Origin of the sequence: Butyrivibrio sp. NC2007 (assembly GCF_000421405.1) — a bacterium.
GTDB lineage: Bacteria > Bacillota > Clostridia > Lachnospirales > Lachnospiraceae > Butyrivibrio.
In genome coordinates, this window is sequence record NZ_ATWY01000019.1 from 1 (window position 1) to 54,455 (window position 54,455).

Annotated in this window: 76 protein-coding genes, 1 tRNA gene, 1 pseudogene and 1 riboswitch (1 of these 79 running past the window's edge); of the genes and pseudogenes, 6 read left to right on the forward strand and 72 right to left on the reverse strand. The window is 40.6% G+C overall.

The genetic code is table 11. From position 1 onward, the window contains the following. Nucleotides 1–711, forward strand: a 711-nt coding sequence (locus tag G632_RS0114295; RefSeq protein ID WP_022770052.1) for a LysR substrate-binding domain-containing protein, incomplete at its 5' end; no start/stop codon positions are given. Here the strand turns inward: G632_RS0114295 and G632_RS0114300 are convergent. The 13 genes from G632_RS0114300 to G632_RS0114360 form a co-directional block, all read right to left on the reverse strand. After that, the gene (locus tag G632_RS0114300) at nt 699–1,676 is read right to left on the reverse strand and encodes a hypothetical protein (RefSeq protein ID WP_022770053.1); all 978 of its coding nucleotides are present in this window, start codon (nt 1,674–1,676) and stop codon (nt 699–701) included. The two genes, G632_RS0114295 and G632_RS0114300, sit on opposite strands and share 13 nt — an antisense overlap. Before the next feature lie 14 nt (nt 1,677–1,690). Further along, a complete protein-coding gene (locus tag G632_RS0114305; protein ID WP_022770055.1) occupies nt 1,691–2,332 on the reverse strand; it encodes a hypothetical protein in 642 nt (213 codons plus the stop codon). Nucleotides 2,333–2,359: 27 nt separating this feature from the next. Beyond that, entirely contained in the window at nt 2,360–2,797 is a 438-nt protein-coding gene (locus G632_RS0114310; RefSeq protein WP_022770056.1) for a hypothetical protein, read from the reverse strand. A gap of 80 nt (nt 2,798–2,877) precedes the next feature. Continuing rightward, nucleotides 2,878–3,828, reverse strand: coding sequence for a DUF6017 domain-containing protein (locus G632_RS0114315; RefSeq protein ID WP_022770057.1), 951 nt, complete (start codon nt 3,826–3,828; stop codon nt 2,878–2,880). 65 nt (nt 3,829–3,893) lie between these two features. Next, on the reverse strand, nt 3,894–4,259 hold the full coding sequence (locus tag G632_RS0114320) for a replication initiator protein A (RefSeq protein WP_022770059.1): 366 nt from the start codon (nt 4,257–4,259) through the stop codon (nt 3,894–3,896). Nucleotides 4,260–4,261: 2 nt separating this feature from the next. Next, nucleotides 4,262–5,173 (reverse strand): ParB/RepB/Spo0J family partition protein, encoded by a 912-nt coding sequence (locus G632_RS0114325; RefSeq protein WP_022770060.1) that lies wholly within the window; start codon nt 5,171–5,173, stop codon nt 4,262–4,264. Beyond that, the gene (locus G632_RS0114330) at nt 5,136–5,948 is read right to left on the reverse strand and encodes a ParA family protein (protein WP_022770061.1); all 813 of its coding nucleotides are present in this window, start codon (nt 5,946–5,948) and stop codon (nt 5,136–5,138) included. The genes G632_RS0114325 and G632_RS0114330 overlap by 38 nt, the downstream gene beginning before the upstream one ends. Before the next feature lie 12 nt (nt 5,949–5,960). After that, nucleotides 5,961–6,422, reverse strand: coding sequence for a DUF6462 family protein (locus G632_RS22690; RefSeq protein WP_330361286.1), 462 nt, complete (start codon nt 6,420–6,422; stop codon nt 5,961–5,963). A gap of 784 nt (nt 6,423–7,206) precedes the next feature. Beyond that, nucleotides 7,207–8,427 (reverse strand): site-specific integrase, encoded by a 1,221-nt coding sequence (locus G632_RS0114345; RefSeq protein ID WP_022770063.1) that lies wholly within the window; start codon nt 8,425–8,427, stop codon nt 7,207–7,209. A 165-nt stretch (nt 8,428–8,592) separates the two neighbouring features. Beyond that, on the reverse strand, nt 8,593–8,775 hold the full coding sequence (locus G632_RS22605; RefSeq protein ID WP_334290988.1) for a DUF6462 family protein: 183 nt from the start codon (nt 8,773–8,775) through the stop codon (nt 8,593–8,595). After that, nucleotides 8,690–9,412 carry a hypothetical protein gene (locus G632_RS22030; protein WP_022770064.1) on the reverse strand — a complete coding sequence of 241 codons (723 nt, stop codon included), beginning with the start codon at nt 9,410–9,412 and terminating at the stop codon, nt 8,690–8,692. Before G632_RS22030 ends, G632_RS22605 begins: the two co-directional genes overlap by 86 nt. Nucleotides 9,413–9,657: 245 nt before the next feature. Next, entirely contained in the window at nt 9,658–9,816 is a 159-nt protein-coding gene (locus G632_RS22035; protein ID WP_022770065.1) for a hypothetical protein, read from the reverse strand. Nucleotides 9,817–10,217: 401 nt separating this feature from the next. Next, nucleotides 10,218–11,711, reverse strand: coding sequence for a radical SAM protein (locus G632_RS0114360; protein ID WP_022770067.1), 1,494 nt, complete (start codon nt 11,709–11,711; stop codon nt 10,218–10,220). A gap of 145 nt (nt 11,712–11,856) precedes the next feature. On the opposite strand from G632_RS0114360, the gene G632_RS0114365 reads away from it, so the two are divergent. Continuing rightward, on the forward strand, nt 11,857–12,405 hold the full coding sequence (locus tag G632_RS0114365) for a TetR/AcrR family transcriptional regulator (protein ID WP_022770068.1): 549 nt from the start codon (nt 11,857–11,859) through the stop codon (nt 12,403–12,405). Between the two features lie 107 nt (nt 12,406–12,512). On the opposite strand, the gene G632_RS22435 is transcribed toward G632_RS0114365, so the two are convergent. The 12 genes and pseudogenes from G632_RS22435 to G632_RS0114420 all read right to left on the reverse strand — a co-directional run bounded on the left by G632_RS22435 (nt 12,513) and on the right by G632_RS0114420 (nt 17,941). Continuing rightward, nucleotides 12,513–12,647: a hypothetical protein gene (locus tag G632_RS22435; protein WP_022770070.1), complete on the reverse strand. Its 135-nt coding sequence runs from the start codon at nt 12,645–12,647 to the stop codon at nt 12,513–12,515. Beyond that, nucleotides 12,625–12,798, reverse strand: coding sequence for a helix-turn-helix domain-containing protein (locus tag G632_RS22695; RefSeq protein ID WP_081647180.1), 174 nt, complete (start codon nt 12,796–12,798; stop codon nt 12,625–12,627). The genes G632_RS22435 and G632_RS22695 overlap by 23 nt, the downstream gene beginning before the upstream one ends. Nucleotides 12,799–12,980: 182 nt before the next feature. After that, a pseudogene (locus G632_RS22610) lies at nt 12,981–13,079 on the reverse strand (metallophosphoesterase); the annotation flags it as partial. Beyond that, nucleotides 13,080–13,772 carry a TVP38/TMEM64 family protein gene (locus tag G632_RS0114380; RefSeq protein ID WP_022770073.1) on the reverse strand — a complete coding sequence of 231 codons (693 nt, stop codon included), beginning with the start codon at nt 13,770–13,772 and terminating at the stop codon, nt 13,080–13,082. Nucleotides 13,773–13,808: 36 nt separating this feature from the next. Further along, nucleotides 13,809–14,543, reverse strand: a complete 735-nt coding sequence (locus G632_RS0114385) for a GNAT family N-acetyltransferase (protein WP_022770074.1) — start codon at nt 14,541–14,543, stop codon at nt 13,809–13,811. Between the two features lie 4 nt (nt 14,544–14,547). Next, entirely contained in the window at nt 14,548–14,739 is a 192-nt protein-coding gene (locus G632_RS0114390; RefSeq protein ID WP_022770076.1) for a hypothetical protein, read from the reverse strand. 33 nt (nt 14,740–14,772) lie between these two features. Then, nucleotides 14,773–15,570 carry a putative ABC transporter permease gene (locus G632_RS0114395; protein ID WP_022770077.1) on the reverse strand — a complete coding sequence of 266 codons (798 nt, stop codon included), beginning with the start codon at nt 15,568–15,570 and terminating at the stop codon, nt 14,773–14,775. A gap of 57 nt (nt 15,571–15,627) precedes the next feature. Next, nucleotides 15,628–16,272, reverse strand: a complete 645-nt coding sequence (locus G632_RS0114400; protein WP_022770079.1) for an MBL fold metallo-hydrolase — start codon at nt 16,270–16,272, stop codon at nt 15,628–15,630. 20 nt (nt 16,273–16,292) lie between these two features. Beyond that, entirely contained in the window at nt 16,293–16,847 is a 555-nt protein-coding gene (locus G632_RS0114405; RefSeq protein ID WP_022770080.1) for a thermonuclease family protein, read from the reverse strand. Beyond that, complete coding sequence (locus G632_RS0114410; RefSeq protein WP_022770081.1) at nt 16,822–17,070, reverse strand: hypothetical protein; 249 nt, start codon at nt 17,068–17,070, stop codon at nt 16,822–16,824. The genes G632_RS0114405 and G632_RS0114410 overlap by 26 nt, the downstream gene beginning before the upstream one ends. Nucleotides 17,071–17,150: 80 nt before the next feature. Further along, on the reverse strand, nt 17,151–17,804 hold the full coding sequence (locus tag G632_RS21800) for a histidine phosphatase family protein (protein ID WP_026512608.1): 654 nt from the start codon (nt 17,802–17,804) through the stop codon (nt 17,151–17,153). Nucleotides 17,805–17,868: 64 nt separating this feature from the next. Beyond that, a tRNA-Ala gene (locus G632_RS0114420) sits at nt 17,869–17,941 on the reverse strand. A 126-nt stretch (nt 17,942–18,067) separates the two neighbouring features. Here G632_RS0114420 and G632_RS0114425 point away from each other — a divergent pair. Next, complete coding sequence (locus G632_RS0114425; protein ID WP_022770083.1) at nt 18,068–19,258, forward strand: cation:proton antiporter; 1,191 nt, start codon at nt 18,068–18,070, stop codon at nt 19,256–19,258. A gap of 388 nt (nt 19,259–19,646) precedes the next feature. Here G632_RS0114425 and G632_RS0114430 read toward each other — a convergent pair whose 3' ends face one another. The 10 genes from G632_RS0114430 to G632_RS0114475 all read right to left on the reverse strand — a co-directional run bounded on the left by G632_RS0114430 (nt 19,647) and on the right by G632_RS0114475 (nt 26,772). After that, nucleotides 19,647–20,369, reverse strand: a complete 723-nt coding sequence (locus G632_RS0114430) for a hypothetical protein (protein WP_022770084.1) — start codon at nt 20,367–20,369, stop codon at nt 19,647–19,649. Beyond that, nucleotides 20,359–21,783 (reverse strand): AAA family ATPase, encoded by a 1,425-nt coding sequence (locus G632_RS0114435; RefSeq protein ID WP_022770086.1) that lies wholly within the window; start codon nt 21,781–21,783, stop codon nt 20,359–20,361. Before G632_RS0114435 ends, G632_RS0114430 begins: the two co-directional genes overlap by 11 nt. A 210-nt stretch (nt 21,784–21,993) precedes the next feature. Continuing rightward, complete coding sequence (locus G632_RS20220; RefSeq protein ID WP_022770087.1) at nt 21,994–22,326, reverse strand: helix-turn-helix domain-containing protein; 333 nt, start codon at nt 22,324–22,326, stop codon at nt 21,994–21,996. A 373-nt stretch (nt 22,327–22,699) separates the two neighbouring features. Next, nucleotides 22,700–22,948 carry a hypothetical protein gene (locus tag G632_RS0114445; RefSeq protein ID WP_022770088.1) on the reverse strand — a complete coding sequence of 83 codons (249 nt, stop codon included), beginning with the start codon at nt 22,946–22,948 and terminating at the stop codon, nt 22,700–22,702. A 167-nt stretch (nt 22,949–23,115) separates the two neighbouring features. Continuing rightward, complete coding sequence (locus G632_RS0114450) at nt 23,116–23,523, reverse strand: hypothetical protein (RefSeq protein ID WP_155828898.1); 408 nt, start codon at nt 23,521–23,523, stop codon at nt 23,116–23,118. Between the two features lie 289 nt (nt 23,524–23,812). Beyond that, nucleotides 23,813–24,175, reverse strand: coding sequence for a helix-turn-helix domain-containing protein (locus tag G632_RS21410; RefSeq protein WP_278246624.1), 363 nt, complete (start codon nt 24,173–24,175; stop codon nt 23,813–23,815). Between the two features lie 209 nt (nt 24,176–24,384). Then, a complete protein-coding gene (locus G632_RS0114460; RefSeq protein WP_022770092.1) occupies nt 24,385–24,765 on the reverse strand; it encodes a hypothetical protein in 381 nt (126 codons plus the stop codon). A 21-nt stretch (nt 24,766–24,786) separates the two neighbouring features. Then, entirely contained in the window at nt 24,787–25,743 is a 957-nt protein-coding gene (locus G632_RS20230) for a hypothetical protein (RefSeq protein ID WP_022770094.1), read from the reverse strand. Beyond that, on the reverse strand, nt 25,740–26,168 hold the full coding sequence (locus G632_RS0114470; protein WP_022770095.1) for a hypothetical protein: 429 nt from the start codon (nt 26,166–26,168) through the stop codon (nt 25,740–25,742). The genes G632_RS20230 and G632_RS0114470 overlap by 4 nt, the downstream gene beginning before the upstream one ends. 142 nt (nt 26,169–26,310) lie before the next feature. Then, a complete protein-coding gene (locus tag G632_RS0114475; protein ID WP_022770096.1) occupies nt 26,311–26,772 on the reverse strand; it encodes a hypothetical protein in 462 nt (153 codons plus the stop codon). A gap of 62 nt (nt 26,773–26,834) precedes the next feature. Between G632_RS0114475 and G632_RS0114480 the strand changes: the two genes are divergently transcribed. After that, entirely contained in the window at nt 26,835–27,920 is a 1,086-nt protein-coding gene (locus G632_RS0114480) for a serine/threonine protein kinase (RefSeq protein WP_022770098.1), read from the forward strand. Between the two features lie 295 nt (nt 27,921–28,215). Here G632_RS0114480 and G632_RS0114485 read toward each other — a convergent pair whose 3' ends face one another. Further along, nucleotides 28,216–30,438 carry an EAL domain-containing protein gene (locus G632_RS0114485; RefSeq protein WP_022770099.1) on the reverse strand — a complete coding sequence of 741 codons (2,223 nt, stop codon included), beginning with the start codon at nt 30,436–30,438 and terminating at the stop codon, nt 28,216–28,218. A gap of 176 nt (nt 30,439–30,614) precedes the next feature. Next, nucleotides 30,615–30,842 (reverse strand): hypothetical protein, encoded by a 228-nt coding sequence (locus G632_RS0114490; protein ID WP_022770101.1) that lies wholly within the window; start codon nt 30,840–30,842, stop codon nt 30,615–30,617. A 496-nt stretch (nt 30,843–31,338) separates the two neighbouring features. Here G632_RS0114490 and G632_RS0114495 point away from each other — a divergent pair, with 496 nt between their 5' ends. Together G632_RS0114495 and G632_RS0114500 are read left to right on the forward strand one after the other, a co-directional pair. Beyond that, the gene (locus tag G632_RS0114495) at nt 31,339–31,752 is read left to right on the forward strand and encodes a hypothetical protein (RefSeq protein ID WP_022770102.1); all 414 of its coding nucleotides are present in this window, start codon (nt 31,339–31,341) and stop codon (nt 31,750–31,752) included. A 39-nt stretch (nt 31,753–31,791) separates the two neighbouring features. Continuing rightward, entirely contained in the window at nt 31,792–32,013 is a 222-nt protein-coding gene (locus G632_RS0114500) for a hypothetical protein (RefSeq protein ID WP_022770103.1), read from the forward strand. A 31-nt stretch (nt 32,014–32,044) separates the two neighbouring features. Here G632_RS0114500 and G632_RS20235 read toward each other — a convergent pair whose 3' ends face one another. The 35 genes from G632_RS20235 to G632_RS0114675 all read right to left on the reverse strand — a co-directional run. Continuing rightward, nucleotides 32,045–32,386 (reverse strand): iron chaperone, encoded by a 342-nt coding sequence (locus G632_RS20235; protein WP_022770105.1) that lies wholly within the window; start codon nt 32,384–32,386, stop codon nt 32,045–32,047. Nucleotides 32,387–32,505: 119 nt separating this feature from the next. Continuing rightward, entirely contained in the window at nt 32,506–32,739 is a 234-nt protein-coding gene (locus G632_RS0114510; protein ID WP_155828063.1) for a hypothetical protein, read from the reverse strand. A 124-nt stretch (nt 32,740–32,863) separates the two neighbouring features. After that, on the reverse strand, nt 32,864–33,430 hold the full coding sequence (locus tag G632_RS0114515) for a rhomboid family intramembrane serine protease (protein ID WP_022770107.1): 567 nt from the start codon (nt 33,428–33,430) through the stop codon (nt 32,864–32,866). Between the two features lie 16 nt (nt 33,431–33,446). Continuing rightward, the gene (locus G632_RS0114520; RefSeq protein WP_022770109.1) at nt 33,447–33,668 is read right to left on the reverse strand and encodes a hypothetical protein; all 222 of its coding nucleotides are present in this window, start codon (nt 33,666–33,668) and stop codon (nt 33,447–33,449) included. 34 nt (nt 33,669–33,702) lie between these two features. After that, on the reverse strand, nt 33,703–34,164 hold the full coding sequence (locus G632_RS0114525; protein WP_022770110.1) for an HD domain-containing protein: 462 nt from the start codon (nt 34,162–34,164) through the stop codon (nt 33,703–33,705). A gap of 129 nt (nt 34,165–34,293) precedes the next feature. Then, nucleotides 34,294–34,752, reverse strand: a complete 459-nt coding sequence (locus tag G632_RS0114530) for an Hsp20/alpha crystallin family protein (RefSeq protein ID WP_022770111.1) — start codon at nt 34,750–34,752, stop codon at nt 34,294–34,296. Nucleotides 34,753–34,985: 233 nt separating this feature from the next. After that, nucleotides 34,986–35,312: a rhodanese-like domain-containing protein gene (locus G632_RS0114535; RefSeq protein ID WP_022770113.1), complete on the reverse strand. Its 327-nt coding sequence runs from the start codon at nt 35,310–35,312 to the stop codon at nt 34,986–34,988. Between the two features lie 260 nt (nt 35,313–35,572). Further along, nucleotides 35,573–37,045: a hypothetical protein gene (locus tag G632_RS0114540; RefSeq protein ID WP_022770114.1), complete on the reverse strand. Its 1,473-nt coding sequence runs from the start codon at nt 37,043–37,045 to the stop codon at nt 35,573–35,575. A gap of 3 nt (nt 37,046–37,048) precedes the next feature. After that, nucleotides 37,049–39,268, reverse strand: a complete 2,220-nt coding sequence (locus G632_RS0114545; protein ID WP_022770115.1) for a hypothetical protein — start codon at nt 39,266–39,268, stop codon at nt 37,049–37,051. Nucleotides 39,269–39,432: 164 nt separating this feature from the next. Further along, nucleotides 39,433–39,819, reverse strand: coding sequence for a Mor transcription activator family protein (locus tag G632_RS0114550; protein ID WP_022770117.1), 387 nt, complete (start codon nt 39,817–39,819; stop codon nt 39,433–39,435). 130 nt (nt 39,820–39,949) lie between these two features. Then, complete coding sequence (locus G632_RS0114555) at nt 39,950–41,053, reverse strand: serpin family protein (RefSeq protein WP_022770118.1); 1,104 nt, start codon at nt 41,051–41,053, stop codon at nt 39,950–39,952. Between the two features lie 71 nt (nt 41,054–41,124). After that, entirely contained in the window at nt 41,125–41,775 is a 651-nt protein-coding gene (locus tag G632_RS0114560; RefSeq protein ID WP_022770119.1) for a 3'-5' exonuclease, read from the reverse strand. A 199-nt stretch (nt 41,776–41,974) separates the two neighbouring features. Continuing rightward, a riboswitch (cyclic di-GMP riboswitch) is annotated at nt 41,975–42,050 on the reverse strand. Nucleotides 42,051–42,136: 86 nt separating this feature from the next. Further along, nucleotides 42,137–42,319: a DUF6440 family protein gene (locus G632_RS0114565; protein WP_026512613.1), complete on the reverse strand. Its 183-nt coding sequence runs from the start codon at nt 42,317–42,319 to the stop codon at nt 42,137–42,139. Between the two features lie 20 nt (nt 42,320–42,339). Further along, entirely contained in the window at nt 42,340–42,504 is a 165-nt protein-coding gene (locus G632_RS0114570) for a hypothetical protein (protein WP_242826729.1), read from the reverse strand. 142 nt (nt 42,505–42,646) lie between these two features. Further along, nucleotides 42,647–42,901 (reverse strand): hypothetical protein, encoded by a 255-nt coding sequence (locus G632_RS20240; RefSeq protein WP_022770124.1) that lies wholly within the window; start codon nt 42,899–42,901, stop codon nt 42,647–42,649. Then, complete coding sequence (locus G632_RS22440; RefSeq protein ID WP_022770125.1) at nt 42,898–43,026, reverse strand: hypothetical protein; 129 nt, start codon at nt 43,024–43,026, stop codon at nt 42,898–42,900. The genes G632_RS20240 and G632_RS22440 overlap by 4 nt, the downstream gene beginning before the upstream one ends. Before the next feature lie 168 nt (nt 43,027–43,194). Continuing rightward, a complete protein-coding gene (locus G632_RS0114585; RefSeq protein ID WP_022770126.1) occupies nt 43,195–43,530 on the reverse strand; it encodes a hypothetical protein in 336 nt (111 codons plus the stop codon). A 161-nt stretch (nt 43,531–43,691) separates the two neighbouring features. Next, on the reverse strand, nt 43,692–44,102 hold the full coding sequence (locus G632_RS0114590) for a peptide deformylase (protein WP_022770128.1): 411 nt from the start codon (nt 44,100–44,102) through the stop codon (nt 43,692–43,694). Further along, nucleotides 44,102–44,332 carry a hypothetical protein gene (locus G632_RS0114595; RefSeq protein ID WP_022770129.1) on the reverse strand — a complete coding sequence of 77 codons (231 nt, stop codon included), beginning with the start codon at nt 44,330–44,332 and terminating at the stop codon, nt 44,102–44,104. Before G632_RS0114595 ends, G632_RS0114590 begins: the two co-directional genes overlap by 1 nt. Before the next feature lie 15 nt (nt 44,333–44,347). Continuing rightward, a complete protein-coding gene (locus tag G632_RS0114600) occupies nt 44,348–44,701 on the reverse strand; it encodes an arsenate reductase family protein (RefSeq protein ID WP_022770130.1) in 354 nt (117 codons plus the stop codon). 17 nt (nt 44,702–44,718) lie between these two features. Beyond that, entirely contained in the window at nt 44,719–44,901 is a 183-nt protein-coding gene (locus G632_RS0114605; RefSeq protein WP_022770132.1) for a hypothetical protein, read from the reverse strand. After that, complete coding sequence (locus G632_RS0114610; protein ID WP_022770133.1) at nt 44,902–45,279, reverse strand: zinc ribbon domain-containing protein; 378 nt, start codon at nt 45,277–45,279, stop codon at nt 44,902–44,904. Between the two features lie 131 nt (nt 45,280–45,410). Continuing rightward, the gene (locus G632_RS0114615; protein ID WP_022770134.1) at nt 45,411–46,196 is read right to left on the reverse strand and encodes an ADP-ribosylglycohydrolase family protein; all 786 of its coding nucleotides are present in this window, start codon (nt 46,194–46,196) and stop codon (nt 45,411–45,413) included. A gap of 13 nt (nt 46,197–46,209) precedes the next feature. Beyond that, nucleotides 46,210–46,893 (reverse strand): vWA domain-containing protein, encoded by a 684-nt coding sequence (locus G632_RS0114620; protein WP_022770136.1) that lies wholly within the window; start codon nt 46,891–46,893, stop codon nt 46,210–46,212. A 132-nt stretch (nt 46,894–47,025) separates the two neighbouring features. Further along, the gene (locus G632_RS0114625) at nt 47,026–48,156 is read right to left on the reverse strand and encodes a macro domain-containing protein (protein WP_022770137.1); all 1,131 of its coding nucleotides are present in this window, start codon (nt 48,154–48,156) and stop codon (nt 47,026–47,028) included. A gap of 12 nt (nt 48,157–48,168) precedes the next feature. Further along, entirely contained in the window at nt 48,169–49,137 is a 969-nt protein-coding gene (locus G632_RS0114630) for a DNA/RNA non-specific endonuclease (RefSeq protein WP_022770138.1), read from the reverse strand. A gap of 166 nt (nt 49,138–49,303) precedes the next feature. Then, entirely contained in the window at nt 49,304–49,549 is a 246-nt protein-coding gene (locus G632_RS20245) for a hypothetical protein (protein ID WP_155828899.1), read from the reverse strand. A 32-nt stretch (nt 49,550–49,581) separates the two neighbouring features. Further along, nucleotides 49,582–49,968: a hypothetical protein gene (locus G632_RS20250; protein WP_022770141.1), complete on the reverse strand. Its 387-nt coding sequence runs from the start codon at nt 49,966–49,968 to the stop codon at nt 49,582–49,584. 203 nt (nt 49,969–50,171) lie between these two features. Continuing rightward, complete coding sequence (locus tag G632_RS0114645) at nt 50,172–50,561, reverse strand: DNA-directed RNA polymerase subunit alpha C-terminal domain-containing protein (protein WP_022770142.1); 390 nt, start codon at nt 50,559–50,561, stop codon at nt 50,172–50,174. Next, nucleotides 50,521–51,000, reverse strand: coding sequence for an Lrp/AsnC family transcriptional regulator (locus tag G632_RS0114650; RefSeq protein WP_022770144.1), 480 nt, complete (start codon nt 50,998–51,000; stop codon nt 50,521–50,523). The genes G632_RS0114645 and G632_RS0114650 overlap by 41 nt, the downstream gene beginning before the upstream one ends. 124 nt (nt 51,001–51,124) lie before the next feature. Then, nucleotides 51,125–51,544, reverse strand: a complete 420-nt coding sequence (locus tag G632_RS20255) for an HIRAN domain-containing protein (protein WP_022770145.1) — start codon at nt 51,542–51,544, stop codon at nt 51,125–51,127. A 10-nt stretch (nt 51,545–51,554) separates the two neighbouring features. Next, entirely contained in the window at nt 51,555–52,673 is a 1,119-nt protein-coding gene (locus G632_RS0114660) for a hypothetical protein (protein WP_022770146.1), read from the reverse strand. Beyond that, nucleotides 52,674–52,868: a hypothetical protein gene (locus G632_RS0114665; protein ID WP_022770148.1), complete on the reverse strand. Its 195-nt coding sequence runs from the start codon at nt 52,866–52,868 to the stop codon at nt 52,674–52,676. It abuts the gene before it with no gap. Between the two features lie 18 nt (nt 52,869–52,886). Further along, on the reverse strand, nt 52,887–53,507 hold the full coding sequence (locus G632_RS0114670) for a hypothetical protein (RefSeq protein ID WP_022770149.1): 621 nt from the start codon (nt 53,505–53,507) through the stop codon (nt 52,887–52,889). Between the two features lie 19 nt (nt 53,508–53,526). Further along, nucleotides 53,527–54,455, reverse strand: the 3' portion of a protein-coding gene (locus tag G632_RS0114675) for an ATP-grasp domain-containing protein (protein WP_155828900.1). It continues 331 nt past the right edge of the window; the window shows 929 of its 1,260 coding nt (coding positions 332–1,260); the start codon falls outside the window, past its right edge — the gene reads right to left on this strand; its stop codon occupies nt 53,527–53,529.

The window sequence follows — 54,455 nt, forward strand, 5'->3', positions numbered from 1 at the left end:
AAACTCCTGTATAAAAAAATGAATCAGATAAAAAATGATGATGAAAGTCTCAAAGAAATACTTTCAAAGAATAACCATGGCTTAAAAGACATCTCTTTTGGTGTCACCATGACCATAGGAGAATACATAATTGCTGATCCGATCAGTGATTACATAAAAAATCACCCGGATACTAATCTTATGATTACATTTGGCAACACATCGGAGCTTCTTAAAAAACTCTCCGACGGTGTTATAGATTTTGCACTTGTAGAAGGATATTTCCCTGAAAATGATTATGAAACGCTGCTTTTTAGCAAAGAAGAGTTCGTTCCTGTCTGTTCGGCAAAGCACTCTTTCAATCAGAAGCCACGCGTGATAAAAGATCTCTTTCCCGAGCGAATTCTTATAAGAGAACCCGGTTCAGGAACGCGCAATATATTGGAAAGAGCTCTTGCCCTGAACAATTACTCCACAAGTGATTTTAGGAATTTTACCCAGGTGGAGAACATGCATGCCATAATAAGCCTTATTGAAAAAGATTGTGGCATCACCTTTTTATATAAAGCAGCGGTTGCATCAGGACTGCAGTCCGGATATCTGAAAACAATCCCCCTTGACGACTTTAGGGTAAAACATGATTTTACCTTCATCTGGCCCAAAGATACTGTTTTCAGTGAAGAGATCCGTGCAATATGTGAGGAAATACAACCTATAACTCATTCTGCATGAAGTTCATGTTCTTTTTCATAAAGCTTGTTATCCTGCCGTCTCATGAAAATCATCCGGGACAGAAAAAGAATCAAGCTACTTCCTACAAAAATCTGAATCGGATATGTGATTAGTACGCTTTCAGATATTATCATGCTCAGCATGGTAATAGCGCCAACCGGTGGCATATACATCTTAGTAAAATGAATAACAATAAGCATACCACTTGTAGCAACAATTGCTGAAATCGTAATAGGAAGCCCTATCCAAATAGCAAAGAAATATCTTGAAATCACACCAATTATGGCACACACAGTTATCACTGCCACCGTTTTGACTGGCATATTTCTTGTTTTGTTCCTTGGCCTGGAAAACTCAGTAAATGCCACAAGTAACGGAGGTGCCACAACAAATCTATAACCCGTTCTGAATGCAACACCGGCTATTACTGTCACACAAAGGATTCTAATGGAAGTATCTACCATATCGTCCCTGGAATTCAGCATCACAGGAACATATTCCTCATCTGCTCGGATTCCCTGAAATAGAAAAAGTTTATGAAACAATATTACAAGTAATGTCAGTACAAATGCAGCTATAGGATACACTATACTTGTAGTATGCATCATCACCGGGAGCACTATTGCTGAGACAAATGGTGCAAACGTGGTTCCTGAAAACATAAAGATTACCTGAGCGATTGTGAATGCCAAAATCACTTCGATATACGTATCAAACGGAACAAATCTTACAATGCACACTCCTATTATCGCACAGCCTGTTATCAGTGAAAGCATACGCTTTCCATTAACCTTCCAGCTTCTATTTTTTGCCACCATATATCCAACTGCTAATGCTGTTATCTCAGGAAATATAATCTCCTTCTCATTTAAAGTTTCTGCAAATAGTGTCATCAGCGCTACTAACAGAACTGTACAAGCGTATGGTATTATTCTCTTGCCTGGATGTGTAGGTCTCCTATCCATATAGCCCCTCCTATTCATGCCAGTTCTAATCTATCTCTTACCACACTTACTATAGCAGTCACAACCATTGCAGCAATCACGACCACCATTCCCACCTTATCGTAGGATGTATAAAAACCTTCGGAGAAGTGCATTTTCACATATTTGCCCCAGATTGTGCTGAGAATGACGAGTAATGTGAATCCCAATGACACAGCATACATGATTGAAACAATTATACTGGCCAAAAGATTTCTATCTCCATCACATTCAATCCCGAACGAATCCAGGTTTGATGCTACGATTATACCCATGATGATCAGATAAATAATAGTGACAAAAAGAGCTTTCTGCCAGGTTGCGCATTCATAGCTGTTATGCACAAGTGCCATTATCAGTCCAACAAACATAGCACAGGAGAACTTTACCATTGGTCCTCCGGTCTGTTCATTTACTGTCAGCACAAGAATAATGAGTTCAACTATGGCTATCAATGCAATTGTGCTTGCTCTTGTCTCGCCGGGTATTATGTCTTTCAGTGCCGGATACTGGAACTGTAACACAAACGAGGCTATAAGCCCTGTGAAAAAAGGCATTGCCCTGAATACTCCAAAGAATACAACGGCAACAATGGCAATTACAAGTGTCAATACAATATCAAGTAATATTCCTACCATCTTAACCCCCTATGATTTAGAAACAGGCTACTTCTTGGAAGCCGCCTTACTTAGTTTATTGCTGTACACTGCTGCACGGCAAAGGAACTTCAATTGCTCCACACCGTTCTTCATGACAACAGCCCTTTCTATGCCTTTGACGACACCTTTCTTGACTGCTTCGTTATACATCTTGCCAAGTCTGGCTCTTACCGAGGCAGGTGACTCATTGATATGATTCTCGATTAGAACCTGGTCAACGTCCTTGAAAGTCGGAAGATCAGAGAGTGTAAACTCCGGATCCATCTTCCGTGACTCTGAGATCATGAGCTTAAGCGCAGTGGTGTAATCGTACCTCACCTTTGTGCTGTATTTCTCTTCCAGCGCTTCCAGGATGAGGCTGTTAACAGTTACCTTCTGTTTATCTGCAGCCTTCTGAATCTGATTGTACAGATCTTCGTTGATTGACAGATTGATCCTTGGCATATCACTTCCTCCTATGAGTGTTACGCATTCATCATTACACTTTGAGTATATGAGTGTTGCGCGGATATGTCAACATGGTTCTATACGACGCCGCTTGCCATGTCATGGCTAAGCTCGGATTGAAAGTAACTGCTCATCGTGGACGGTGCATTAAACAGCGCTGCCAGCAAATAGTTTTTGATGTTACGAACCTTTGTAGTATTCTCTTTCATGCAGCCCATGACATACTCAAGATGCATGTTATTGAGCTTAAGAAACTTAGACTTAACAAGGTTTGTAGGATACTCATTCTTTGAGATCCATATGCTCGGCTTCTGGCAAAGGACTGTTTCCAGCACAAGGTCATATATGCCCTCGATGATCTCTGCGTCCTGAGGGAAACGCTCAAGCATGGTATCAACAGCCAGATTTTCCCTGATGATCTCAGCATAGACATTATACTCATCATTCAGATCTGTCTTCATCGAAGAGATATGATTAGTAATAGTAATTAAATTAGTATTACTTGTATTATTATAATTAGGGTCGGATTTTCCGTGGTCTAGAACCCGAATTTCACGGGGTCTTGACTCCGATATTTCCGTGGTCTTGACCCCGATATTTCCGGGGTCTGAAACATCAGCTTCAGATTCAGAACCCGATTTTTCCGTAGTCTGAACTTCCACCATACCTTCAGAAATGAACTTCTTGAGGTAGATGATTGTAGGCTTCCCCTGGCCCTGCTTTTTGCGCTCAATAAGCCCGAATTCTTCAAGTTTGTTGAAGAGAACTCGGATCTTATCATCCCCAAAGCCCAGCATTTCTGAGGCTTCCTGCTGTGCAAAGTAGATAAAAGCCCTCTGCTGCTCATCAAACCACTTATTTTTGAGGGATAACGACATCCTATCCAGCATAAGGCCGTAAAGAACCTTGGCAGACACGTCAAGCTCCTTAAAATAAGCGTTTGTGAACAACAGCTTTGGTATTCTGTAAAAGGACAGCATCTCGGATTCTTGACCCTTGAAATAGTCAAATACGATTCTTTCGCTCAATCCTTTTTCCTCCCTTCGGTGAGTTAGTGCGACGCTCGGTGGATTTAGGTGGTGCAATTTCTGCACTACCCTATCAACTGAAACATGCGCCTTCTATTGAAATTCTTGACGTAGATCTTGCTTGGCTTGCCTTTGGCCTGAAGCTTATAGATAAGGCCAAACTCTTCAAGCTCGTTCATGCAGTCGATGATAGTGTGCCTGGAAAAAGAAATATCTTCCTCCAGCTTTCTGAGCGGATATATGATATAAACACGGTTTTCTTCGTCATACCAGTTATGCCTTTTTGCTTCACGCATCCGGTCTAAAAGAACTGCGTACAGCATCTTGGCCGAAGCTGACAGGGAAGAAAAGCTCTTCCCCGTCAGAAGTTCTTTCGGAATCTCTACAGAAGCAAACTGCTCAGCCTGGGTATTATAGAAATAGTCCATCATAGTCAGTTGTCCTCGCTTTCGTGGTTTCTCTTCCACTCCTCACAGAAGTCCAGAAGAATCTTCTCAATCTGTGTCTGAGAGTAGTAGGCAGGAAAGTACTGGTTGAGTTTGCGCTCGTTGAAAGTGATCTTCTTTCTTACATGAGGCGTGGACCTGTTCTTAATCAGAATATCTATCATCTGCTCTTGTGTGAGAGAATCATCTTCACGATAAGGTCTGAGCTCAATTAACTGCTCCTGCTTTATCATGCCGTTTTCGGTAATGTATTCGTATAGCCATTGCTGATAAGTATGATTAAAATAGGAAATCTCAACTCCTACAAAAACGGCAAGTTTTCCTTCATCAACCATTTTCAACAACTTGGGAATCAGTTCTGTAAGTCTGATGTATCTAAACACTTGCGTTCTGTTTAGTCCACTTGCCTTACCAACAATGTCCCCTGAGTTTGACTTTGTTTCTTCAAGAAACAAAGTTCCTGTTAACTCTTTCCCTTGGTGCTTAATTGCATCCATTTTCATCTTAAAAGCAAATGCTCTTTCGCTAGGAAGAATCTCCTCCCTCTGCATGTTCGCATTAACCATGGCAATCGTGGCATCATCATTGGTCATTTCCTTGATGATTGCAGGAATCTTCCTAAGCCCAGCTCTTTTAGCTGCATGGAGTCTTCTGTGACCGGAAATCATCTCGTAAGTGCCTTCATCATCTGGTCTTACAAGAACTGGAGTAAGAACTCCGCTTTCCTTGATGCTTTCCACCAGCTCATCCATCTTTTCATCATCAACAACCTTGAAAGGATGATTCTCAAAGGGATATATAGTCATTACATCGAGATCTACAGTCCCCTCGGTGTTTGGAACACCGAGGAGCTCATCTATACTAGATAGCTTTACTTTCTGACCAACTCTTTGTGCCATTGTTCATAACCTCCTTTATGAAACTCGTGTAAGCAAATGCTGCCTTTCCTTTTGGATCATATTGATACAGGCTGCTTCCTGAAGCGCTTATCTCGGCAGCTCTCACAGATAAGGGGATCTCTGTCTCAAAAACATTGATGCTTGATGAATAGACATCATAAATCTGAGCCACAATGTCTTTTGCGTAGTTGGTTCTGTTATCCACCATAGTGATGAGTATCCCCTCAATTTCGAGTTTGGGATTGAGCTGACGCTTTACCCTTCCTATGGTCTTAATAAGCTGTTGCAGACCCTTTACAGGAAGATACGCAGCCTGGCAGGGAATAATAACTGAATCTGCACAGGCAAGTGCATTTATAGTCATCATTCCAAGAGACGGCATACAATCAATAATGATGTAATCGTACAGTTCTCTTGCCTTATCCACGTACTCTCTGAGGATTGTCTCCCTGCTGATAACACCGGTCATGCTGATTTCCAGACTGGAAAGTTCAATATTACCCGGCATCAGGTCAACTCCTTCCGGATGATGGATGAGGCCCTGTGAAACATCCACGGGTTCATCATTGATGATATTTACAAGGGCTGTAGCCAGAGTATAGTCCAGTCTGTCCGGCTCATCACAGCCCAGACTGATTGTCATTGAACCCTGTGGATCCGCGTCGATATTCAGGACTCTGTAGCCTTCTCTTGCAAGCCCGATGCCCAGATTTACCGCGGAAACGGTCTTTCCGACACCCCCTTTTTGGTTTGCTACTGCTATGACCTTAGACATATCTTTTCCTCCTTATTCCTGAAATGACTCGATGAAAGCATCGATTTTTTCCGTGTTACACAGAACCACGCCCTTTACCTTTCGGGTAGCCTTAGCGTCTTTTGCCAGTTGCTCAAATGTATGAAGCCCCATTGAGTAGAGCTCGGCTCCTTCTGCGTACCTCACATACTTTTTCTTGCCTTCCTTAACCAACTCTTCGATGTTATCAACCAGTTTTCTTCTTGCCATATCTTCGTCCTCTCTTTTCAAATCCAATATGCAGTTTTTCTCGATGTATTCATCAAGAACATCCAGATCTACAAGGGCAGTCTTTCGTAGTTTTATATTTGCCTTGGCCTCCTTGCAGATATTCACAAATGACCAGTAAGCCATCGCATAGAGCCTCGCTCCCTGGGCGTAGGTGCAGTAGCGATGTTTCTTACCTTCCAGATACTTTTCCAGATCAACTGGCGGTGGGGATTTTGAACGATTCATCTGTAACCTCCGTTTTTTGGTGTTACAGGATGTGATTTAAGAAAAAAGAATTGAGATTTTTAGAAATAAAAAAACCACATTTCTTCTTTTTGATAGAGAGAAATGTGGATTAGAATTAAGCTTCTTTGGATTCAAAAAGATATGAACCGCTTATTCCTCGAGACATTTGCCCCGGGATAAAGACTTTTCTCAAAATCTTTATCCCGTTCAAGTCGTTTTTGGACCATTTTTCGGACTTTTTTATGTCTACATATTCATCCATGGAAGCCCTGTTTCATGCTGGCAATCTGTACGTACTCATCCACTGACATACTATGATGTCCAATGGAATCGTTGTAAATCCAATGCATTTTTGGATTCAGCGGGTTCTCCACGGAGAAACGTGGTAAATACGCGAAGCTGTGTGTCATTTGCTTGATTTTAGCGTCGGGAAAATCCTTACTGATTCTTCCATACCGTGTCTTAGCATGTCATACACGTTCGTTTTAGAAAGGTCTCGGGACTGACTTTTATCCATAGCGCGTCGTAGAGTGTACCTTATCTGCTGTCCTTTTTGGTGCAGGACGTGCCCTCTTTGGACACCTATGGATAATCTCCATGATGGAGAACCCGATGAATCATAATCGATATCTTTCAATATCTGCTGATGCACATTTCAGTTCGTTTACATCTCTGAACTTTGTACTAAGTTCAGTATAATACTTCCCGATCCATTTGTCATTACCTTTCCGTAAATTTTTAATCCAAATGACGCCTTCCATGTCCAAAGACATACCTGTGTCATTCAGATGATGATCTTGCCTTCAAGATTTGCCATCACTTCCTGCTTCTTTTCTCCGGTACATTCTGCATAGATGTCCATGGTCGTTGAGATGTCATGATGGCCCATGATCGACTGGATGACTTTCAAGTTGGACTCATTCTCGCACAGCCTCGTGCAGAATGTATGTCTGAGATTGTGGGCTGATATCTGCGGTATCATAATAGGTTCTCTCTTCTCCTGCTTTGCTAGTCTTTCCTCCAGCTTGTTGGCATCATCTATGATGCTGTGGAGTGCGCGGTTGACTGCTCCTGCCATCTGTACGGTTCTGCTACCCGTGGAAAAGACAAATCCAGAATAGCCATCCACTTCTTCCTCGCAGAAACCGATGATCTTCTGGAACTCATATTCCATAAGAAAAGCATCAAACACTTCCTGTACCATGGGAATTGTCCTCATTCCGGCGGCAGTCTTGGTTGTAGTCTCAATACGCTTTCTGCAGTCGCCCTCCTCATCAGGTCTGTCGCTAAGTGAATGGTTGACACTGATGATACGCTTCTCGAAATCAAGGTCATCCCAGGTAAGACCGAGGCATTCTCCTATTCTCATCCCGGTTCCCAGAAGGATTGTGAAAATCGGAAGCCATCCGTGATATTTGCTGCTGGAGCGAAGGAAATCCATAAACTGCTTCTGCTCCGGAATAGAAAGGGCAAATCTCTTTTCCTTGATCCAGTACCTGCTGTGCTTTATCTCGTTCATTACCCCTTCTGTAGGATTGGTTCTGATAAGCCCGTCCCTTACTGCCATCTGGAAAGCAGGATGGAGCACCGTGTTCACGTGATCAACTGTGGTTGCCTTTAGTCCCTTGTCAATCATCAGGCCATAGTAGAACCTCTTGATATCTGAGTACTTGATATCGACAATCTTACATTTTCCAATCCCCTCATCAATGTACTTGGCACTGTTCCTGTAAGCTCCTCTTGTAGATACCTTAAGGTCATACTTGGTAGCAAGGTAACTGTCAACCATATGGCTCACTTCGATCGTGCCTGCCTTATGAGGGTCGAGTCCATCCTCATAGTCGCGCAGGAGTTTTTTCTTGCGCTCCCTCATTCCAACCAGTGTCTTTGAATAGATCTGATGTCTTTTACCTGTGCGGTCTGTGTAGGCAAAGCAGTATCTGCCGTCTGCTCTCTGATACTCACCGCTATGCAGAACATATCCTCTATTATCTTTTCTTGGCATTTGATTCCTCCATTTATCTAATAAAAAGAGGAATAGCCGGTTCATAAGTTCATTATAATCCGTCATATTCCTCAGTTTCAATCCATATTTATCCTCTTAAAAATCCCAAAAACCGCATAAATGCTGCTATTTGGACTTGTGTGTATCTGTATGGATCCCTATGGATTACTCATCATACTCACAATTATTTTCTATGTGATCATTTACCTTAATCGTATCGATCAGAACACGTCCCTTCACGTAATACCTTGCTTTTGCATCTTTAGCCAGCTCTTCTATAGAGTGTCTCCCCAGAGAATACAGAAGCATCGCCTCCTTGTAGGTTACGTATTTTTTCTGACCCGACATCACCAGTTCCCTCAGTTCTTTTTCCTCCAATTGCTTCCTCATCTTTGGCATTGCACAACTCCTTCCATCTTCTCATCTGTTTTCTTCTTGTATCTTCTATGAATTCTATTGCCTTTTTCTTTACCTTGCTGCGGTTGCGGTAAACCCTTGACTTGGCAGAGTCGTAATAGTTCTTGCTGTCATCCGCAATCTGCTGGAGATCTCTTTCTCCTGTAAGAAGGTCTTTGACTTCATTTCTCTGCTTTCTTGGAAGGATGACCATCGCATCATTGAGGTCCTTATAATCTGTCCTCATATCCTGAAGAGCCTGGATCTGGATGTCGTGCTTCATATCCTCATCCGCCCCCTTCATGGCATCATCAATGTTCCCATCCTGTATATCCTGTATCAGGGTCAGATTTCCTGTCGCCTCCATGCAGGTCGGATCACTCTTCCCTGAGGTCTGGACCCTGATACCAAGATCTCCTCTTGCCTCTCTCCGGTTAAAAGCCTTCTCTTCCTTAATATCATCAAAGAGCCTTCCTTCAAACATATCCGCCAGCTCAAGAAAGTTATCATAGTGTTCAAATATGATATCGATCCTCTTGCCGTTGTCAGATTCCGCATAAATAAGTAGAAAATCATTTTCAGCCGCCATCTTTCCCTCCTTTGAAACGATGAAAACCAAAAGCAATATGTTGTTAGTCTTAAGACTCTTATATAATATAGTAGAAACAGCTTCAAAATCGTCCGATGTTCAGACATCATGTTCCGAGTTTCAGACATAATAAAAGCAGCCATTCAATGACTGCTTTCATCCTAAAAAACTCCCGACCAGATGTCGAGAGTTTATGGTATATCCAACTATAAGAACCAGTTAGGCAAGTTGATTTTCTAAGAAAGTTATGAGCGCCTTTTATCTTCAGGAACCCATGTATGCCATGCTGGTGCTTTAGGCATCTCCTCCCCTGTGATCAGGGACTTGATCACACGTCTGTGGATGAAAAGACATCCACCAAAGAGTATTGCTACTACTGCCAATATTACATTTCCTGACTTCATCTTAAACCTCCTGCTGTTTATTTGTTCAATTGTTTTTCAATGCTTCACACTAAGGTATCCGGCTTCTCTGAAGGTATAAACCTTTCAGCTATATTTCCATCTTTATCAATTTAAACAATTTAATACAATATGATTGTATCACATTCAATTCTGAATTCAAGATATCTTTTATTAATTCTTTGTTTATATTTACAAAGCATTAAGCTGCTTTGTACGGTAAATTTTCAGGGTAAACGCACACTTTTTAATAAATAAATTATCGAACTAAATGCACACAAAGCCAGAGTTTTTCAGCACTCTGGCTTATTTTTTATGCCCTTAACTTCACTGATTCAGGTGAATAATAGCTTCTGACAAATCCAGAGTATTAAGCCGTATTTTGGAAAAACGCTTATCTTTAATCATGCATGTTTTTTGAAATCTTTGGCAAGGCCTGTTTTCTTCTCTTCAAATCTCATAATATTATCATTTTCTATCCTATTAGCCGGTGCATAATTTTCATACTTCTTTTTTTGATGTGGCTGCGATTTCCAAATCTCATCGGCAGCAGGGGCCCACTTGAGAGCATAGTCATCACACTTTGCACATAAATGCTCTACACTCTCCTCCGATTCTTCATTTGTGCCATGTGCTTTTGATCTTTCCACCATCTCCCTTAGAAGTTTTGGATTTTCGAGCATCGGACACGGTCTTAAGTGATTTTTATTAAAGGGCTGTCCCTTATGATATTCCATGAAAAGCGGACTCTTTAGCATTTCCAAAATAGAATTGTCATGTATATTAGTGTTTGAAAAATGGATGAAAACGCAAGGTTCTGCATCTCCGCTTGAGTTAATATGGAAATAATTCCTTCCACCTGCAATACATCCACCTACAGCTTCTCCGTCATTCTGAAAATCCATCGGAAAGAAGCCTGTATCACATTCGTTTGAGCGAATCCATCTGATACGTTCTATCATCAGCTTTCTCTGCTCTACGGTAGGCATCAGCTCCGGTACCGCATTATTTCCAACCGGCATATAGTGGAAGAAAAAGCCAAATCTCGCGCCTTTTTCTGCAATATACTTTATAAATTCAGGATTTGTCACGGCTTCAATATTATTTCTTGTATAGCAAATAGATGTACCAAAGAGAATCCCGTATTTTTTGAAAAGAGACATTGCATTCATCACTGCATCATAATGACCGATTCCTCTTCTTGCATCATTAGTTTCAGGTGTCCCCTCTATGGAAAGCATGAATGTAATATTTCCCAGCCGTACAACCTCTTTACAAAAATCATCATCCACAAGAGTTGAATTACTATATATTCCGAACTGCACATCATTATGCTTTTCTGCAAGCTTAAGTATATCTGCCTTCCTGACAAGGGGCTCTCCACCTGTCATCATATAGAGATACACGCCCAGCTCTTTTCCCTGAGTTACTATCTTATCCATATCGGCAAAAGACAAATTGTTCTTTGGTCCATAAGTGCCTGACCAGCATCCTTTACAGTGCATATTGCAGGCAGAAGTAGGATCAAAAAGTATAAGCCATGGTATGTTACAGCCGTATTTTTCCCTGTTCTTCCGTATAGTCTTTGTTCCCCTGAAGAAAGCCTCGTACCCCAGATTGAGCATGGTCATTTTGGCTATATGCGGATCAGTTTCATCCACTACTCTGTTTATAAAGTTTACCCAGCGGTTATCCGGATCCTTAAATGCACGTCTAACAGCTTCCAGTTTTTCAGGATCAGCAGCCTTCTTTCCCCAAAAGCGTTCTGCTTCATCAACGAGCTTTAAGTATGTTTTGGTGCGGTCATCAGTCTTATCAAGATGGCCAAGGAATTTGTCTATCAGGATACTAAAAGCTTGTCTTTGCGCTGCATGTGAAATATTTGTAAATGTGTTCATATCGTCTCCCAGTATTTTTATGAATATTGACAAAACATCTGTCTGATAATACATTTATATCATCTATACAAATGTCAAACAATATGTTGTGCGTATTTGATACACAATTTTACAAAATGTCGTGACAATACAAATGGAGGCCAAAATGTCCACAGAGCTTGAAAAAAGAAATATACGAAGAATGTCAAATAAGGAGTCCAATAGAATTACTAAAGAATGCATCTGTGATGCGCTGATCGGATTGATGAAAGAGCATCCGTACAAAGATATAAATATGACCATGATAATAAAAAAATCAGGAGCTTCAAGAGCTTCTGTCTACAGAAATTATCCTTCAAAAGAGGCTATCATTCAAGACATTACAAAAAACATAACTGACGAGCTCAGCGCTTCTTTGACAGGACTGTTGCAGAAAAGTAACACGTATGAGTGGTTTTTAAAGGTGTTTTCAAGGCTGCACTCCGATAAAGACATGTGTGTACTTATCCGTAATTCAAATATCTCTTTTACGGATATGTTCTATAATGCCTTATGTATTGCCTCAGACAGCGAATACGCTTCCCATCATGAATATATTGCCAGAGGTATTGCTGCCGGCTTATGGGAAGTGTCGCTGACATGGATAAAAAACGGTATGAAAGAATCTCCTGAATATATGGCAAGGGTATGCTCAGAAACCTTAAGATTGGAATGAAAATTACTTAACGAAACATCCAAAAGTTTTATTCAAGAGACAAAATCTGAAAAGCTTGCCCCATCCGGAAACAAATCCTGATTCATATCATCACGTCACCCTTCATACTATACTGACACGGCATTTCGTCCAAGGATATTGGGTTCGTCTGTAAAAAAAGCAATGATTGTATCCCCAAAGTACTCTGAAAGCTCAGCATAGTATTTCTCATGAGTAAGTTCAATAAACTTTTGCACCTTCATAACGTTTTCCTTTAAATACACGATGCTTTTCAATTTCTCTGATTACAGTTGAATGGGATTTTCCTATCTTTCTAGATATCAGATTAGGATTAAGATTATTATCAAGACCTTCCTGAATATAAACACGATCATCTAATGTCATATGAGACATTTTTTCACCTGTCTTTCATATAATGTGTTGATCATCATATGAACACAAGAGACCCATATTCGAAATACGTCTTGATATATAGAAAAAAAGAATTCTCAGACTAAACGCAACACCTATAGAATAGTGTGCTTTTAATCTGAGAAATACGCGTTTAACTAAATAATTTACAAAGCTGCTTTTCACATTCTTTTTTCGTGATTTCTCCATGCTTTTCCGAATACATCCATTGGTTTGTCTGCCTGAAAAGACAGATGGAGATCTCCAAGTGCATATAGTGCCATTTATTCACCACTATTAACAGTTTTTTTCTTAATAAGCATAGCAACAGCCAGGTAAACGACTACTGCAATGATCGCGCCCGCAGCAATATAGCTGTATTGGTTCTCTAGCATCTTTTCAGCTCCGAATGTATAGATAAAGATATGCGGAAACCTTGCAACAAAAGTGATCAGGATCCATTGGACCACATTTTCTTTTGAATAAAAGCCAAGCCATGCATACGTATCTTTTGGTAATGGTAAAAGCATGAACAGAACATGTACTAATACCGGATTTTTATTTAGAACAAGATTTTCAACCTGTTCCAATTTACTTTTGGGAAAAAGCAGAAGCAAAAAATCTCTTCCAAATTTCTTTCCCAAGAGGAATGCAGTTGTGTTTGCCATAGTTGCAAATATATCACAAATGATTGCTCCCTTAATGCCTCCAAATGCAGCGCCAGCAGCAAGATAAAACGGAAGTCCTGGTATGCAGTTTGAGAGTGTCTGTAAAAAAACAAAAAATCCAAACACTAATAGTCCAAAGATGCCTCTGCTTTTAACATATTCTTGAAATCCATCTGCATCACCAACAAAAGCAATCATAGGTTTTCCAATTAAAAAGTAAATACCAAGCAGGAAAAAAGCAACAAAACATACAATCAGGATTCTCCGCTTATTATTCTTTTGAGATTTGTTTGTGGACTCTGATTGCATCGCATGTCCTCTCCAAAATGACAGTATATGTGAAAATCATTCGAGCCTATCTGTTACAAGTTCTGCCCAGGCCGGTACAAACCCTGAACCGATAGCAACCTTTTGGGAAGCGATATGTCCCATGGAAGTACCGTAATATGGAAGCCTTCCCTTATCAAGGATCTCATTTTTAAGAAGCGCAACAAGCATCTTTCCTATGCCCTTCTGTCTTCCGTTTGGCTCCACATTTATTCCTATCTGCCACATCATAGGACTGTCCATGCTTGCCCCTGCCATACCAAGGATTTCACCATCCTTTATGGCTGCGACACCTACCATGTCAGGTGCAGTTTTGCAGAAGGTATAAGCTTCGCAGAACCTGTTATCTCCCCTAAACTGCTCGATTTCCTTGCCCCGATACCACTTAATATCATATCCGGAAGTGTCTACATCAGATTTTTCCTCGGATATATAAAACGGATGGGACATGCCTATCTGGTATCCATCCTGATGCAGTCTGTCGTTCAGCTTTCGAAGGTTTTTTGCTTCCATAAACCACTCAGAACCATAACTTTCAAAGTTTTCCTGACACCAGGCAATAATATCTTCTCTGCCGGTAAACAGGAGCTTTCCGTTAACACATACAAGCTTAAGGTAGCATTCTTCTTTTTCCTGGTATCTGCGCCTGCCATCTACAGGGCTATACTTAGTAAAGTGGTTTTTATCATCAATTACATCTTCCCGAGAGCAACAGTAATCACGGGATAGCTGTTCACAAAGTATATCGTTCATAGTCCTACTCCATCTCTCCGGTTTCTTTACTGATCCTTATTGTGCTGTCTCCCATAAGCGGCATGATATCCCCGTCTTCTCTGACAAGACCAAGTCCGAAACACCAATACTCCGGATCCTTAAATGAGTTTACAATAACAAGATTATCTGCCAGCTTTTGTTTTAATATTTCTCTGGCTTGTTTCTGATCTATCACGCTAAAACCTCTTCTTTACTTTAAGCTCATTTTTCATTTTCTACTATGATCGCGATGGTCACGGAGGGCAGTCTTAAGACTGTCAAGAACAAGCTCCCTTCCACGATTATGCTCGCTGCTACTATTAAGCAATGGTGTAAAACTTTTAATATTATCTACAATCCTCTTTTGATTGACATTACTTCTTTCTATAAAAGCTCTGCTCCTCTCAATTCTGTTTTTGATATTTTCTGGAATCTCTGCGACTTTATCGTATCTTTCCTGGGCTTTTTCGTTAAATTCGGCGTGGATTTTTTCAACTTCCTCAAGCAGCTGTGAAAGGCTGACTTCTGTCATAGCAAAATCTGCACCGAACAAGATTGCGAAGCATAGGGCAAGAAGCTCATAGATTAGTGGTGGGATAAGCCCTCTTGCAAATGCTATCAGCGGAAGCAGATACTTTATGATAAGAACACCGGCTATCCCAAATGTGCAGCTTACAGGGACGCATATCCTCCCCTGTATATTGAGCGGCATTTTACTGTAATCCCACCATCTGGCATGGAATCTTTTTTCCAGAACCCATGAGGTACCAAATTCTGCTATGGCGCTTCCTATATAACATAGGATAAACAATATCCATACAGGAAAATCAGGTTCCGAAAGCCTTGGAAAAAGTACAAGAACTAATGATGCGCCCACTACACATGAGCCATATATGGGACAGATGGGTCCGAAAAGAAAGCCTCTGTCGGCCCATTTCTTTTCTTTTACAGTGCAGTATATGGATTCCCACACCCAACCCAGAAAGCTGTACAGAATAAATTCGACAAAGTACTGAGAAACAATCATAACTAACCTACAATATCTGCTTTCCTTTAAATATTTCTTTCAGGCGATGCTGAATTTTCATTCGAAATACTGTATCTTCTCTATCACCTTTACAGGAGAAGATACAAGCTTTGCAAATGCCTTCCCATCAGTCTTTTTCCCTACAATACTGCCGTAATGTGTGGGAATTGCATACTCGGGACGAATGATGTTTACGAGCTCTGCAGCTCTTTTAACATCCATCGTATATGTTCCGCCTACAGGGACAAGTGCGATATCACATCTGACTTGCTTTGCCTCTTTTGTTGCGCCGGTATCTCCGGCAATATAGACCCTTTTCCCGTTGATCCGTAAGATATATCCAAGCCATTCTGCCCTTCTTGGATGAAATGGCTTAACTGTATTGTATGCAGGAATCGTTTCAACTTCTAATCCGGATAATTCCTTATAGATCCCTGGTTTTAGGGGAATAATGCTCTTAACTTCTGCAGAGAGTTCCCTGGCATCATCCTCCATTCTTGCCGGGACTACAAGTACTGTGCTGCTTTTTATGACTTTTCTTATGTCCTCGATTGAAAAGTGGTCTGAATGAGAATATGTTATGAAAACGTAGTCAGCATCATGGGGGTCACTTTTCATCTGAAAAGGATCCACATAGATTGTTCTGGTTTTATCTTTTATTCTTATACTGCTTTGCGTAAATACTTCAATGTTATCTAACATTAATTACTATTTCCGTACTTTTAATTAAAAAATCCTGTTCCCCAGAAGCCTGCTTTCTGCTCTTTGGCAATCAGCTCCTGAGCTGCAAACCTCTCTGCGTATTTGGTATTGGGCTCGATCTCCATGGTTTTAGCATATCCGTTTTTTATGAGGAGCTCATTTACCATTGTACTCCCATCGGGGAGGTATACATAAGCCAGAGTTCTTTGGTAGCTGTCAGTTTGTTCCTTGTCATACTCAAGGTAAACACTATTACCTTCAAGGAGGTTTCTGGTATACTCAGATGCCTTATCTCCCTCAGGAGTATTCTCTTTGTAGCCGTCGGAGGCCACGCTTTCCGGAGTGTCTATGCCGATGAGCCTTACATGGACATCGCCACCATCACTTTTAACAATGATCGTGTCACCATCTATGACACTCACCACATCATAAGGGCCATCAAGGTCCTGCGAAACTGAATTGATGGATTGCTTTAAGAGATACGTGATCAAATATATGAGAGCAAGAACTGCCACTGTGGCAATTACGCTCAGAATGTATTTTTTGTTTCTATTCTTCCTCTTCTTCGTCGCCATTAGAAGATGATTCCTTATCTCTTATGCTATCTATTCCGCTTTTGATTGTTTCCTTGATCTTAGCCTTAACTTTTTTCTTGGCCTTCTTCTTAAGAATCTTTAGGACGATCAGAAGGATGATGAGCCCCAGTACGCCGAGAATAATGAAAATATTATCCTTAAGCATTTTTATGGCTTTTTCACGTTGTTTCTTCCTAATGTATTTTTCTATACGTTCTTTCATGACTGTTTCACTCCAGATTCTTTCTATCGATCTTTCCAATATACATATAAGTAGCTCTTTTTATTTTTTGTATCGGCATCTTACTGATCATAGGCGTTGCTGATTAGGTTTTCATCATAATAGACCTTGTCATCTTCTATGAGCTTGGCCTCCCCACCTACGACCTCAATAATGTTTACGCTGCAGTTAGGAGGCGTATGTCCATGCCAGAAAGGCTCATCAGCAGGATAAACTTTTCGGAGCATGGCTCTCAAGGAGCACCCATGCATGAAAATTATTACGTTCTTATCCTGAAGGCTCTTGTCTGAAACAAGTTCATCCCAAAAGGCGCCTGTTCTCTTGCACACATCAAGGATGGATTCTCCGTTTGCTGGTCCTTCATAATGAAAGGGGTCAGAGTAGATCTTCCAAAAAGAGTCGTCACCTATTTCAAAGTTACTTTTAGTACAGCAAAGGCCATCCCATTCGCCAAAGTTTATTTCTTTGAGCCTATCATCTGTGATGATCTTATCAGTTGAGCCGGCTTTGTTCTCTGAAATTATTAGCTGGCCTGTCTCAAATGCTCTTTTTAGAGGGCTAGAGTATGCTGCATGAAAGCAGATATCAGAAAGCTTCTGCCCTGTAATTTTCGCAAGCTCTCTTCCGCTCTCTATCAGCGGTTCATCTATCCATCCCTGGAGCCGCCCTTCGCTGTTTAGTTTTGTTTCACCATGCCTTACTATGTAGATTTTCAATACTCTTTTCTCCTTGAACTTCAATGGGGCAAAAGCCAGAAAAACTCCCTCTAAATATATCAAATGGAGCGTACGGAACTTGACCCCGTGACCTCTTCGCTGCCAGCGAAGCGCGCTCCCAACTGCGCTAATGCCCCATATCATACCTATTATATTGGCTTTTGTCATAAATTACCATATCTAGCGCATGCAGAAAAAACCTTGACTGACTTTGTCAAAAGGAGCATACTCATTCATTAGAATTTACTGAAAGGAGAAAAATAATGGATACAATTCAAATATTAAGAGATCTAGTAATTATAATAGTCAGTGCAAAACTCTTTGGGCTTCTAGCCAGAAAGCTCCACGCCCCTCAGGTGGCAGGCGAAATTATTGCAGGGCTGATCATCGGTCCCACATTGTTTGATCTTGTGGAAGCCGGTGATTTTCTTTCCGGAATGGCTGAAATTGGTGTAATACTGCTGATGTTCAGTGCAGGACTTGAAACAGATATAGATAAGCTGAAGAAATCCGGTATCAAAGCCACAATAATTGCATGTAACGGTGTTGCAGTTCCTCTGGTTCTGGGCGCTGTGTTGTACATGGCTTTTTACGGCTTTGCCGCTCCCGGTTCTACGGAATTTATCAGAGCTCTTTTTATAGGAACAATTCTTACAGCAACCTCCGTAAGCATTACAGTTCAGGTGTTAAAAGAGCTTGGAAAAATATCTACAGATGTTGGAACAACAATAATGAGCGCCGCTATCATCGACGATGTGATAGGAATCGTTGTTCTTACTGCAGTTCTTGGTCTTAAGGATCCTAACGCCAATCTGATTGTCGTTGTTATCAAGACAATTGCTTTCTTTGCTCTTTCTTTTGTTGTAGGAATAGCAATCTTTAAGCTCATGCAAAAAGTTGAACACAAATGGCCCCATACCAGAAGAATTCCAATCATGGGACTGGCACTGGCATTTGCCATGGCCTATGTTGCAGATAGGTATTTTGGAGTAGCAGATATCACAGGTGCATACGTAGCCGGTATAATCTTAAGCTCTTTGGATAATTCTGAGTACATTGACAGAAAAATGGATATTAACTCATATATGATCTTTGGTCCCGTATTTTTTGCAAGCGTAGGACTTCAGACCAATTTAAAGACTGTTGATATGACAATTCTTGCTTTTTCAGCAGCATTTGTAATTGTTGGACTGCTTGGAAAAGTTGTGGGCTGTGGACTTGTTGCAAAACTCCTTAAATATAATACTTCAGATGCGTTAAAGATTGGCGTAGGAATGATGACCAGAGGCGAAGTAGCCCTTATTGTGGCACAGCGTGGTCTTAAAGCTGAAATAATAGACAGCAGATACTTTACAGCTGTAATCCTTTTAATAGTATTAAGTTCAATCCTTACACCGATAATCCTGAAGGCAATGTATGCTTCGGATGAACCCAAAGAAAGACAGACGCAATAATTCCAGTCTGGAGAAATTGGAGCGCATGAAGTTCTCCCCCGTGACCCCCACACTGCCAGTGTGATGCGCTTCCAACTGCGCTAATGCCCCGTATATATCCGTAATCTAAAGCTACAATAGGTGACGACTCTACTTCCGGCCCCAATGATACTCAGCAAACTCTATCTGCTCATGTAGATATGATACGCCTTCTGGTGGGAGCTCATTGATTTTTTGAATGAGGTCTGGAGAAGCAAATCCCATTAGCTCTAGAACACTTATAAATAACTTGCGAGAAAACCCCTCAAACTAGACCCTCAAACCAAACCCTCAAAAACTCCCCATACTAAAAGGGCCTGCCCCTCAAGTCAGACCCTCAAAACGCTTGGCAAACCCTCAAAAAGTTTGATTATCCCACTTTTATTATTTTCTTTTTTCTTTCTTCTCTGATTTCTTTAAAGCAAATGCCAAGATTTGACCATCTTTCCAGGGAATGAAGATCTTTCTGAATAAATTCCCAGGATTCTTTGTAGTCATCCGACTTGCAAAAATCAGAATCGATTATGAAACAAAGGAAGCCCTCCAAGTCATCCCTATACTTGATTGCAAAAGTATATGCATCGTCTTCTTTTTCATCATCAGAGCTATTTAGCTTATTGTACAGCACATGATCAAGATTACTTGACATATAATATGCTTTATATGGCACAGATACCCATACGCTATTTAGTGCTGATAACCTTAACATGATTTCACTTTTTTTCTCGTTACGTTTTATTATCTGCTCAGGTCTACACGTTTTTATTTCTTGAAGCGTATATATCGGTTCTTCAGCATTAGCATCTTCTATGACGTGATCTTTTGGAATAAAAGCCCCATCCGTATCAATGATATGGATGACACTCAAAAAATTTTCCTGCTTAAAATGATTTGATTTTGCATAAGCTTTGACAATATTTCCGACTTTGGAAGCAATGTTTTCCGGCTTGGCAGTACTTTCAGAAGTTATATCTCCATGAGTTATTTCTACATGTACCGTATTCTTATCGTACAGTCTGTTAAGAATTACACCCAAAGCACTGTCATCGGAAGGGCCCTCGACTATTACAAAAACTATTTTCTTACGAGCCACTTATCTCACCTGCCTCCCGGAAAGCAAGCGCTATTTCAGCGTTATTCGTATGATCATAAACTTCTTCGTTCTGCTCGCCTAATACTATATCTCTGAAGTAAAAATCTCTCAGGTTATTGTTTTCCTTAACTCCACTCATTCTAATATATCTATTCTTTGGATTTGTTGTTGTAAATGCAATAAATCCTTTATCAAGTGTCTCTAATGGCCTGAGATTGTGAGATGTAAAGATTAACTGTCCCTTTCCTTTCTCCGATAATATCCTAAGGATTTCCCCAAGCAAATATTCAAAAACACCGGAATCCAGCTCATCAATGGCTACCGTAATAGAAGTCTGGTTATAGATTACTATAAGCAACTGTAGAATTGATACAATCTTTTTTATTCCTTCTGACTCATATTTCAGAGGAATCTCTTTATTATTCTTATGTGACATCAGCTGTATTCTGTTTGCAACTTGACCGTCCTGCTGAACAATTTTTCCCAGATCTTTTACACTAATAGTTAGTCCCGGAACTATTTTCTCCAAAACAATATTCATGTCCTGCATGACTTTTTTCACAAGCTCAAGCATTTCCTCGGGAATAATAGAAGTTCCGTCAAGGAGGATAACCATATTGCCAACGGCGCCTTTTTGTGCTTTCTCGTACTTAAAGGCAAGTGGCAGGGCATTCATGCTAATGACACCTGAGTTCGCAGTGTTTATAACAAATAATTCAAAATTACCATAGGTAATTAAGCTTTCTATCATCTGATAATGTCTAAGGAACTCAGTATCATGATTATTGTTACTTCTAGCTCTTATGTTATTTATTAACTCAGGGGAAAAGATAAAGGATCTGGAAGATGCCGAAGCAACCCTCTTTGTAACCAACAAGTCAAGTTTGAGCTTTTTATCATTTCCAATAAGGCATTCACGCTTAGGAGCAGGAAGAAATAACTCGTCTGTCCTTGTATCTATAAGTGTAGATTTCCTCATCTTTTCTGATTTGGATTCATAGGAGTAACTGATAACCTCATCATATACTACTGTTTTATACTTTTCTTTTGTACCCGTAGTAATATCTGAGTTCTGTCCAGTAACATCTTCTTCCTTCTTTATACAAAACTCATAAAAAACCTCATATTCACATTCTTTGTTCTTCACACTAAACACAAATCTGAGTTTTGCAAAATCCGCATCAACCTGTATGTAATCTGCAAACATAGGTGGTATTCGTTGGCCACAAAGGTTGTATTTTAGCAGAAGAATAGCGTCAATGAGCGCCGTCTTACCTGAACCATTCTGCCCATATATCCCTAGTATACTAGTTCGATATGCTTTCCTCGTGTTTACTAATTCAACCTGCCCTGATATCACGTTCTTGAAGTTCTCAATGGATATTCCAGTGATTCTTACATCAAGCTTAGACATCTTTCACCTCCACCAATTTTGACAAAAGTCGATACATAGATAGAATACCACTCATTTGGCAAAACGTCAATATGAATGATTCGTTCGATACATTTTGTATCGATATCAACTTTCGTCGTAACATTTTATAGTCGATTACCCAAAGTCAAATTACATGCCATCTCATACACACCTCATATTGACATCCAAATTGCCTTCAGAATTCTATAATCACAGCTTTGCCAGAGCTTTAACCTGCTCGATGGCAACTTTCCTAACTAAACCCTTCCTTATTGAAAAGAATGCTTTCAGTATCTCATCCGTCTCTATTTTCCTTTCCATGCGTTCCTTATCATCCTGTCCGAAGATAATCCAGTCAGCTGACACGTCAAAGAGCTCAGCATACTCTCTTATCATTGTTGGAGACAGTGTCCTTTTCTCCATCTCCAACTCCGATACAGCGCTTCGGCTTCCAAGGTGAAGCTTTCTTGCCAGTTCCTCCTGGCTCATGTTGCTCCTTGTTCTAAGCAGTCTCAGTCTTTCTCCGATGTTCTTTATTTCCATTTCATTCTCCTTTTCCGGAGTCTGAAAACGGAAACACGACCTGCCTAGAGCTATTCAGTTTGCATCAAAAAAGAAGCCTGCAAAACGGTAATGAAACAAAACCATAATAGTTATGGTCACATCTCCGTTTTGCAGACTCCTTGGTGCTATTTTTATTTTCAGCATATACAGCTCTAGGCAAACTCTTGGCACATGAGCGGGGCTCGTTCGACTTACGCCTCCTCCTTTGGTTTCTATTTACATATAGAAGAACCCCACATTATTCTTTGCTGCGATTCAGCCCTTCGTTCACATATACCTCAAACTATTCAGTTTTCAAACTTACAGCAACAGCCCGATATCTTCCCCATGATGTCTGAGCTCAAAGCCAATACTATAACCTACTGATATTTCGCGTTGCTACTTCCCTGCATTCCCTGGCATATTTGTTCCTCATTAGAATAGCTTCCTTAATATCTTCCTCAGATGCCGGATAAGCGGAGTAGCCTCTGTTCTTAACACTTACCCTAAGCCACTCCCCGCAATTTGGACATTGCAGGCATCCCTTGACAACCTCAACATGCATCATGACGTAGCCACAGTTTGTGCATCCCCCATGAACTAACGTTTTTTCTGAATTCATATAATACTCACTCCTTTCATACAACAGTGCATATTATATGTAGAAAAAACTAATACGTCAGCACGAAAAAATTTGAACAGTTTAGGAACAACAATAGAACAGCCACAGAACACTTCCCGTACAACTTCATCAAGCATAGTGCCTCAATTCCAGAATTCATGCCGCTTTCAGTCTTCTTTAATTCCGCACACATTGTCATCATCTTCTTCATTCTCATCATGTTCATCATCATCATTATCCAGTTTCACTATACCTGCGATGATGTCTTCCTGCTCTCGTCGAGAAGCATATATCCAAATGAAAAGCCCAAACAGCTTGATAGCTTCTCTTTTCCTATAATCAATCACATCATCCGAAACGTTTACTTCATCAGCAAGCTGCTCATTAGTCATAGGATCGTCATCTGTGAAATATGCGCTCCAAAGAATCTTTTTATACAGTTCTCCCTTATAGCTGAAATCCGCAACCATATCCAACAGCCCAATCAACTTATCCCAAAGCCACGGCGCCCTTACAGCCTTATACACAAAAGTCGTCTGTGCCTCATTATGCTTTTTCCTATCCTTCTTCATCAACTTGAGGAATTCTCTTCTCAACTCCTGCTTATTTTTCAGAATCTCTTTTTCAGTCATTGGCGGCAGTTGTAACATTAATGGATTAAATGATTTTCTACGATCCTTATATTCTTCTAACATTTTCCTCGTCATATCAAGTACCACTGCCGGATCCAATCCAAAGCTTTTTATGTAAAAATCGATGCGTTGTTCCAATGTTGTCCTCCTCGGCATTTTATTTCCTCCATATCCTCATAAAAAAACAGGGTGACTGGTCATTCCCAATCACCCTGCGGCATTAGCTTTTTGTTTATTCAGGCTTTTTCTGTTTTGAGACATGCAATTTTTGTTCAAGAGATTCTCTTGCATCATTTTCAGATGCCACCACCAAACCTTCAAGATAGCCCTCAGCAGCTTTCCTATTTGCTGCACTCAGCTTACGTAAATAAGCCACAATTCTCGCTTCCTGTGGTGTTAAAGGCATATTCTCGGAAGTGCTCATATCAAAAGAACTAAAATCTCCAAAAGTCATCCCAAAAGCCGCACAGATACTGTTCATCAATTCCATTTTAGGGAATGTATCTCTTTTAAAAATATCTGTTATTGTAGTAGTTGTTACGCCTGCCTCTTTTGCCAGCCTGTAATATGTCCACTTACGATCATCCAACAGCATCTGAATCCTGTTTTGCACTTCTCCTACCGTCACGGATTTATCTCCTTTCCAAACGAAAGCGATCACTCCATTATTGTAGAAGAATGGTCGTGCTCAAAAAATCAGCCAGTGTCTACTAATAGTCGTTCATAGCGTACTATCCTATAAAATGGGAAAAGACCTCAAACGAGGTCTTTTCTGAAACTACTACATGAATTTTTTATTAAATATTATTGCGATTCATCATTAGTTACTTCAGTTTTCTTCTTTCCTGTGACAATTGCTATTACTGCAACTGCGGCGTTAATCAGGCACCATCCTGACCATATTACCAAATCGCTATAATTACCATGTCCGGCAAACCCTATCAGAGCTGCAAGTCCAAAGATAATAATAAGTGCTATATTGCCACCTTTTCCGGCACTCTTTCTTGTAGCGATAGAAACAATTCCGCCAGCAAGCATCAGGATAGCAACTATGATTCCGGCAGATCCCGACGAACCTCCATTCTCCTCAAGCGCATTTACCACACCTGCTGCACATGACCGGAATGCCACAATTATAAAGAATACAATTGTCAAAATGCCTGCCACCAACTTCCAAATTTTCATAAATCCTATTCTCCTTTTACTTTAGAACTTAATTGTTATAACATCTGAATCAAAAACAGTTTCCCAGGATTTCAGGTCAAAGATATGGAAGAACAGCTCAACGTCAGTTATGTCCGTGATGCCATTCTCTTCCAGGCTTGAGCTGAAGAATGTTACCGCACTTATTGCTTTCTTCCCTGCAACTACATCTTCAGACATGGAAGAATCTACCATGAATCCATTTACCGATACATCTCTTACCTGGACAGTAATGTCCTGATCAGAGTTATTCTCTATGTAAAGGATGACTCCTGGACCGAAGAAAGAATTTTTATCAGAAAGGCCTTTGCCTACAATCTTCACTCCATTTGTATCTACCAGGACTTCACCAGAGTCATCGTAATTCTGAACGTACCCTTCTGCGACGGATGTATCAATTTTTATCACATCCGTATCTACTATCTCATCCCAGCTCTCTGAATCGAAGATATGGAATAAGAACTCCATGGTAGCAATCTGTTCAATACCACATTCCTTAAGTCCTGACGTCTGGAATGTCAGTCCATCATTGGCTTTCTTACCAGCAGCCACATCAGCAGACATCATAGTTTCAACCATGTAGCCATTTACGTTTGCATTACGTGCCTGTACTGTAATTCCCTTAGCAGAATTGTTTTCAATTAGAAGAGTGAGCTTTGTACCTGCCCACGAATCCTCAATGCCTGTCGCTGTAATCTTGATATCATTGTCATCATAGAGAACCTGCTCTTCAATTGTTACAGCTGATGCCTCTTCCTTTTTTTCTTCCTGAGCCTGCTCTGCAGCACCTGCTTCTGTACCACCCGCGTCTGTTTCTTTACTTTCTGAATCAGAGGACGTTGTGACACTGGATATCTGCTTATCACCATCAGAGCTTGAAGATGAACCACTTCCAATCGCCATGCCTGCAAAAAGCACAAGACAGAGTAATACAGGTAACCATTTCATTTTGTTTTTCATATATTGCTTGCCTCCTCATATTGTTTTTTTATAATAAGCGCAGCAATTGCTTCAGCTGTTGCCTCGACCAATATATCAATTACATCAAATGTTCCCGGGATTACTGGGGAGAGCTGAATAACCTCCATGACTGCAGAAAACACTACTGCAATCACAAAAGCTGTTTTAACTCTTGCTGCATTACTACCTACTGCTAAATACAAAGCAAAAACTAAAGCGTATGCCCAAAGGATATCTGACATGTAATACCTGACGAGCCTGGCAAGACCTCCATCGATATTACCTATCCCTGTAAGTATGGCCATTCCCCAAATTGACCTGACTGCCTCCACGAAAATCACATCCGTAGATGTGAACCAATAGATCACTGCCCCAACAAGCAGTGGAAAGATAATGTTAAAAATACAAAATGTTTTTTTCTTCATATGATGCCTGCTTTCTTATTGAAAAACACGGCATATAATCCGTATCAATGTTACGTTTTAAACAAAATAACGTAACCTTTAAATCATTATAACAAGGAGTTTTTCTCTCCGTTGCCCCTGTTACGGTGGCAATTTTCAATAATTATTCCTGTACTCCACTTGTCCTTAAAGGCAAGTATCCATGCTCCTTAAGAAGTCCATTCACATCAATGATGCTTCCTGGTCTTTCATTGAAAACAATCATGATCAGTGCATCTCTCTCATCCTTGGCATAGAGCTCGGACATTCCATATTTCTTCAGTGCCCTCTGTGTTTCAGAAAGAGTAAATTCTGCAGCATAGCAAAGCCTTAAAATTACATCTCTCTGCTTAGTATGCTTTTCACCGGAAAGGAGCTTATAACCATATCGCTCCGGTACATCGGCGTTAAGGAATACTGTCTGCTGCGATATTCCTTTTTGAGCCATCAACCCCTTAACATATGTGGAGAACGAATTTGAAGCTGAGAGCATACTGTCCCTGTTATCCTCCACAAAACTGTCATAGTCTGACAGATGTGTTTTTCCTAAAACCTTCTCAAGTTCTTTAGTCTCTTTTTCCTGCATATGAACCTCCAAACAGTGATAAAATATAAGCATCAACAGTTGTTCCGAAAGGGGATGTATTAGTGGATCTTGAACAGCGCCTTTCAATTTCATATTACAAAGTGGTGGCCACCATCAATGAGCCTCATAAGATCTACCTTGTCCAACATCAGGACACAGGTAAATTTTTTGTAAAAAAAGTACTGGATGTATATTCAATAGATGTATATAAATACCTAAAGGAAAACCCGATAGTCGGAATTCCACAGGTAATCGATTATTTCGAAGATAATGGCACTCTTACCGTGATTGAAGCATTTGCTCCCGGAACAACGCTTAAGGAAATCATTGAATCGGGAAAACTATCCACAGAGCAAATAGGTCATTATATGATCAACCTCTGTGATATTCTGGAAAAGTTGCATTCTCACAATCCACCTCTGATACACAGAGATATCAAGCCATCAAACATCATAATCACTCATTACGATAATGTGATGCTTCTGGACTTCAACGCCGCAAAATACAGATCTTCTGATCAAGACCGCAGTTCAGATACAGTACTACTTGGCACTCAGGGGTATGCTGCACCTGAGCAATATGGTTTTGGTGAGTCCTCACCACAAACAGATATATACTCACTTGGTATTATCCTTAAAGAAGCCTCTGAATCTCTTGCAATTAACACCCACAAGTTTGATTCCATAATCAGCAAGTGTACTCAGATGGATCCGTCCAGACGTTTTCATTCTGTAAAAGAGCTAAAGGTTGCTCTCATGAAAGCTCTGGGCAATGACCTATCATCAGAAGCTGAACAAGTATCTCTGACATCAGTCCTTCCGCCAGGATTCAGAACCATGACTCCCGGCAAGATGATAGTGGCAATTCCGGTCTATATAATGGTCTTCTGGCTGTGCTTGTCATTAGAAGTAAAAAACACGTTTGGACCGGCACTATGGCTTGAACGGATATTCCTCCTACTGATCATGCTCGGTGACATTCTAATCGGCTACAACTACCTGGGAATACAGAAGATATTCCCACCCTGCAGGAACAGCAACAAATTCATACGCGCAATCGGCGCTGCAGGTCTAATAGCCATTTACACTATTGCCATGTTTTTTCTACTGATGTTCCTGGAAATAATCATTTTCCATCCCGGTAGTTGAAATATATCACAAAGCGTTTACGTCCGTTGCCACTGTAGCGGTGGCAACTTTTTTACTATAAAGCAAAAAGGAAGATAGCTACTGCCATCTCCCCATCTATATGTCACCCAACAAATAACTTCATATGCAGCTCATCTGCATCTGATGACTATATCCTAGCGCACAAGGTGTCCAATAACTACGCCTAGGTTGTCGAACTTGCGTTTGTCATCTTCCTATGGCCATCACAAAAAAGGTGCCCTAAACTCTATGTTAGGGCACCAATTTTACTTTTGCCTGTTAAGCCATTCGTACATTATTTCAAATCTGATTTCTTTTCAAATCCATCAAGTTTCTCAAACTCATCTACCGGCATGGGCTTGTAGAAGTAATACCCCTGCATTTCCTCACATCCAATGCTTCCTAGGAAATCTGCCTGTTCCAATGTCTCCACACCCTCTGCAATGAGGGAGGTTCCAATAGCTTGGAGCATCTGAACCATGTAGCTAAGTATCGTCCGCCCCATCTTTTGATCTCCAGAGCCTGTGATGAATCGAAGATCAAGCTTAATTCGATCTAAAACTACTTCTTTTAACATATTTAGTGATGAGTATCCGCTACCGAAATCGTCCATCTCAACTTCAAAGCCAGCCTCACGAAGCTTAGTGGTGGTCTTTATGATGACATCTGAGTTCTCAACATATGCGCTTTCCGTTATCTCAATACGAAGTTGACCAGGCGATAGGTTATAGAACTCTTTTAAAGTATTAAAATGCTCTGCCACATCGGGGTTCTTTACAATATCTTGTCTTGAAAGGTTTACAGACACACAAATATCTCTACCCTGTTCATTCCAACGTCTTAAGTCTTTGCATACAGTGTCCCACACATGACAATCAAGATCGTAGATGAGCCCTGCCTCCTCAAGAATAGGAATAAATTCTCCAGGAGAAATATTCCCACTCTTTTTACTGTTCCACCGGCAAAGAGCCTCTGCACCAGTTATCTTTCCTGTCTTATAGTTTACCTGTGGCTGATACCATACCTGTATTTCCCCTGACTCAACAGCTGCAGGAAGACGGCTTACTATTCCTGCGCTTTGCTTACCTCTGTCCCACTGCGTTGGATTATAAAACTCAAATCCTTCTTTCTTGGTTTCTCTTACTTTTCTCTCGGCAATACGGGCATAGTCGAGCATCTTATCTACGTTTATATCCTTATAGTCATCCGGCATAAGAACATATATGCCGGTGCAGAACCTTACAATGAAGTCTTTGCCGCGATCTTTTAAGTAATTACGGACAGGGGCTAGAACATATTTTTCATCCTGAAGAATCTGCTCATTGCCACCCATGCAGCGAAGAATTACAAAGCGGTCTCCATCATACCTTCCAATGGCCTCTTTATCCGTAAGAATTTCAAGACTTCTCTCTGTCCAGAACTTTAGCAGCTCATCTCCCACTTTCCATCCAAAGCTGTCGTTGATAAACTTGAAGTCCTTTATGTTGTTATACGATATCGTATATGCCGTATCTGGGTTATTGATAAGGAGTTCCTCAACCTTTTTCCTGAAACCATTGTGACTAAGTACGCCGGTGAGAGGATCAATATCCTCCATTAGTCGCATCTTTTCCTTCTGTTCTTCGAAATATGATTTCTGTCTTAAGACAATCATAATAACAAGCGCAATAAAAAGAATAGTCCCGACAATAAGGAAATACTTATATTGATACAGGTAATCCCAGAAAGAGTACACATATAGATCTCTAGTAGTGTAATCAAGGGCTATAGCCTGCTTTTTGGTTTCAGGAATAGCTGTAATTCCTTCATTTATAAGTTCAATGCGTTTTCTTCCCTCTGCGGTATCAAGCGTGCCGGCACGAAAATCCATTGAAAACATGGCAGAAGGCTGTACTTTAAGATCCTTATAGGATGGTTTTTGAAGCACATAGCTCCAAGTATATGAGTTATGCAAAAGTGCATCTACTTCGTTTTTTCTAAGCGCCTTAATGCAGTCAGCCATGGAATCGTAAAGGATTATCGTTATTCCAGGGTATAACTGTTTTACAGTTTCTGCGACCCCGCCCTGTGATTTTAACAATCCGATTCTAATGGCACTTATGTCAGAAATAGACTGTTTACCAGTATTGACAATGGTAAATGGGGTTTGTATGAGATTTTCTGATACGATGGTTGCGTCCCCAGATGCGCTTGTAACAGCACTGCCAAAGGGCATAACCAAGTCATACTCAGTATTATCAAGAGCTTCTTTAAGATTAGGTTCACTTATGGCCTTGAATACGACCTCAAAACCAGCTTCCTTAGCGGCTGATTTCATGAGATCTACTCCGATTCCTACGATTTCACCGGAATCGCTGTCAATGTAAAACATAGGACATCTGTCTACAGGCACACCAATTGTAAATTCGGTAGCTTGGGAATCTGTTGATGCAGAAACAGGCATCAAAAAGATACACATAGAGATTACCAGGAAAAGAACAACTATGCTCATAGATTTAAAGATCCACTTTATGTCCAAAATACCCCCACCAAATTTATTACCTTTACTATAAGATAACTCCTACTTAATTCTAACACTATTATGTAAATATTCGCTAAAAAATGAATAACAAATCGATAAATACTTCTATATAACTGAATTTCTCAATAAAAAAGCTCCACCGCAGAAATGCAGTGAAGCCCATTTGTCCATATTCAGTTAAATGCCTGTCTTCCTACAATTCTGTAGCTTTTATTCCACTTTTGCTCAACGCCTCTCCAGCTGTAAGTGAGTTCTCCATTCGGATAAAGGCAGATTGACTTCGATGTTATCTCAGAAGGATTATCTTTGGAGTCATAATATGCTCCTCCACTTGCCCTCTGGGACATCTTTTTGTAAACGAAACCATCAATAGTTATTACTTCCGGGAACTGTGTGATCATGATCACTCTCCATTGGAACAAATAAAGTTTACGGGTTTCTTATACATAATATTGTAGTACCACTATTGTCATAATACAAGATAGTGTATTTAATTATTCATAATGTTCAGACATCACCTCTCCATCCTGTGAACAATATGGCACAGGAAGAGGCGAGTCTATCGAATATTTGGAAAGCTCTTTTTGAGCTATTTCGTGGGAGGTTTGCTGCCAGTAAAAATGCCTGCTGGCAGCATATGTGTTATGAAAATATGTGTGGGGGAAAACATCTCTGTTCCTTATGGATACATATTATATGCTCTGCCTTAAATTATCCTAAAAAAATGATGTGGAAATCGTGTCCATCACATTTAACCTTTAACCTTTTTATCATGCATTCTCTAAAATAGGAAAATAAGCCGGCTTATCACACTACATCTGTCATATATTTTCGCTATACTCTGCTCTACCATAATATTAGTAATAGTTCACCTTAGACACTTATGGAGGAACAGTTATGTACGACATGAGAACAAGAGAGATACAGGAAGCAATAGAAGCTGCTGATGTGGCACTTGACCATCTTGAAAGGGCAAAAAGAAGCCTCTCAAGCGCAAGTGGATGGGGACTTTTTGATACTCTTGGAGGCGGATTTATCAGTGGTCTGATCAAGCACGGCAAAATGAGCGATGCTGAGCATGAAATAAACGAAGCAAAGAAAGCGCTAGCCAAGTTTTCCAAAGAACTTCGTGACGTTGACGGATATTCATCAGTTCATATTAATGGATTTTTGACATTCGGTGATCTTTTCTGCGACGGATTCCTCATGGATGTGATTGTACAGTCCCAGATAGGGAAGGCGAAAAGAGAATGTGAAAATGCCATATCTCAGGTTACAAAAATCCGTAATGACCTAAAAAGAATGCTTTAATTTTTTTACTATAATTATGTATTAAAGGGGATTTCACAAATGGAAAAACTTGAATCACAAATCGCAGAATTTGTCGGAAATTATACGCGAAGACATGGATATCCGCCAACTGTAGAGGAGCTTATAAACACGTTCGGTATCTTCCATATCATGTGTGTGATGTTTTATGTGCTGAGCCTGTACAGAATTGGTATGATTAGAAACTCACTGTTCTTTGGAACTGGCACTCTTCAGCTCATTACAATGAGGCTTAGTAACTGAGGGGGCTTTAACTAAGCCCTCTTAACACTTTTCATTCAACGGCATTTTGTTCGTAGCTCCACTTTGCAATTTCAGTTATAAGTTCGTATGGAATCTCTTTGTTATATGGAAACTGTATAGCACCTTTGCTGGTATTAAAATCAGTAAGCCTTCCGGCGAATGCTTCTATTGCATCAGGACCGGGATAAATTCCTAAGTGTTTCTTTGCCGGAGCAAAATGTATTATGTTTTTACCCTTTCTGAATGTCGGCATATTCCATGAAATACACTCTTCTGCATCAGGAATGGCTTCCCTGATTGTTTTATATACGTCATTAAGAATCTCTTTGATCTTTGGATCCGACTGTAAATTGATAAAATCAGTGATTGTCATGCACTTTCCCTCTCTATTAAGCATTTCTAGGGCAACGCTCTATATTTAACAACCATATCCTCGTTTTTGTCAATAAAAAACTCCCCACTACCCATGAATAGCGAAAGAGTTAATTATATTTAGTATTCCTGCGAATCCAAGTATTCTTCTGAAATATACTTCTCTATTTCCGCGTATCCCTTTTCACCTATTCCCTTTATACTTCCAAGTGTACCCTTGTTGTATATATGTATTAGGGCAAAAACATCGGTTATATTGTTTCTGCGCAGAGCCCAGCATGTCCGGTTGCAGAAGCCACAGGACTCAATTGCTCTTTCTTTGTATATATTCTTTTCCGTAATTCTTTTTCCCACTTTTGTTTCCTCTGCTACATCAGGTCCCAAAAGCATTATATCAACGTATTATAAACCCATAATAAACGTTATATTATATATAAATTAACTTGCAGCTCCCTATGTAAAAACTGGTAAGTTTTAGTTAATAACCATAAGAATATACACTGACCAAAACAAAGCCGCATATAATTCCAACTATCAGTCCGGTAAAGTGTCCGATTGAGTCTATCCTCTTTGATGTAGTCATTGCGATAAGAAGGATTATTGTCGGTATAAGAGATCTTATGCCTCCAAACCCAAACACTCTAAATGCAATCACCATATATATCCCCAATAGACCGCATATCACTCCGGATGCTCCAATGGAATATGTAAAAGGCGAGCCTTTTTTATGGAAACGTGCGGAAAAATAGCCTCCGAACAGCATGATTACGATGTAACATATATAATATAGTTTTGTAGAAAGGACATGCTCAAGGACTGTTCCAATGTTATAAAGCGAGTACATATTACAGGCAAGATGTAACACTTCTTTCTGGGTAAACGCACTGCTCACTATCCTGTAATACTGTCTGTTCTGTATAGTGTCCATATATGAAGATCCGAGCATTTTTACATCAAACGCCCGAAGGTTTACCAAGGCAAATATAATGATATTGATCCCAATGATGACAATAGTTGCGGGAGAATTAAGGAATATGCTGTTCATTTTACTTCTACTTCCTTTATGCCTTTAGCCCAATCAAGAATTCAAAGAAAACCTCTGCACAGTCTTCTCCCGGCCTTAAAACTCCATCTTTTACCACAGGTATGCCAAGAGTATCAGCATTAACTGATTCGGGTTCACTCACTGTGTTAGAAGCTCCGCTATCTGTCGCCTTATTACTTCCACACCCAACAACAGCGGCCGCCATAAGCGTTGCCATAGCAACACAAAGTCTTTTCATACTTAAAACCTTATCCTATTCTTTAAAACTGTAATTAGAGTCCCAATTCCTTGCAAAGAGCATCATACCGTTTCTGCTCTTTTTCTTTTACAGGTTTTGATGAATCCTTAAAGCAATGATCAAGAACATCCGCATCCTTTAACAATTCATCCATAGGGCTGTCTACAGAAGCCTTGTCATCATGGTGATATATGGCTGAGCAGATGATATCCGTTTCCTCAGTAGTCGTAAGCTCCAGCTTTCCAAGTATTGTATTTGCCAGATCAGCTCCAAGATGGGCGTGATCTTCATATGAACCGGTCTTGTATGCATACATATCATGAAGCATTCCAGCCATTGCTGCTAATTCCGGGTCAAGTCCTCTCTTCTTTGCCAGCATCTGAGCAGCCAGAGATACACCATAAAGATGGGCAGTTGCACTTATACGTTTATCGACATCCTCAATCTTATTTATCTTTTTATCTACATATATGCGTAATTCTTTTAATCTGCTCATTTATTAAACTCCTCGTACAATGCTTTTTTTCCTTTAAATTATAACATTCTGAGGTGTTTTTCGAACAATTAGCTGAGTAGAAAAGGCACCCGGTACTGATTGTACCGGGTGCCTTAAAATAAAGCTTTTTCATCCTTCAATAGCTATCAGATTCTTTTCCGGGATCTTCTTTTCCAGGGCTTTCTTAGGAACTGTCACCGTAAGAACTCCGTGCCTGTAGGTTGCCTCGATATCGCCCTTCTCTACATTGTCTCCAATATAGAAGCTCCTTGTCATGGATCCTGCATATCTCTCCTGACGGATAAGTTTGCCCTTCTTGTTCTCGTCCTTATCAAGGCCCTTTGCTGCGCTGATGGTAAGATAGCCGTTATCAAGTTCTACTGTTATCTCTTCCTTCTTGAAGCCTGGCAGGTCAACTGATACTTCGTAGTTATCATCCTTTTCCCTGATATCGGTCTTCATCATCCTGTTTGCTTTTCTTCCATAGAGCTTACGCTCCATGTTCCTCTCCATGTCGTCAAATTCATTCATTGGGAATCCAAATAGATCATCGATAAAATTCTCTTCAAAAATACTGGGTGCTAACATAATACATACCTCCTTTGCATCAAAAACATTATCTATGTTAATGAGCAATGGGACGGAGGGTTTAGATCTTAGGAAAGTTAAGTCCTAACGGTCTTCTCTGTTCCCTTGTTCTACAAGCACTATAACACCGCAATTAGCACTCGTCAACCGAGAGTGCTAATTTGGATAAAATAGTATTGTACTTCTTATTACAAATTTATCATTCCGGCACAAAAAAGAGGCATCCCTGCCTCTTAATCTAGTACTGTTAATCCTTTATATGACGCGATTCCGCCTATACTTCTGGCTCTTTTATAGCCAAAAGTCTTCAGTTTCTTTACAGCGCTTATGCTTCTGCTTCCTCTTAGGCAATATACATAAATCTCCGCATCATGATCCTTTATGATATCTTCCACCTTTTGAATCTCGTCCAGCGGAATGTTGGTGCTTCCCGGAATATGCCCCTCTTTGTACTCAGATTTTGTCCGCACATCCAGAAAGACTGCATTTTGACGAATAGTTCTATAATCCCTAAAAGTACATAAAGAGGACGCCTTTATAAGACATCCTCCCCCACACATTACTCTTTTTCATACTCTCCAACCAAAGCCCCCGCTTTTGGTATATACAAATCCTAGCAGATGAACTGTCCAATAAGACGCACAAACAACAGTTCAAAAATCTGCGTTCTCGCATTACTCCTCGCATTACTCGCATTACTGTCTCTGTCCATAAAAAAAGAGGCTCACTTTAACAATGAACCTCCCCTAGTAATGATCGTATTTAAGCTTCTTCTTTTTATATTTCTTTTTTCCGCAAAATATCATCAATACAGGATAAACTATTCCAAAATAAATACGTCTTTCCTACGCATAGCATCAGAAAACTCCTCAAACGAAGCATGTTGTAATGCTACTCCTGCCTGGTTAGCAAATTTCACAATTGCATTTAACGCCTCATCATAGTTTTCACCTGTCTCCAAATTATAATTAAATGAATGCAAGAATTCTTCCATCATTCTCTTCTGAGACAGTTCAACTTGCGAAATCTGTGCCTTAAGCTTGGCTTCATATTCATCCATCTGCTTTTTGCTTTCAATTAGAATAGCTGCTAGCCGATCACTTTCTTCGGCTTCCAAATTTGCATTTTTTATTATTTCTCTAGTAGCGGTGAACACATAGCTTGCTGTTGTATACACTGCAAAAGGCACCAAAGGATGAACCGCCTTTCCCATCACCTCTGTAACTGCCCTTGAAAAAAAGATTGTTATTGTAGACTTCGCAGTTGTATCAACAATCTGCTCCTTCAGCTCGGATTCATTGATTTCACCCCTTGCATAGGATAGCAAAGCAACGCCACCATCTATCAAGCCACCCGCCATAACAGTTGACGCCGTCGCATCACTTAGAAGCTTGCTCCCAGCTTTTATACCCTCATATCTTATTGCAGTACTCACAGCTCCTGTAGCGGCTCCTCGCACTGCGCCTTTTACTGCATCCGAATTAATAGACTGTATTGCTTCTCCTAGAGACTTTTCATCTTTGAAGACGGCAACCATATTACTTATTCCAGATACAATCCCAGTCGTTACAAAAGAAGCCTTTGCCATATTAGTAGCATTAGCTTTCATTTCTGCTTTTACTACTTTTCTTTCAAATTGCCTGGAATATTTATCTGGTGAATCATACGCTGTCCTAATTTCTTCTAAAGTTGTTCCTCCAGATGACACCTCATCATGATGCAACTCATCAGTAAGATTTTCATATGTATCCTTATATTGCTTCTGATATATATTTCCATCTATTTCCGATCTGCCCTTAGCTATTTCCCTGGCCTTATTCAATAATGTCGTTTCTTTGCCGGTAGCTTCATCAAAATAATGATCTTCTTTTCGAATCAGTCGTTGCATCCCCATGTATTTATCCCTGCGCTGCATTGTGACTGAATCTGCTGCTGCATGTTTCGAGTCGCTAAATTTTGCCTGTACTTCCCTAACAACAGTCTCATTATCGCGAATAAGAATATCTGCTGCTGCATGTGGGTCTTCAATATCAGTGACATACGCAGTTAGTCTTGAGCCCTTAGACGCGGCATCCACATTGAATTTTGCCGCCTCAATATATTCAAACAAATTTCCTTTTCCAGCTTCAAATGTTCCATTTTGGATAATTGGGCTAGCCACTTTAGCCCTAAAATAATTCATACCATCAACAGCTGCATTCGTAGCATTTTGGGCATTTTGAGCCATCATACTTCCTGATATAATGCCAGCTTCTTTTGCAGCATCTTTGGCAGTCTTTTTAAAAACAGCCATGTCTCACACCACCAATCTAATTATCTCAGCAGCACCCACAACAAGAATAGCCACTGCAATCCTAATACATCTCCACATAAATAATTTATTCTGTGATAGATTCTTAAAATAAAAGAATATAGGAAATGCTATAAGTACTCCAGCTATACCTACTAAACCGATCAGATTTCCTGCTATCAGTTGAGCAATCATTACCGCAATGCATATTGCAGCTGTTGCGAATCCAACAACCATTGCCCTATCTGCATTTTCCTTCCACATTACATTTATAGTCTCTATGTCATCATCACCAGCTTTCTTAAATGAATCCCTCATTAAAGACCTATACGCACTGTTTGCAGTATCAATAACAATATCTGCATCATCTACATCGCCGCCATTGCTCTGTGTAAGAATACAAGAAGCTAAAATAGTATACTGAATTTTTGCCATCACAAAAGACATTTCAAACACACGTTTTTCAGCCTCTGAAAGCAAATCATACTTTACAGTCTCATTGGCTGTCTGATGTTCTGCTCTAATTTCCTCAATTTTCTTAAGAAATTTTGCCTGTATCTTATTGTATTTTTTTAATGTCTTCTCAATTATTCCTATTTTCTTGATTGTAGCATCAAAATCAGATACTGCACGACCAATCTTATTTGAAAGATCTTTAACCTCCTGATTTACAGCAGATGCCTGAGCAAGATTCTCTCTTCCCGATATCCCATCTACTGTTTGTTTTACAGTCGAGATATAATAATCTGAAACTTCTCCAAATGGTGTATTATCAGAAATGGTCGGATCAAGTTCACCCGTGAACCACAGTGACATATTATGCCTATGAACACTATTCACTGCATTATTATCGTTATCCAATTGGGACAACTCTCCTAAAAAATCTTCTCCTCCAAACAGAGCAACTTCTACAAAACCCGTATTCCCTAATGCATCTATCCCACTCGTTCTCAATCGCTTGATATATGATAATACAGAGTCACTACTCTCAAAGATAAACTCAATCGGAATGTCTGTTACGCTGTATGGATATGTGTTGCTCACACTAATATCTTCAAAATTGGATAATGAATCCATGAACGGAGAAAATGTCTTTTCCCAAAGATCAATTCTATTTTTCCCTATATCTATCAGCTTATTGCTTGTTGTCTGTTTCTTCTTATAATATGACTGAGATGCCTTGGAAAAAGTTTTTTGGGCATCTACTAAAAGATCATTAATCTTTTTCTTCTCATTTTCTAATTCCGTAGCCTGCCCTGTAAGCTGAACATATTCTTGTTGAGCCTTCTGCAACAATTGCCTAGAAGATGGTTCTATCTCCCCTTGTTCATTCAAAAGCGGAGCAGACAAAATGTGGTAATATAATTGAGCAAGTAGCCATGAGAGGTGCAACGTTTTCTGTTCCATCTCTGAAAGATCATTGAAATCAACTTTACCATCGCTTCCTCTTTGGTATTTGCTCGCTATATTATCCATCTCTTTAAGATATGGAGTAAATAACCCGGAAAGCTTCGAAATAAAGTCCCTGTAATTGTTTGAAACATTCTCTATTCCTTGCATACCTGTAATAACAACATTCATTTGAGACACGGCAGATTCTGCTTCTGCATGTACTCTTCTAGCTTCAGCAAGCTTAGCCTTTCCTTTTGCTCCTGCGATTAATCCACCAGCAACAGCAATAGCTCCTACAACAACTCCCCCAAGGACAACTGTTCCACCAGCCATCCCCATACCTCCTGAAGCTATGGATCCACCACCGAGCCAAGCTAAAGTAGCATTCTTCTTCACTACACCTTTCAACGTAGCTATTGCTGTCCCTGTAGAAGCATTTGCAAACATGGCTACTCCACCATACGTCGCAATACCGACCAGTGCTCCTGTGCCAACCGATAATGCCCCGGCTTTTATTATTTCACCAGCATTATATGATGCATTACGCATATTAACCATAAGCTCATTAGGTGTTTCATTCTTTCCCAAAAAGTTGTAGTTTTCATCGATCTTACACACCATTTGAACATTATTGAAGGAGCCAAAAGAATCCAAAAATTTATTCATATCCTTAGACCAAGCATGAACTTTCTCTTTTCCAAGCTTCTCGAGACTCTTTGTAGTATTCTTCTTTTGCGTATCTAATCTGCCTTTCGCACTATCATACTGCGACTGCGCATCATCTAATAGCTCCTGTATTTCTTCTGAATGTGTAATTCCTTCAAAAATGCCCATTGCATAATACCCCTTTTACTAATAATTCTTTCTAATGCATCACACGTACTACTCTAATTTTATCATGCAACCTTAAAACATATTGTAAAAACTAAATAGACATTAACTAAAACAGAATCATAATAGCATCTATATATATCTGCCAATCAATCGTTTTACTGATCTCATTGCGATATTTCATTTTTTATTTCCATAATTATCTGCCTAATTCTCCGCTCAGTAAGTCCCAGCATCCTCGCCAGTTCTGCAGGTCTCATTTCATCCATGTTTTCTCTGATAAAATCTTTCCTGAATTCCACTGAGTACAGTTTCTGAGGAAAAGTGATATTCAATCCAGCAAAACGCTTCCATATTTTCTGAGTTGCTGCATCACCTAAAAGTTCTGCAATTTCTCTGTATATTCCGCTATAGTTTTCCGGATTGCTCTTCACTTCCTTTTCCTCCTCAGATACAACTATATTCAATTGTACTGAGTCCTTTTTGAAAATATCACTTGCTGTTTGTCCTGTAATTTTCATATGAAATTTACACTGCCATTTTTCCTCAATCATTTGCAGTGTAATCCTCCTTTCATTACAGGCCATGTTTTTTTCGCGAATTAAAAATGTCGGTAACCGCTATGAAGTCATCATCTACCGACATTCTGTCCCAGGCAAAGAAAGGATCAGATTTTAAGTCTTATTAAATTTGATTTGTAATTCCAGTAAATACTGGCAAGCCCGTTTCATTATGCATAATCGCATATATGAACGGTCTATCCAGCCTAACAACCTTCGGATTGCTCATCGGAGCACATCCAGCAACAAGAAACATAGCAGTGGCTGCAGCTGCCTTTGTTCCTTTCCGGTCCACTTCTATCCTAGCTTTATGAACAATCGAATCTGCCCTCAGCACTTCACTGGAAAGCGGGGAAAAATCTGCCTCTGAAGAAAAGATTTTGTTGATTCCCATATCTTTAAGCAGTTCTGTTAGATCTGTTCTGAATTCGCCATTAAATTCCGGCATATTCACAAAGACCTGATCATATGATGCAGAATCATAAAGTCCTTTGAAATCTATTTTTTCAACCGACCTTCTAAAGATACGTTCATTATGGTCATTCTTAGGCAACAAAGCCATGTAAGAATACTCCCTATTCTTGTATGGTTTAAGGAATCCTGTAAAAAACTCATTTTCGATATATAAGTGCTCCTTGCTGAACATCATGTCAACCCTACTCTTAGAACCATCTGAGTTTTTGAAATCAGCTTCCTTTATATCATCCTCATCATATTCGTCTTCCCATTCCGCCTCAAAGGATACTGCATTGATCAAGCTCATAAGCGTACCAGCCATGCTTTCATCTGCAATCTGTTCTATCAGGCCTTTTGTTTTCTCCTTTACCCAGGAATTCACAGCATATACGACATCATCAGTACAAAACAGCTCGCCACCAAATTTAGATGCAATCCTTTCCTTATACTCCGGATTGATCGAGTTCTCTATCGTCTTCTTTACAATGGCTGCATTTGAAGAAACCAGGCCACCTGTTTCAGATAGCTCATTCTGTATCAACGAGATGATTCCCATTGCAGCGTCATATGGAAGGATTCCTTTTAAAACTCCTGCTATTTCTTTTCTTGTATTTCCATCCGTGGAATCTGCCGCAATAGCCAAAAGCACTATTATGGAGAGAGGCGATATAACAACATTGTCTCCCTTGTTAGTAAGCACATATTCACTAAAAAACTTAGCGGCAAGCTTGTTGTAATGTGGACTATAAGTGTTAATCCTGTTCTTAGACATATCCTTTACCTCCGATAGTAATGTCTTTCAATTCAATGTGAAATTTCAAGGTGTTAATCACAAACATTTTTTCACGCCAGCACTATCCCCGCAAACAAATCTCCCATGCAAAAGCTCAGATGCTCAGTCTCCTCATTCCTTGCAGTCTGGTAGAACTCATTCAGTTCATAATCAGGATTCTGCTCAAGCTTAGCGAATAGAAGTGCCGTATTATAAGCATCAGCCAGGCCATCATGTGCTCTGCCTTCCGGAATTATATCAGATGCAATAAGAGCTTCCTCCAGCTTGTACGCATTCTTCCTGCCCATCTTCTGGCCAAAGGTCTTCTGACAATCCATCCAGTTAGCAAAGATGATCTCAAGGCGCTCATCTTCAATTCCCTTGGCAACTACTTCGTGAACAATCTGCTTAGGATCTGAATCGCTCCAGGATACGCATCTGACATCGTCATATGGAAGCCAATCAAGAAAAACCTCCAGAGCTTCTGCAAATGAAGGAGCTGAGATTACATCAGCCTGGGATATTCCTGTCATATTCTCGATGAACCAGTCGATGTGACCATACTCAGGTCTTACATAAGTATTGAATTCATCTATAATCTCATAATCCTCATCAAGAAGGACTGCTCCAATCTGGATTGTCTCCTGGCACCACTTATAACCGAACTTCTTATATCCCTTAGGCACTTTGCAAAACTCAAGATCTATAACTGCGTACTTCATAATGGCCTCCTGACTTTAAAATAGCTTTTTTGATTCCGTTTGCTGTTTGCTGTTTCCTGATAATACCTGATAATACTATCCTAACAATTTAGAAGGGTTATAATCCGGACTGCTTCGAACGCCCATATTTACTGGGATTGAATCACTTCCATTACTTTGGGGGGGTGAAAAAATGGAGCTGATTGCCAGCTCCTATAATGATTGCAACTGGCTAACTCTTTCGAGTCCCTATAGCTTTGTGCCGCCGGATTGCTCCGGGTTTACCTTTAAATTGATTTTTGCCCTAACGATATTTATTGATAAAAGTGTTTTAAAGGCGGTCCATGGTAATGGTCACCCCACAGACCGCCTTTGCCGAGTACTATCTATTTTCAACTGGACTGATTACCGGCTTACCATCCCTGTCCAGCATGGGTGTAAGTCCTCCAGCATATCCACTTGCATGGAATATGTAGTTAACGCCTGTGTCCTGGTCAACCCAGATCTCAGTAACATTAACTGCTCCCTGTGAATAAACCTTTTTAAATCTTTTGTCCGCTGTCATTTCCTTGTCCTCTTTCATTTTCAGGCCCTTTCCAAAAGGCTAAGGAGCCCAACCACCAACAGTACCGGCAATGCAATAGCAACAAGTCCTTTAAATACAAGGCCCACAAGAATAAGTGGAAGGAACACCAGTGTAAACATAACTTTGATGATGCTCCAGCTTGCTCTGAATGCAAAGCCAATCATTTTTCCAAAAATCCAAAAGAAAAATATAATAAAAAGCAGCGACAACATGATTCCTCACCTTCCTTTCTCAAATCAAAAACCATTGTCATCTGTTGCTTGTTGATGAATTCATTATATTTCTGTCAGAGCAAAGATTACATGATTATATCAGCAAAAAGGGGCATGTTATTTCGCTATTTGCGAAAACACTTTTAGATTCAAACAAAAAAGAATCAGCTCCAAATCCATCCCTGAATTCTTTGCTGATCCTCTCTTTTTCTTTCTTGCGGTTGTAGGCCTTTCCGTTTGGAACGCTCCTTGTTACTGGATTAAGATCTCCCCAGGTGCGTCTCTGTTTGGAATGGTACTCTTTTTGCTGTTTCTTACTTCGTTTGTCCAGTGAAACATATTTGCTCATTGTCTTTCCTCCGTTTCTTCCTTCTGAACCTTCTTGTTATATTTTGATGCAGGAATACCGAACAGTAAACATACCGGTATTATCGTAGCAACCAAAACAAGAATCAATAAAACCTGTGCAGTCATTATTATAAGCCCTCCAACAATTTTTATGTTGAAATCATTATATCTTAAGCCGGAAGGCTCATATATATCTATATCAGTGATTATCAGGCATTTAATTTACTATCTAGGCAAATCAAAAACTTATTCTTATCACCAATAGTTTCTGCGTCTATCTGTTCTTTTTCCTTGTTATGGTTCTTCCAGGTATCTAACCTCTTTGCCATGAGCTATAGCGTACTCTATCTCACTCTTGGTACTCGATCCCACGTAACCTCCGACGTTGATTACATAAATAGAATCCGCCATGTCTATTTTAGCCTTATGCATTGCATCCAACATCTCTTTTGTCTTTGTAAGAGTGCCCTCGTCCATATTCTCCCAGACTTCCTGATCGCCGGAATGGCCAAAGAGCCCCACGCTGATGACAATGTTTCCCTCAAGCGTAAGCTTTTTCTGAGCCTCCATGAACTGCTCTTTAAACCTGGTACTTCCACACAATGTTATTACCGGATACTTCCCCTGCATATCTTCTCCTCGTGCAAATTTAATCGGTATTTAATATATATTTCAGTGCAATTATAGTATGATAGAAACACCTCTTGTATAGGTTTTGGGATGCCTATACATATCATAAGACAGGCCGATGCAAACCGTTTTCCGGTTCCCTCGCATCGGTCTGAACTCGTTTATATGAGTATTCCCTCAAAGTGTTCGATTTCATGCTGGATTATCTGCGCTGTGAAGTCCTTATACTTACCATGCTGTGGCTTGAAGTCCTGATCAAGATAATCCACCTCAATCTCCTTATATCTGGTGCAGGGTCTTACTCCATCGAGAGAAAGACAGCTCTCTTCTGTCTGATATTCTCCACACTTCTTGGTAATAATAGGATTCACCATAGCAAAATGGAATGGTCCCATAGCCACCACGATAATTCTTTTCTTCACACCAATCATGTTGGCGGCCATGCCAACGCAATGCTCCTGGTTGGCTCTTAATGTATCAAGCAGATCTACAATAACCTGCTTGTCAGACTCTGTTGCAGACTCTGACTTTTGCTGCAGGAACATTGGATCCCTAACAATCTTTTTAACCATTAGGCTTCGTTCTCCTCATCCATATACAGTTTAAAAAATCTTGCCATTAGCGGAATATATGTCAGAAGAAATGTTATTCCTGCAAGTCCGTAGACTTTTCTTTTGTTCTGTGGTCTAACAAGCATTCCAAGCATAATGCCCAAAGAAATTAGGCAAAACTTCAGAACTGAAAACAATTTCCAATCACTCGATTTTATGTAACGGTCAGCAACTTCAAAGATCTTGTCCATAAAGACCTCCCATCATTATAAGCACGCCTCTTTCCATTCATCCTCTTTAAATCCGACAAGCACTTTCTTGTCAGTAATCAGTAATGGTCGTTTTACAAGCATTCCATCCGATGCCAACAGGTCTAACATCGCATCATCACTCATTGTCGGAAGTTTTTTTGACAATTCCATTTCCCTATACAGCTGTCCACTGGTATTAAAAAACTTTTTCAAAAGAAGCCCACTCTTAACATTGAGATCCTTTATCATATTGCGGTCCGGGTGCTGCTCCTTGATATCAAGGCTCTCGTACTTAATACCATTGTCATCAAGCCATTTCAGTGCCTTCTTGCAAGTAGTACATCTAGAATAGCAATAAACTTTTACCATGACTCATGTCTCCTATCTCATTTTCGTGATGGCCATTCTGATCCAACATCTAATCCATTCTCTGTAAGCCAGTCATCTTCCACTGATACGAGCTGTTCATTTCCGACATCATCTACAAGCGTAACTGATACCTTCGGCTTCTGTCCTGGCTGCAGTTCTTCGCAGCCATAATCCCCATCAAAAATCTGCTTAATCTTCATTTAAAACCTCGTTCCACACTTAGGACAGAAATCAAAATCCTCTGTCGTCTCATATCCGCACTGTCTGCATTTCTTATATCCGGTAGTAAATCCCCTCCCATTTATTACTCTGGTCAGGTGATTCTGCTTAACCTCTACTTCTTCTCCCCTGGCAATAGCTTTACCTATCTCCGGATCAAGCTCGTAAACTGTCCCACAGCAGCTCGTCTGCACGTAGTAGTGCTTATTCCACTTAAAAATCGGAATAAAGAAAAGAGACAACACTGTATAAGTCATGAACACATTGAATCGTCCGTATTTTCCGCAGATAGTACAGGTCACAAGCTGGTTAAAAGAAAAGTCCTTCCTGCCGTCTGTAATTCCCATGATAAAAAACATACCACAAAACTCCTCCGAAACAGATACATCCATTATAACCCCAACGGCCCTATTCATCCCACTAAAAATGAGCAAACATAAAAGTACCCATATCGGCAATTTTTTCATTTTTTGCCAATATGGGTAAACAATTACATATTCAAAATTTCCCAAAGCTCCGGAGTCAGATACTTCTTAAGAAGCCCTTCCGCATCAACATCCCCGAATCCGCCATAGAACTCTTCTGCAACGCCTCCCGCAATAGCTCCAAAGGTATCAGAATCACATTCCAGGGAAAAGACATTTCGGATGAAGCTCTCGTAGTCGCTGCTCTCGTAAAAGCATCTCATTGCTGAAGGCACAGATCCCTGGCAGCTCTCATTCCACTTATAGCGAGGTCTAATCTCATCCAGGCTGTAAGCAATGCTGTATTCATAGTCAGCCTTCGGATACTGCTCAAGAACGTAGTCATAGATTTCCTGCCTGCTCTTGCCATGCTTAGCCATCCAGATACAGGTCGCTGTTACAACTGCTCCCTTGATTCCCTCAGGATGATTGTGTGAAACAATCGCTGTAGCCTCAGCCATCTTTTGCATCTCGTCATAATCTTCATAGAACTCGCCTACGAAAGAAGCTCTCATTGCGCTGCCATTACCCCAGCTGTTGTAAGGCTCATGATTATTTCCGTTTATCCAGTTAAAGAACCTTCCGCCATATCCGGCAAATGGATACTCACGGCCTACTTCTACCATGGTATCAACCAGATCTGCTCCGGTCTTAAGTGCCTTCTTAATAGCTAAAGTCATTACAGTATCATCTGTGAACCCAATCGCATCACCATCTGCCAGAGGCACGTTCTTCCAATCCAGATTCTTAGGCCTGTCAAACTCAAACTGTGCTCCTAATATATCTCCTAAAACAGCTCCCTTTACTGCCATCTAAATCACTCCTTTATCTTCTTGCGGCTTTCTTTCCGCGTCTATTGTAGTCCTCGTTTATCTCTTCAGCCCAATTTGACTCATCCAGCTCTTTCCTCAAAAGAAAATCAGGCACTTTCATTGACTTGCAAACCATGGATGATACTCCTGCGTACACCTTTGCTGTTCCTATATCATCATGTACATAGTTTACAGCTCTTTCTTTTCTTACTCCAAGCCTCTGCGCTTCAGCATAGGCATCAATGTTAGCTCCGATGAAAATGAACTCCCAGCCATATTTCTCTTGCTGCTTCCTGACCATCTTCTGGATCTTGTCATAAGAATAATTCTTGCTGGCATTCTCCATGCCGTCCGTTGTTATGACAAATATGGTCTTTGCAGGTCTGTCCTCTTCTCTGGCATACTTGTGAACGTTGCCAATGTGGTGGATTGCTCCTCCAACCGCGTCCAAAAGGGCTGTGCATCCTCTAACGTAATACTGCTGGTCTGTCATCTTCTCAATCTTATCAAGTGGAACTCTGTCATGAAGCACTTCACACACATCATCGAAAAGAACTGTCGAAACCAGAGCCTGCTCTCCTGTCTTTTTCTGCTTCTCCATCATTGAGTTGAAACCGCCGATTGTGTCTTCCTCAAGCCCACCCATGGATCCTGATCTATCAAGTATATAAACTATCTCTGTAAGATTATTATTCATATTCCTTTGCCTCCGTCATCACATCTGTAGCTCCCTGCAGTGAGCTGTTTCCTTTGTTCTGATGTAATAATACCTTTTTGGCAAAAGAAAAAGGTCAACCCGGAGGAGACCTTTGTAAAAAACCAGTTTGTGTCAGCTTGAAAGCGAATCCAAGCCATAATCAAAGAGAACGATATCAATCTTCATCACGTTGTAGTCCTTGTGCCTTATGAAATACTCCACGATCACATCCGTCTGGGACACCGGAGAAAAAGCATATCCTGCAAGTCTCAAGAAATCAATGGCCTCATCCATGTTAAGCTGAAGTCCAACAGCCAGAGCAAGAACCTTCTCTTTAGATGGTTTAACCTGTCCCTTGATAAGCTTTGAGAAATACTGCTTAGAGATATTGGCTGCTGCATAAACCTCAGAATTCTTGAGCCCTTTCTTGTTGATGAGCTGCTGAAGATGTTTCTCAAAGGAATCTGTGTACATTTCTTTGAGAGTATCATCAAGAGACATGCTGGAGCACTCATAGAGTTCCTCCTCAGCTGCAGGAGCACTACAAATCTCAGCATCCTCAAATTCCTCATAGGTCTTTTCTTCCTCTGCCTTTGACTCTTTTCTATGAAGAAAGCCCGGTATCTTCAATGATTTAGGCACTGCCGAATTGCTTAATCTAGCGCCTTGAAGCATCCCCGGCCTGCTTGCTGCAGGAATTCCATCGTTCCTATACTCCTCGGCAAGCTTCTCCTCGACATACTTATCATCAATGAAATGCTTAACATCAAGCGCCAGTTCGCCTGAAATCTGTACAGAAGTACTTCCAAACACCACCAACGTGATGTCCATCTCATTCTCTTCCAGGAAGCTGGTAAAAGAATCAACTGCTATCTGAATTCCAAGCCCCTTGGGAAAGCCATAGGTTCCTGTAGCCAGCAGAGGAAAAGCAATAGACTCACAATCATTGTCCCTGGCCAGTTCCAGAGATCTGTCATAGCACTGACGCAGAAGTTCCGGCTCACCATGCCTTCCATCTTTCCACCATGGTCCGCTGGCATGAATAATGAATTTTGCATCGAGATTAAAAGCCGGAGTTATCCCAACCATTCCCGGTTCAAGTTCTCCAATCTCTCTGCGCGCTTCCAAAAGCTGTTCTTTCCCAGCAGCCTCGTATATAGCAGCATCAACACCATCACCTACAGCAACCCATGGATTGGCTGTATTTACGATGGCATCTGCTTTTACTTTTGTAATATCATCTCTGATTATTTGAAATGGCATAACACTACCTCATTAAGGATTGCATCTCTTGCAAGGATCATACCCCTGCCGGATAAGCTCATCCCTTGTGCCTTCATACAACAATTTATTCTTTTCTTTCATATCTTTCACGCTGTCGCAGGACGGAATGTGGAACTTCCTGGAATTCGTGTTAACTACATATGTGGTTCCTGCAGGAATTTCAGAAGCCTCATTACCCGCCGAAGATCTGTCCAATCCATTCCCGGAATCTCCGCCAGTTATAATAAAAGAATTGGTGTCCACCATCTTGTCTGCTTCTGGAGCAAGCTTATTACTTCCATTAGCATAATTGATCTCTATTCCAGGCTGCACATTGTAGCAGTATACATTAAAAGAGATTCCATTGCCCTTATCCTCTACTGAGTAAGCTTCTATCTGAACACCACTGCAGAGAAGATTATTCCCTTCAAATACAGGCGTAACCCTGTACATTACATGTTTCCCAGTGTTCCGAACATATTCAGCAACTTCATTCTCATAGGGCAGCATACCTTCAACATTCATGTAACGAGTGCCGGTAATAAGATTCTGCTCATTTGCATTCTCACCAGTCAGCTGAAATCCGATCATGTGGCATCTGTTGTACAAATACGGAGGATCCGAATCTATCAAGCCAGGATACTTGTTCTGTTTCCAACCGGTGGGCTTTACCATGCTAATTGACTGCCGCTCCTCAATAGGCATCAGATCTTTTCCAAGGCATGCCATAGCCGGAGTGCAACGTCCTAATTTATCCAGCTCGCCATAGCTCTCATAAGACTTTGTTGTAATCTCATCAGCTGTAAAACCTGGTACATTCTTGTTCACAGCTACAGAAGCGCTTCCGCTGTATGCCGGGATCTCATCTTCTGCATGAGGTTTAACGCTCCAAAACAAAAAAGAAGACATACCTAAAGAAAGCGCCAGCAGCAAAGCAAATATTCTATTTGCAAAACCAACCTCTCTTATATATGTCTTCATTTCAATATCCTCATCTATAATTCAATTGTCAGTTTCTTTAGAAAGGAGTAGCCCAGCTGATCTCACGAAATCCCCTACCAGACCGCACGCCCTGTGGCAACAAATCCCTACTATCCAGAGGATGGATCATTTCATTCAGAATCTGCATATGTCAAAACACACACGATTAAAAATCATCTCCAAAGTCGTCTCCGAAATCATCATCGAAGTCGTCATCATCGTCATCCCAGTCATCGGAAGAGTGCTTTTCATCCTCACCAAAGATGTTGTCAAACATAACCTGGTCATAAGCTCTTCTTGAGTTTTCTTCAAAGATACTCATCTCGCCGTCATGATTAAAATCCCAGCGGTCATTTCCGCCGTCAAAGTTTTCCATTCCTAAATGATGATAATTCTCAAATGTATATGCCATAATTTTTTCCTCCTGATCTGTATCAATCTGCATCAATAGTTATCATTCCAGTAATCTTCAGCTGCATCATAAGCTTCGTCTTCATCTTCGTAGTCATCTTCGTAATCGTAGAATTCTTCGTACTTATCATCTGCGAAGTCCTGTGCTGACTTGTAATTATGCACGTCATATGAGTCATAGGATTTCTTTGATGACTTAGAACTGCTCTTCTTAGATGAACTCTTGCTGCTTGATGATTTAGAAGAGCTCTTGCTCTTTGACTTGGAACTTGTTGTTTTCTTCTTTGAGCTCTTCTTGCTTGATGAATAACTGCTAGTTGTTTTATTCTTGCCAGCTGCCTCAACAGATACTGATGTCATTCCCACAGCTGTTATCATCATCATTGCTGCTACTAATATGCTTAATAATGTCCTCTTCATAACCACTACCTCCATTTCAGGTGAAAAGAGTTTTATCCTGTTATAAGCTTACCGCCAAGCCTCCATCTAATACATTGTTACTTCAGCGAGATTCTCTGTGCTATTTTGCTAAAACAGTGATAAAAATGTTTTGCTTTGTTCTGATGATACTATCATGCCATACAAGGAGTCCCATATTCCTCCCTGGATACACGTACTTATGTTCACGTGTTTTTGCTGGCATTCACGCTGGCATTCAACAGGATAACTTCCTTCACATAGCCTTCTCTTTTCTCCTGCGGAAGTGCATTGTACTGGTATAAAAAGAGCTTTTCCATTATTTCTCTGCAACTTTTGGCGCCACAGTTTCTAATCTTACTTATCTCTGTTCCTTCAGCTATTGCCTCAGCCAGATCCCCTATTGTTGAGAAACCTGCTCTTTTCAATGAGTTGTAAGCTCTAACTCCAAGGTCTAGCGCCTCTATTGGTGTCTCTCCCGCCCTGCGGTTCAGGTAGAAGTTAAAATAAAACTTGCCTCCCTTTCTCTCATGAAGCCTTGTCCCTGCAAGTGCCTCAACTATCTGTGTTAGTGTTCGACTCTGATCCTGGTTCATATTTGATTCCTCCATAGACGTCCTTGATAATCTGACGTACCTGGCGGGCATGATATTCCTTGATATCATCCGAACAGGCCTTCTCGATTATCTTGGTCATGTACTTGATGTCTTCCGGAGAATCAGATACAGCTACAAGATGGATATGATTTGCCTTAAGAGTTGTGTATATCTGCCGTACGTACATTGTCCTTGTTGCCACATACTCCAATACTCTGTCAAACCCTTCAGGCGTGGTTATGATATCGATGAGCATCGTCACCTCATCTTCCTTTTTGATATAGGTGTTATACCCACGGATTATCCCTGCTTTCTCAAGCTTGTCCACTCTTTTCTTGGCTGCTACGCGGGACATTCCCAATGCATCACCAATTTCCTGATAGCTCATACGAGCATTTCCTTTGATCAAATCCAATAGCTTCTTATCTGTTCCATCCATAAACATCTGCTCCTAAAAAATCAGTGTCGACTCTGATGAGCTGATTATATTCAGTGGAGAAATCTTATGCAACAGAAAAGGTTACGAAACGTAACCAAGTGGTTTTGTTTCGTAACCCCAACAATTAATCCCTCATGTAAACGTCGATATAGATTTCAATCCAGGTGTCGTTCTCGTCAAGATCTTCCCCTATATCCCCGCCTTTGACAATTCCAAAGAGCTCCTTCCCGGCATCCATCAGATGGTAAAGAACCTCATTCTTAACCCTGGGAATATAGCCAAGCTTCTTGCCCTTAGGATCAAGGACCAGAATGGCCTTCTCATCATATTTGTTCTTTGGTTCCAACCTTAAAGTAACTCTGTCGCCCTCATTTAGAGCCCTTGCCTGTTTATAGATGGTCTTAACATGCATAGCCCCGTTTATCATGGTATTCATCAAAAAGATATCCCTGGAAAACGGAAGTTGTGTATCAATCCCATGCTTATTAAGAATACTGGATGTTAAAGCATCGTTCTGAACGTTAGTAAGTTCATTATCTGCCATGGCTCATCTCCTATGAACTCTTCTTGCGTTTACGTTTCTCAGCTTCTTTTTGATTTTCTTCTGCTACTTTGCTCAGTTCCAAGAGTTTTTCCTGAAGCTCAATAATCTTGTCAGCACAGGCCTTGTTGTACTCAGCCAGCTCTTCCTGCCTCTTGGCCACAGCCTCCTCATCAGCAAGGAAGTCTTTCTCGTTATACGGGAAGCTGTTCTTGATCTCCTCAATATGGATAATCAGTATCTCAACCTTCTCTGCAAGCTTGGCTCTGAGCTCACGAAGCTTAATGATATCTTCCGGAGTATCACTGTATTTCTCAGTAATCTCTGTATCATCAAGCTGATCTGCAATCTCACGAAGGGTTTCCAAATCACCTTCCGAATAAGCCTTCTGCGCTTTTCTAAGAAGCTCCATCTCCGCTTCTGTAGCATCCGGGTTCGCATCAGGATGAAGCTTTTTCATGATATACCTGTATAAGCGCTTTAATTCCTGTGCCGGAGTCTCGTTTGCCCTGTCAGGTCCAAGGCCTTCAGATTCAGCTTTTTCTCCTTCAGCTTTAGATTCATCTGCTTTCTCAGAATCTGATTTATCTTTGTTATTTTCGTCCTTTTTCTCTTCAGATTCCTTCTCAGAGTCCTTCTTGGAATCGCCATCCTTTTTGTCATCGACAGAAGATCCTTTACCGCTTCCATCTCCTCTAGCCTTGCGTTCTTCCTCAGCTTTCTTCTCGTTCTCCTGATCCTTCTTGGCACGGCGCTTAGCATATTCGCTATCACGCTTCATGTCCTCAGCCTTTTTATGAAGATCTTCCTCATACTCCTTGTACTCAGCTTCAACTCTCTTCTGAACATCCTCATATTTGGCAGCTTCCTGCCTGTTTATAGCAGCCTGCAGAAGCTCAATAGCACGCTTGAGCCTGGCAATTTCAAATTGATAAGCCCTGGCCTGATACTCAAGATTTCCAACCTTTTGGTCATACTCCGCCCTTAACTCAACGCAGACGTGATTCTCAAGATCGTCTATCTCTTCTGCAAGAGCAGCCAGCTTGAGTTCAAGTTCAAGGATCTCCTCAATCAGCTTGTCATATTCACTTACAACCGGAATAATGTCCGCTCTTTCGCTCACATTTCCCATTTAAAACATTCTCTTTCCTGTTTTTGCCAGAATAAAAGCTTCATCATAGGTGCAGTTATTCTCACGAGCAAACTGAGTCAGCGCATGGTCAAGCTCAGGATATTTTCTTGAATCCACAAAACCTCTATCGCAGTCATACCACGCTCTTTTATATAAAGCTTTAATTCTGTCTTCATTTACATCAAATATTCCCATAACGCACCTCTATTTCTTCTACTTATGACTAAATGAACCGCCACTATAAGGATTAGCTGGCGAACCTTTATATCCCCTATTCTTGATTTCATCACACACGCCAGAAGATGAATCGTCAAGCTCTGCATACCCCAGAGTTCTTCCCTGTGCTCGTGCATTTAAAGCTTTACCCTTTCCAGATTCATCATCGGAATACTTTCTTCTTACGCTTCCGATATCTCTATTAACGGTTATGCACCCTGTTGCTTCAAATGTTTGTAGTAGCAGCAAAAAATGATCAATGGGGTTATTTATGCCTCCTCTATATCGCTCTATTTGTCTTCTAAACAACTCTACTTTTTCTTTAGCTTTTTTCTTTATGTTATATCCATCCCCACCGCTAATAACCCCTGTATTCATCAGCAATTCAACGACATCATAATCCGCAATGCCATGCTTTTCACGATCTTTTTCAGACATACAAGAATAAATAGCGTTTTTGCATTTACTTTCTGCTTCTGCCTTATAATACTTAATACACGCGTCGTTATTCTGCAATCTCTCATTCTCTGCTAGAAGTATCACGGCCTTATATGCTTCCGTAAAGTAATCAAGCGCAGCATCGCAAAGATTATTAAAGTTAACAATTGCATAGCCCATATTCCACCCTCATATATGTTCACATATTATTCTCACTGTCTAAGCGAACCCACCATCCTCGGCCATCGCGATACCCATATTGGGCCATAAATTCTTCCATTTGCTTTATCAATCCAGAGTTCTTCTGTCTTGGCGCTAACAGGCCCTCTTCCTTGGCGCAGGAAACAACCTTCTCTTGCAAATAATCCTCTACTTCTGCCCAGGCATCAATTATCCCTTTGGTCTGCTCATACTCTTCTGTTCCCTCTTCATAATCATATATTTCATCCTCGATGAACCCATACTTATTATGTGCACCAACATAAGCATCTACCAATTCTTGAATAGACTTATAGTTTTTGGCTGTATACCACATCTCCTCGACAGTCTTATCAGGAAGAGGATTGCCGCCCATAATGACAGTCCCTTCGTCAAATAAATCCTCTACAGCAATCCAGTTTCTTTCCTGCATGGCATCTATTGTACAGTTCCATAGTTTTAAAGGATTAACCCCTACAAATCCGCTCTCTTGGGCATCGTTTACTTCGATGATAATCCAGTCACCCTCCACAGTCTTGGCAACATCAATAGCTGGAAAACTCACTCCAAGCCTGTGAGCTGCCCAATCAGTCAGTTCCAGCACTTCAGGCAACTCACCCTCGGACAATGAGTACTGTGGCCCGATATTCCAATATGGCCCATATGCCATACACCTGCCTTCAAAGTAAAAAAATCTAAACTCATAGCTTATTGGTACTGAATCCGGAAAAGAAGTCGAATCTAACACCTTTAGCGGCACATATTCTCTGATTGCTACTTTCTGCCAATTTAGGATCTTGTCGTTCCCCCATTCGTTACGCAATGTATAATACTGATCCGCATTTTCAATGATGCATTGGGATTTCTTATGATGGTTGGTCTGTCTATTCCCCTTAACAAAGAAAGGAAACGAAAAGTCATCAGTCACAT

Bases quoted from the DNA above. Each gene is read 5' to 3' on its own strand.
- G632_RS0114300 (WP_022770053.1), bottom strand. From the start codon at position 1,676: ATGGATAGGAGACCTACACATCCAGGCAAGAGAATAATACCATACGCT.
- G632_RS0114305 (WP_022770055.1), bottom strand. From the start codon at position 2,332: ATGGTAGGAATATTACTTGATATTGTATTGACACTTGTAATTGCCATT.
- G632_RS0114310 (WP_022770056.1), bottom strand. From the start codon at position 2,797: ATGCCAAGGATCAATCTGTCAATCAACGAAGATCTGTACAATCAGATT.
- G632_RS0114320 (WP_022770059.1), bottom strand. From the start codon at position 4,259: ATGATGGACTATTTCTATAATACCCAGGCTGAGCAGTTTGCTTCTGTA.
- G632_RS0114325 (WP_022770060.1), bottom strand. From the start codon at position 5,173: ATGGCACAAAGAGTTGGTCAGAAAGTAAAGCTATCTAGTATAGATGAG.
- G632_RS0114330 (WP_022770061.1), bottom strand. From the start codon at position 5,948: ATGTCTAAGGTCATAGCAGTAGCAAACCAAAAAGGGGGTGTCGGAAAG.
- G632_RS22690 (WP_330361286.1), bottom strand. From the start codon at position 6,422: ATGAATCGTTCAAAATCCCCACCGCCAGTTGATCTGGAAAAGTATCTG.
- G632_RS0114345 (WP_022770063.1), bottom strand. From the start codon at position 8,427: ATGCCAAGAAAAGATAATAGAGGATATGTTCTGCATAGCGGTGAGTAT.
- G632_RS22605 (WP_334290988.1), bottom strand. From the start codon at position 8,775: ATGTCGGGTCAGAAAAAATACGTAACCTACAAGGAGGCGATGCTTCTG.
- G632_RS22030 (WP_022770064.1), bottom strand. From the start codon at position 9,412: ATGGCGGCTGAAAATGATTTTCTACTTATTTATGCGGAATCTGACAAC.
- G632_RS22035 (WP_022770065.1), bottom strand. From the start codon at position 9,816: ATGAAGTCAGGAAATGTAATATTGGCAGTAGTAGCAATACTCTTTGGT.
- G632_RS0114360 (WP_022770067.1), bottom strand. From the start codon at position 11,711: ATGAACACATTTACAAATATTTCACATGCAGCGCAAAGACAAGCTTTT.
- G632_RS0114365 (WP_022770068.1), top strand. From the start codon at position 11,857: ATGTCCACAGAGCTTGAAAAAAGAAATATACGAAGAATGTCAAATAAG.
- G632_RS22435 (WP_022770070.1), bottom strand. From the start codon at position 12,647: ATGAAGGTGCAAAAGTTTATTGAACTTACTCATGAGAAATACTATGCT.
- G632_RS22695 (WP_081647180.1), bottom strand. From the start codon at position 12,798: ATGTCTCATATGACATTAGATGATCGTGTTTATATTCAGGAAGGTCTT.
- G632_RS0114380 (WP_022770073.1), bottom strand. From the start codon at position 13,772: ATGCAATCAGAGTCCACAAACAAATCTCAAAAGAATAATAAGCGGAGA.
- G632_RS0114385 (WP_022770074.1), bottom strand. From the start codon at position 14,543: ATGAACGATATACTTTGTGAACAGCTATCCCGTGATTACTGTTGCTCT.
- G632_RS0114395 (WP_022770077.1), bottom strand. From the start codon at position 15,570: ATGATTGTTTCTCAGTACTTTGTCGAATTTATTCTGTACAGCTTTCTG.
- G632_RS0114400 (WP_022770079.1), bottom strand. From the start codon at position 16,272: ATGTTAGATAACATTGAAGTATTTACGCAAAGCAGTATAAGAATAAAA.
- G632_RS0114405 (WP_022770080.1), bottom strand. From the start codon at position 16,847: ATGGCGACGAAGAAGAGGAAGAATAGAAACAAAAAATACATTCTGAGC.
- G632_RS0114410 (WP_022770081.1), bottom strand. From the start codon at position 17,070: ATGAAAGAACGTATAGAAAAATACATTAGGAAGAAACAACGTGAAAAA.
- G632_RS0114425 (WP_022770083.1), top strand. From the start codon at position 18,068: ATGGATACAATTCAAATATTAAGAGATCTAGTAATTATAATAGTCAGT.
- G632_RS0114435 (WP_022770086.1), bottom strand. From the start codon at position 21,783: ATGTCTAAGCTTGATGTAAGAATCACTGGAATATCCATTGAGAACTTC.
- G632_RS20220 (WP_022770087.1), bottom strand. From the start codon at position 22,326: ATGGAAATAAAGAACATCGGAGAAAGACTGAGACTGCTTAGAACAAGG.
- G632_RS0114445 (WP_022770088.1), bottom strand. From the start codon at position 22,948: ATGAATTCAGAAAAAACGTTAGTTCATGGGGGATGCACAAACTGTGGC.
- G632_RS21410 (WP_278246624.1), bottom strand. From the start codon at position 24,175: ATGCTGTTGGATGATCGTAAGTGGACATATTACAGGCTGGCAAAAGAG.
- G632_RS0114460 (WP_022770092.1), bottom strand. From the start codon at position 24,765: ATGAAAATTTGGAAGTTGGTGGCAGGCATTTTGACAATTGTATTCTTT.
- G632_RS20230 (WP_022770094.1), bottom strand. From the start codon at position 25,743: ATGAAAAACAAAATGAAATGGTTACCTGTATTACTCTGTCTTGTGCTT.
- G632_RS0114470 (WP_022770095.1), bottom strand. From the start codon at position 26,168: ATGAAGAAAAAAACATTTTGTATTTTTAACATTATCTTTCCACTGCTT.
- G632_RS0114475 (WP_022770096.1), bottom strand. From the start codon at position 26,772: ATGCAGGAAAAAGAGACTAAAGAACTTGAGAAGGTTTTAGGAAAAACA.
- G632_RS0114490 (WP_022770101.1), bottom strand. From the start codon at position 30,842: ATGATCACACAGTTCCCGGAAGTAATAACTATTGATGGTTTCGTTTAC.
- G632_RS0114495 (WP_022770102.1), top strand. From the start codon at position 31,339: ATGTACGACATGAGAACAAGAGAGATACAGGAAGCAATAGAAGCTGCT.
- G632_RS0114500 (WP_022770103.1), top strand. From the start codon at position 31,792: ATGGAAAAACTTGAATCACAAATCGCAGAATTTGTCGGAAATTATACG.
- G632_RS20235 (WP_022770105.1), bottom strand. From the start codon at position 32,386: ATGACAATCACTGATTTTATCAATTTACAGTCGGATCCAAAGATCAAA.
- G632_RS0114515 (WP_022770107.1), bottom strand. From the start codon at position 33,430: ATGAACAGCATATTCCTTAATTCTCCCGCAACTATTGTCATCATTGGG.
- G632_RS0114520 (WP_022770109.1), bottom strand. From the start codon at position 33,668: ATGAAAAGACTTTGTGTTGCTATGGCAACGCTTATGGCGGCCGCTGTT.
- G632_RS0114525 (WP_022770110.1), bottom strand. From the start codon at position 34,164: ATGAGCAGATTAAAAGAATTACGCATATATGTAGATAAAAAGATAAAT.
- G632_RS0114530 (WP_022770111.1), bottom strand. From the start codon at position 34,752: ATGTTAGCACCCAGTATTTTTGAAGAGAATTTTATCGATGATCTATTT.
- G632_RS0114535 (WP_022770113.1), bottom strand. From the start codon at position 35,312: ATGTGTGGGGGAGGATGTCTTATAAAGGCGTCCTCTTTATGTACTTTT.
- G632_RS0114540 (WP_022770114.1), bottom strand. From the start codon at position 37,045: ATGGCTGTTTTTAAAAAGACTGCCAAAGATGCTGCAAAAGAAGCTGGC.
- G632_RS0114545 (WP_022770115.1), bottom strand. From the start codon at position 39,268: ATGGGCATTTTTGAAGGAATTACACATTCAGAAGAAATACAGGAGCTA.
- G632_RS0114550 (WP_022770117.1), bottom strand. From the start codon at position 39,819: ATGATTGAGGAAAAATGGCAGTGTAAATTTCATATGAAAATTACAGGA.
- G632_RS0114555 (WP_022770118.1), bottom strand. From the start codon at position 41,053: ATGTCTAAGAACAGGATTAACACTTATAGTCCACATTACAACAAGCTT.
- G632_RS0114560 (WP_022770119.1), bottom strand. From the start codon at position 41,775: ATGAAGTACGCAGTTATAGATCTTGAGTTTTGCAAAGTGCCTAAGGGA.
- G632_RS0114565 (WP_026512613.1), bottom strand. From the start codon at position 42,319: ATGACAGCGGACAAAAGATTTAAAAAGGTTTATTCACAGGGAGCAGTT.
- G632_RS0114570 (WP_242826729.1), bottom strand. From the start codon at position 42,504: ATGATTGGCTTTGCATTCAGAGCAAGCTGGAGCATCATCAAAGTTATG.
- G632_RS20240 (WP_022770124.1), bottom strand. From the start codon at position 42,901: ATGAGCAAATATGTTTCACTGGACAAACGAAGTAAGAAACAGCAAAAA.
- G632_RS22440 (WP_022770125.1), bottom strand. From the start codon at position 43,026: ATGACTGCACAGGTTTTATTGATTCTTGTTTTGGTTGCTACGATAATA.
- G632_RS0114585 (WP_022770126.1), bottom strand. From the start codon at position 43,530: ATGCAGGGGAAGTATCCGGTAATAACATTGTGTGGAAGTACCAGGTTT.
- G632_RS0114590 (WP_022770128.1), bottom strand. From the start codon at position 44,102: ATGGTTAAAAAGATTGTTAGGGATCCAATGTTCCTGCAGCAAAAGTCA.
- G632_RS0114595 (WP_022770129.1), bottom strand. From the start codon at position 44,332: ATGGACAAGATCTTTGAAGTTGCTGACCGTTACATAAAATCGAGTGAT.
- G632_RS0114600 (WP_022770130.1), bottom strand. From the start codon at position 44,701: ATGGTAAAAGTTTATTGCTATTCTAGATGTACTACTTGCAAGAAGGCA.
- G632_RS0114605 (WP_022770132.1), bottom strand. From the start codon at position 44,901: ATGAAGATTAAGCAGATTTTTGATGGGGATTATGGCTGCGAAGAACTG.
- G632_RS0114610 (WP_022770133.1), bottom strand. From the start codon at position 45,279: ATGTTTTTTATCATGGGAATTACAGACGGCAGGAAGGACTTTTCTTTT.
- G632_RS0114615 (WP_022770134.1), bottom strand. From the start codon at position 46,196: ATGGCAGTAAAGGGAGCTGTTTTAGGAGATATATTAGGAGCACAGTTT.
- G632_RS0114620 (WP_022770136.1), bottom strand. From the start codon at position 46,893: ATGAATAATAATCTTACAGAGATAGTTTATATACTTGATAGATCAGGA.
- G632_RS0114625 (WP_022770137.1), bottom strand. From the start codon at position 48,156: ATGCCATTTCAAATAATCAGAGATGATATTACAAAAGTAAAAGCAGAT.
- G632_RS0114630 (WP_022770138.1), bottom strand. From the start codon at position 49,137: ATGAAGACATATATAAGAGAGGTTGGTTTTGCAAATAGAATATTTGCT.
- G632_RS20245 (WP_155828899.1), bottom strand. From the start codon at position 49,549: ATGGCATATACATTTGAGAATTATCATCATTTAGGAATGGAAAACTTT.
- G632_RS20250 (WP_022770141.1), bottom strand. From the start codon at position 49,968: ATGAAGAGGACATTATTAAGCATATTAGTAGCAGCAATGATGATGATA.
- G632_RS0114645 (WP_022770142.1), bottom strand. From the start codon at position 50,561: ATGAACCAGGATCAGAGTCGAACACTAACACAGATAGTTGAGGCACTT.
- G632_RS0114650 (WP_022770144.1), bottom strand. From the start codon at position 51,000: ATGGATGGAACAGATAAGAAGCTATTGGATTTGATCAAAGGAAATGCT.
- G632_RS20255 (WP_022770145.1), bottom strand. From the start codon at position 51,544: ATGGCAGATAATGAACTTACTAACGTTCAGAACGATGCTTTAACATCC.
- G632_RS0114660 (WP_022770146.1), bottom strand. From the start codon at position 52,673: ATGGGAAATGTGAGCGAAAGAGCGGACATTATTCCGGTTGTAAGTGAA.
- G632_RS0114665 (WP_022770148.1), bottom strand. From the start codon at position 52,868: ATGGGAATATTTGATGTAAATGAAGACAGAATTAAAGCTTTATATAAA.
- G632_RS0114670 (WP_022770149.1), bottom strand. From the start codon at position 53,507: ATGGGCTATGCAATTGTTAACTTTAATAATCTTTGCGATGCTGCGCTT.